The organism is Micrococcus sp. KT16 (genome assembly GCF_003315015.1).
Lineage (GTDB): Bacteria > Actinomycetota > Actinomycetes > Actinomycetales > Micrococcaceae > Micrococcus > Micrococcus luteus.
Window position 1 is genome coordinate 1 of record NZ_QNRG01000002.1, and the last position, 57,671, is coordinate 57,671.

The following is a 57,671-nucleotide window of genomic DNA, read 5'->3' on the forward strand; positions in this document are numbered from 1 at the left end:
CTACCTAACCCCAGCCGAGTACGCTCGGCAGTGCACCCATCAAATGGAAACCGACGACTCACAGAACGTCCGGACCGAATGAAGGGGGCGGCTCACTCCGATCCCCGCGCGGGTCATGAGGACCCAGACGAGTCGGCTCGAGCAGGGAATGTTCATGCCCATGGTGAGCTCTGCGTGGATCCGGCGGTAGCCGTAGGTGCCACGAGAGGCGATGTGGATCTCGCGGATCAGTCCAGTCAGCCAGCGTCGGCGGAGCTCGGTGGCGCTGATGGGACGCTTCCGGTAGCGGTAGTAGCCCTGGCGAGAGACGCCCAGAAGGCAGCAGCAGGTGTGCACTGGAGCTCCGGCGTCGACGAGTCTGTCGATCACCGGGTGCACCCTTTTGGGTCCACTCCTCCCTCCTCGTCGAGCCATGTCGCAGCGCGGCGGAGGATCGCGATCTCCTGCTCGAGCTGCCGGACGCGACCGCGAGCCGCGCGGAGTTCGGCAGACTCGCGACTGCTGAGTCCAGACCGGCGGCCGTGGTCGATGTCGTCCTGTCGGAGCCAGGTGTGGAGGGTGACCTCGTGGATACCGAGGGCCTGCGCGGTCTGCTTGACCTGTCGGCCTTCGCGGACCAGAGCGATGGCCCGGGCACGGAACTCTGGAGGGTACGGGCGGGGCATGGGATGAGCCTTCCATGAAGACCATCGGCTAGCGACGTCAACTGGAAACCGACCCATAGGTCAGGTCAGACTGTCACCTACACGTGCACCAGTCCCCTCGCCGCTTGGACCTCAGGGCAAGAGCCTCTGGACCTGCCCCTCGAGGTAAGGAGCGAGGGTCTTCCCGAAGGTCCCCGTCAGATGGTTCGAGTCGGAGTACACCACCGCGCCTCCCACCACAGGGGCACAGACCGGGCCTGGACAGATCCAGTTGTTCAAGTCGATTCGGGCCACTCCCGTTGACCTGTCCAATGCCTCGGAGAGATGGGGGGTTCCGGAGGTGCCCACCCCCGCAGCCTTCGGACTCGTGCAGGCCCCGTAATCGTCCGGATGTCGTTCCAGGCATTTCGGAACATTGGTCTTCGCCCCCGGCGGGTCCAGGATAACGCCGACGGCGCTCCCGGTGCTGTCATGGAGCGTCTGCCACGCGTCGGCCAGGCCGGCAACCGCAGTGGTGCTTCCCGCCACGTCGTATCGGGCGGATGACACGAGGATCAGGTCCGGCTGCACAGCCCCCAGGGCCTCAGGTAGAGCATCGTTCCAGGCATCGCACTCACTGTACGGCCGCCCACCACCGTCCCCCGTGCGCACAACGGTCGCAGTTGTGACTGGGCAAGCGCTCTTCAGGGCCGTGACGACATGCCAGCCGTTCTTCTCTGCCGCCGGTATCAGCGCCGAACTCCAGTGGGCTGCGTGCGAGTCGCCAGCCAGGACGACGACGGTGTCCGACTCCTCGTCGCCGTAATGGCAGAAGACCGGCTCACGAGCGGCATCATTTTGCTGACAGCCGTCGACCGCGGCACGCGCCCTGTCCTTGGGCGCCACGGCAGGGTCAGGAACGACACGGGACACATGGGGCAGCTCGGCGACGGGGTCCACCCCCCGTTGCACCGAACCGGCGCCGGCCACGGGCGTTTCAACGCCTTCCCCTCCCTGCGTCGCGGTGATTCCAGCTCCCAGAACAGCTGCGCTCATGGCCGCTGTGGCGACCATTCCAATGACTCCTCGAGCCAGAGGCTGACGCCGACCCGCGAGGAACGAGCCCTTCATCGCGGGCACCTCGAGCCACCGCCGCAACAGCCACGCGAGTCCCACTGATGCCGCCGCGAGGCCGAGGCCGGCCGCCAACGACAGTCTGCCCTCGGGTGCCCGCCACGCCGCCATGGTGAGGAGGGGCCAGTGGACCAAGTACAAGGAGTAGGAGAGGTCCCCGACCCACTGCATGGGTCGTGTGGCCAGCAGCCGCGCGGGGTGCCAGCGTGTCGATCCGTCCTCGTGGGCTCCGGCAAGGATGACCAGGGCAGAGCCGACGACCGGAAGAAGGGCAGCCGACCCGGGGTACGGCGTCTGCCCGGTGATCACGACGAGCGACGCAGCGATCATCCCCAGACCGATCCACCCCAGCGTTCCGCGGACGCGGGACGGAATGACAGGCATGATGACGAGGGCCGCGGCCAGGCCTGCGCCGACTGCGAGTTCCCAAACCCGCGTCGTCGTCACGAAGTAGGCGGCGCCCGGATCCGAGGCGGAGAACATCACGGAGTGCACCAGCGACACGGCGCCCACGCCAACGGCCAGCACCACGACCCGACGCGCTGCCGCAACCGAGTCCGAGGCCGAACGAGAGCGGACGGCGCCTCCGCGGGAGCGCAACCCCGCGAGCCCCACCGTGACCATTGCGATCAGGAGCGGCCAGACGAGGTAATACTGCTCCTCCACCGCGAGGGACCAGTAGTGCTGGAGTGGGCTGGGAGCCTCCTCCTGCGCGAAGTAGTCGGTGCTCTCCCCAGCGAAGAACCAGTTCACGACGCTGAAGACGGCTGCGACGGACGCCGAGCCCAATCGGCGCCACTCAGAAGAGGGGTAGACGGCCAGCCCGACGGCGAGCGTCATGATGATAACGATCAGCGCCACCGGCAGAATGCGCCGCACTCGCCTGGTGTAGAACTCGACCAGGTCGAGCCGACCTGTCCGGTCGACCTCCTTCAGGAGTAACCCCGTGATGAGGAACCCGGAGATGACGAAGAAGACGTCCACGCCCACGAATCCGCCCGGAACCGCTGTGACGCCCGCGTGGAAGATGAGCACGACGAGCACCGCGACCGCCCGGAGCCCCTGGATGTCCCCCCGAAAGCGGTGCAGCCCGAGTCCAGGGGCCAGCGGGGTCGGTGATGCTGTTTGCGTCATGGGGCTCCTCATGGGCCGCTCCTGGCGGCACAGAAACAATCGCATAGGGTATTGATCGGCTTCGCGATGACTGTAGACGACCCGAGCCTCAGATCCCCGCGCTCTCAAGTGCCAGCAGGCGGTGCGAGGCCTCGTGGGCTAGATCAGAAGGGCAAAGCCCTTAGTCAGCACCCAAGAATGTCCTTCCCCGCGTTGGGGCGGACGAAGCAGGCTGCTTCCCCGCCTCACCCAGCCCTCCGAGGTCCAGAGGCGACCTCGTCGCATGCGTACGACTGTGGCCACACCTTCACTGCGCTGGCCGCACGTGGAGAGAGGTCAGCCACCTCCGGTGGGGTGTCACGCCTCGCAAATGATCTCCGACCAGCGGTCGAGGCTCGCTCGACCCGAGAATCGCTCCTCGGTTTCAGCGCGGGCAGCCCGAGCCGCAACGTCGTATTCCTCCTGGTCTCGGAGCGCCAGGATGGAGTCTCGCATCTCGTCCAGGTTCGAACTCAGCCACTCAGCTGGGAAGAGGCGGTCAGCTCCGGGCCATGTCAGCACCCGAGGCACCGCACCGTTCATCGCGCCGTCGACGACGGTAAAGTGAAACGACTCGAAGTCGGAGACAGATAGCGCGACGCCGATGGATCCATACCAGCGCTCGAGCTCCTCCCGTTCCGAGCTGAAGCCGTCCAGGTGCACCGCACCTCGAAGCACGGGGTCCTCCTCAAGCCGTCGACGCAGGTCCTCGTAGTACCGCATCTCCTCTGGACGCGCCGCCATCCACGGATAGTCCTCGGGCTGCCGCCCCTTCACGCGCAGCACGTAGCGGTCGTCATGCGCCCGCAGAAGGGCGAGCAGCTCCACCGCGCGATCGAATCGCTTGCCTCGGGGCACGATCCCGACCATCCCGAGGACGAACTGTCGCTGGGCATGTCCTCGGAACGTGCCGGCGGGCCGGACGATGTTTGGGATGACCTCGGCCGGACGGCCCGCCACTCCACGGAAGCGTTTCGCTGCATCCATGATGTGCGGGGCGACGAACACGAACCGGTCGACATTCGCCAACGCCATGCGTGAGAAGTACGACCGGAAGAGCTCCTGGGAGTGCACCCGGACGATCAGGGCCTGGTCGTCGCGCTTGTGCTGCGAGTACCACGCCGCGTTGCCCAGCCCCCACTCGCACAGGACGACGTCAGCCCACGTGACCAACTCGTGACTGAGATCCTCGTCATGCTCCTGGTGCGAGGACCACTGGTCAATGCGTACGTCGTGTCCGTCAGCACGGAGGCGATCGATGATCTCCCCCGCGAACTTCAAGTCGTGACCGGCGACGACCACGCGGCGGGCACCCCCGGGCAAAGTCTGCTCATCAGCGGCGGGGACGGAGGGTGCGTGGGTGGCGGCCTCCTCCAGAAGACCACGCCGGACAACGACACTCCGCCCGTCCCCGTCACCGCGCGCCACGGCCATGACGGCGTCCTGGGCGGCCGGAACTTCGTCGGACACCATGGCCAGCGGAGTGGAGAGGTCATGGATCGGCGACGAGTCCAGCACGGCCTCGCTGCACCCGGAGTCCATGAGGACGTCCATGAGGTCTTCCAGGACAACTCGGTCGAGCGGCACGCCGCTCCAGGTGGCCGTAATCGCCGACACACTCGTGTCGTCCAGGTCCTCCGGTGACAGGAGGCGAATCCCCACGTCCTGCAGAGCGGACCTGATCTCCTGTGCGACACCCGCGGCCCGAACGGCAGCGGGAGGACTCGTCTGGGAGAGCAACCCCTGCCAGTCAGCCGACGCCGCGGAGCCGGTCAAGTTCACCACCACGTCCGGACGAGTCGACGGGCACACGTCCAGGCCCAGCCGCCGGAAGAGGACGAGGAGCCGATGTTCCAGCGTGTGGCTCCGCCGGACGAATCGCCGCAGGTTCCATCCCTGCAGGTTGCGCAGCTCGGCGTCTGCCAGGAGCGCGTCCATCGCGGCGGAGGCGGTGGAGATTCGACCGAGGGTCGGCACTAGGCCCCGGAACATGTGGTTGAGCGCGGCTGAGGGGCCCGAGGCTACCGCGCCACCGACACAACCGATCTCCACGACCCTGCGGGAGAACATCGTCTCCGATTCGGTGACGGAGTTGACATTGATGTGGAGGGGGTAGCGACGGTAGGCATCGATCATCTCCGAATAAGGCAGCCCGCCTTCGACGAAGGGAGCGAGTTCATCCGGGAACCGGTAAGGCGAGTCGGCGATGTCAGCTTGGCGGTCGAAGATCGTCACCCCATGGGGCTGCGCGGCACTCAGCAGCATCCGGAGCACCTCGGAACGGTCCTTGTAGCGGTTGCCGTAGTACGAGCCGGCGTACATGACCGGGCGATCCGTGACCGCCGGTCCATCCGTGACGGGATGGTGCAGCTCCGGCTGCGCGAAGAACGGCATGCTGCCCACCTGGGCATCGGCTTGCTCCATCTGCTCCTGATACCGGGGGATCGAACGATTGTCCGTGGTGAGGACCAGGTCGAACAGACGCGCGTTCTCGATGAAGCGGGCGAAGTGGACCGGATCCTCCTTGTTCCAGAACACCGTGGGGATGCTCCATTCCCGGCAATGCGCGAGCAGGGCGCGCAGGGCGGAGGATTCCTCGTCGCTGTAGTGTCCGACCCCTCTCGCCCATTGGCCGTCATTACCCGACCACGCCGACTCGACAAAGAGTGCGTCGATCGGGCCCTCACCCATCTGCTCCGGCCAGCGGTGGCGGTCGAGGGTCACGACATCGACCGCGAGATTGAGGGACGACGTCGTGAAGGTGTCTGCAATGACGGCCACGCGGAGGGATCCGACAGTGCGCGATCCGGCGGGGTGGTCCACTGCGCGGCGTTCTGCCGCAGCGAGGATGCCGCCGCCCAAATCGGCGCCGAGGACGCTCCACCGCCTGCGGTCCATCACCCAAGACCGCCCCGCACGTCCGAGGTCCGCGCGCCGTTCCGGATCCTCGATGAGCGATTCCAGGGTCGCGGCAAGAGCTCGCACGTCCCCGGCGGGGAAGAGCTGGGCACCTCCGCACTCCTCCGCGAGACTACGCAGGACGGGCAGGTCCGACAGGACGACCGGGACACCGGCGGCCAGTGCCTCGAGCGGCTTGAGCGGGCTCACGAGTCGAGTGACTCGCGTCGGAGTGCGGGGACATGCGACGATGTCCACCCCATTCATGAGGACTGGAATCTTGTTGGCGTCGATCCGACCGAGGAGGCGGTACGACAGCTTCTCCCCCCGCTCCTCGAGGATATCCGTGATGCGAGGGAGGACGGGACCGTCCCCAGCCAGCACGAGCTCGAAGTCAGATCGCTCCTCCGCAAGGAGAAGGCACGCTTCCACCAGGTCCTCGAGGCCCTCGTAGGCGACCATGGAGCCGAGGTAGCCGATGACAGTCCTGTCCGGCTCGGTGGCGAGGGACCGATGAAGGTCTCCGACGGCGGGGAGGGGCTGGAACTGAGACGGGTCGACGCCGTTGGGCGTGACGGTCATGCGCTCGAGCGCGACACCTCGACCCGCGAGTTCCTCGCGCATCTCGGACGTGAGGACGAAGACATGGTCCGCCTCCGACATGACCAGGTCCTCGAGGGCCGCCGCGAGCTCCCCGCGTTCCTGCAGTCCTTCTTCACCGGGTGCCAGCGCGTACTCCCAAAACCCGCGCACCTCATAGGTGAAGGGCAGTCCCGTAAGGCGGGCGGCGATCAGGGCCGGCAGGGCAGTGATGTGGTTCGACGCCGCGTGGACGTGGGACGGCCGATTCCGCGCGATGACCCGGAGATAGGAGTCAACGGCACTCTCCAAGTAGGACTGGAGCGGCTGACGACGCAGCGAGGGCCCAAAGGAGAAGACGTGCTCTATGCCGTCCACGCTCTCCACGAACGAGTGCTTTCGCTTAGCGCTTCGCACCGCCTTCGCATCCCAGGGGAAGCCCGGTCGCGCAGCCACGACCACGTCATGACCCGCGGCCCGCATCCCTCCCACGATGCCTCGGGTGCGGATCGCGTAGCCGTTCGACTGATACGGATGTACGCCATGGGCGCAGTAGAGCACCCGGCCCTTCTCCGAGCGCTGGGCGTAGCCCAATGAACGCGCCGGCACACGGGGAGGAGAATTCAACATACGGGCCTGCTCGGACACATTGCGGGCCAGGTACATCTGCCCCGGGGTGAACTGCTCCGCCAGTTGAGGATGCTCGACCAGGAGGCGGTGGGGCTCCAGAAGCTGCCCGTCGGCGTAGAGCGCAGCCACGAGGGCATGGAGCGACGTCGGGCTTTTCCTCTCCGCCCAGTGTTCGCGGCACTCCGACAGTGTGCGACCCACGACCTCCGCTCGATCTGCGACTCTGCTCGCGCGAGCGCCCTGCGCTCCCCCCGGCGCGGCGCCTCGCAGCACGCGCCCGCGCGTCGCGTCCGACAGTGCCCACCACCTACGAAGACGGCGTCGGGCACCCAGGGCCTTGTTCCTCCCTGCCCGCGCGGCTGCGCGACGTGCGTGGTAGATCCGCCGACGGATCTCTGCCGCACGGCCCGAGTTGAGTACCTTCAGGCGGCGCGCCGCACCCGCTGCGGGAACGGGGCGGACCCCCGGCTCGTCCTCACCCGCGTGTGCGGCACTCCCTTCGCCCGAAGGACGGGGCGTGGCGGTGACCTGGCGAGGCTGTACGCCCCGTACCCATGACGTGCGCGTCACGTATCGGACCTTCACCCCCGCGGTCCGGTTGGTCCACAGGGCGATCTCGTCGGGCTGTCGCACAGATGTCTCCTTGGGCTGTCGCACCTCAGACGGGGTGCTCATCAGGGTGCGTGCGTGCGTCGTCGTCCGGACGGTGATCCTGGGAGAGTGGCAGGCGTGCACGGTCCGGTCAGCGCCACTGTCCGCGGGTGTCGATCACGTGCTTGCCCTCGGCCGCGGACGCGAGGCCCGCGAAGGCATCGTGGTCCACAAGCAGGAGGATCACGTCCGCGCGCTCGATGGCCTCCTCGGCGGACACGAATTCGACGTTCTCCTTGCCCTGCAGCCTGTCGGGCAGCTCGTCCACGTGGGGCTCCGCCACCAGGACCGTCGAGGCGGAGAACTGGTCTGCCAGCTCCACAGCGATGTTCAGCGCCGGGGACTCACGCAGGTCGTCGATGTTCGGCTTGAAGGCCAGGCCGAGGGCTGCCACCACGGGGGTGCGGCCGGTGGCCTGCAGCACGTCGAACGCGGCGGCCTTGGCCTGGTCGATCACCCACTTCGGCTTGCCGTCGTTGATCTCGCGGGCCGCACGGATGATGCGGGCCGTCTGCGGTGCGGCGTCGACGATGAACCACGGATCCACGGCGATGCAGTGGCCGCCCACGCCGGGGCCCGGCTGGAGGATGTTGACACGGGGGTGGTGGTTGGCAAGCTCGATGAGCTCCCACACGTCGATCCCCAGGTCGGAGCAGATCAAGGACAGCTCGTTCGCGAAGGCGATGTTCACGTCGCGGAATGAGTTCTCCACGAGCTTGGCCATTTCGGCCGTGCGAGTGTCGGTCAGGAGGATCTGACCCTCGCAGAACGTCTCGTAGAGCGCCTTGGCGCGCTGCGCGGCGCGCGGGGTGGAGCCGCCCACGATCCGGTCGTTGGTCACCAACTCCACCATGACGCGGCCGGGAAGCACACGCTCCGGGCAGTGGGCAAAGTCCAGGGTGGCGCCGTCCAGGTCCGGCCGTGCCTCGCGGATGACGGCGGCCATGTGCTCGGTGGCGCCGGGGGGCGAGGTGGACTCGAGGATCACGAGTTCGCCGCCGCGCAGCTGCGGGGCGAGACCGCGGGCCGCAGCCTCGATGTAGCCGAGGTCCGGCGAATGGCCGTCCTTGAAGGGCGTCGGGACCGCGACGATGTACGCGTCGGCCTGCGGCGTCTTCATGGACGCGGACAGGCGACCGGCCTTGACGTTGCGCTCCACGAAGTCCGCCAGGTCCGGCTCCACGAAGGGCACGGTGCCCGCGTTGACCGCGTCCACGGTGCGCTGGCTGACGTCCACGCCGTGCACACGCACGCCGTTCTCCGCCAGGATGGCAGCTGTCGGCAGCCCGATGTAGCCCAGGCCGATCACAGCCACGTCCTTGATCTGCGTCGTCATCTAGAGGTCCTCGTTCGTCTAAGCGGTGGCAAGGGCAGAATCCGGCGCGGGCCGGACTCCCCGTGATGCTCTGTCGAGTATAGGGATTAGTTCAGGCAGACGGCGCCGTCACGCCCAGGCGCCGGTAGAGGGCGTCATAGCGCCGGGCGTTCGCCGCCCAGGTCCGATGCCCGAGCACCCACTCCCGCGCCCTGGCTCCGAGGCCGCGGGCCGCGGCGGGGTCGTCGAGTAGCGCCGCCAGGGCGGCGGCCCACACCTCCGGTTCCTCGGCCGGCAGCACCCGTCCGGTCACGCCGTCCTCGACGATCTCGCTCAGCGCAGGCAGGTCCGAGACGAGGACGGGCCGGGACGTGGCCATGGCCTCCAGCGGCTTCATGGGCGTCACCGCCCGGGTCACGCCCGTGTCCTTGCGAGGCACGCAGAAGACGTCGAGGGCCTGGTGCCACACGGGAGCCAGGGAACGGTCCACCCGTCCCGGCGCGAGCAGCCGATCCTCGATCCCCAGGTCGGCCGCAAGCCGGCGGAGGGCCGGCAGGGCAACGCCGTCCCCCACCACGGCCAGCCGCAGGCGCGGCCTCTCGTCGACGAGCGCGGCGACGGCACGCACAAGGTCGTCGAGTCCCTCGTACGGCACCACGGAGGAGACGGTGCCGACGATCTCGTCGTCCATGGACAGCCCGAGACGGCGGCGAGCATCCTCGCGTGGGGCGGGCTCCTCCAGGAAGGCGCCCCCCACCCCGTTAGGGCTGAGCACGACGGCGTCCCGGTCCATGCCGGCCGCGGCGATGCGGCGGGCCATCTGCTCACCGAGCGTCACGACGCCGTCGGCAGAACGCACGGCGTCGTCCTCGCGGGCCGTGAACAGGGCGTAGCGCTCGGAGCGCAGCGCCTCGGGTCCGCGCGTCGAGGCCCAGGTGTCCGCCAGCTGCCCGCGCACCTCGTACACCCACGGGACGCCCACGGCCTCCGCGACCGCGCGGGTCACCACGGCGTTGACCCAGTGGGTGGTGGTGTGCAGGACCGCCGGGCGGCGCTCGAGGACCAGATCGAGGAGCATCCGCGCGTGCTGAGCCAGCCGTCCGTCGAATCCCCGGGCCAGGCTCGAGGGCAGGAGGCGGTGGTACACGATGCCGTCCACCATGTCGCGTCGGGCGGCGGTGAGCACGCCGGTCTGGACCGGCCAACCGAGCCGGGTGACGGCCTCTACGTGCCAGCCCTCGTCCCGCAGCGCGCACGCGAGGCTGTGGCTGCGTTGCGCGTATCCGGAACCGGTGTGCGGCAGGGAGTTGGTCAGGACGAACAGTGCCGAGCCCGGGCGGGGCCGATATCCAACGGCCCGGTCCCGGTCTGCCCGCGGCAACGGCAGGGCGCCCCCGCGCAGAGCACGCACCTCGGAGGCGAGCCGGGCTCGCACGACACCGTCCCGGCCGGTGCCGCCGAGCAGGGAGATGGCCGCCTCGACGTCACCGCGGTGCCAGGCCACGCGGGCCCTTGCGGCGGCCAAGCCCGGCGTGTCGACGGGCACGGCGTCGAGGACGGCTTGGGCCCGGTCAGGCTCCTGCGCGGCCGTGAGCACGTCCGCCAGTCGCACCCGATCTGGCGCGCCGGCGGACGGCAGGACCGTCTCGACGTGCTCGAGGAGGTCCACGTGCCGGCCGGCGGCCGCGAGACCCACGGCGCCTAAGACCACGCCGGGGCGTGCGGGCAGGGACTCTGCCAGGCGCCCCAGGCCCACGCGTGCCGCGAGCGGCAGGCGACGGCTGATCTGCAGGCCCAGGACCGCCGGGTCGTCCCGCAGGTGGTCGACCACCGTCCGCAGGACGAGTGGCGCGTGGCCGAGTGCGCGGACGGAATCGAGGAGGATGGAGGTCATGCGTGTCTCCTGTAGTCGGGGACGAGCTGCCCCAGCAGCCGGACGTAACGCCGGGCGACGCTCGGCAGGTCCGCGTGCCGTCGGACCCACGGGCGGCCGCCCTCCCCCACGTCAGTGCGAGCCGGATCGTCGGCGAGCGCGGTCAGATGCGCGACGAGGTCAGCTACCCGTGGGCCGATGACGTCGGCTCCCCCGGCGTCCTCGAGGGTGCGGGCCGCCTCGCCGGTGACCATCCCGGTGACGTGCCGGCCGACGGCGAGCACCTCGTAGGTCTTCGACGGCACCGTGTGGCGGAAGCTGGGCCAGTCGGGCCGCAGCGCCACGACGAGTGTGTCCGCCCAGGCGTACTGGGCCGCCGCATCCTCGCCGTAGCAGGCAGGAAGGATCTCGGCCGGGGAGCCGAGCTCCGCGTTACGCGCCTCGAGCTCGCCGCGCCGAGTGCCGGCGCCGACGAGCCGGACCCGCACCCCTGGCCGGCTCTGGCGGAGTTCGGCCGCCGCCTCCATGAGCCGTTCGAGCCCCTGGCTCTCACCCATGTTGCCGAGGTAGAGGACGTGCAGGTCCCCGGGCTCGCGCCTCCGAGCAGGTGCCCACGCCAGGCCTGCGAGTTCGACGCCGTTGCACAAGGTCTCGGCACGCTCGACCCCGCGCCCGCGCAGCGTCTCCGCGAAGCCGTCCGTGACGGTCACCACGAGTCGGGCCGCGCGCTGGCCGCCGGTCACGACGCGCTCCATCGCGGCGCCCAGCAGGCCCTGGTGGACCCCGGCCTCGTGGGCGAGATCCGGCCAGGCGTCGCGCATCTCCAGCACGAGGGGACGGCGCCAGAGGCGGGAGAGCACGACGCCGGGCACCACCACGGGCAGGGCGGGCACGGTGGCCACCACCACGTCCGGGCGTCGGGTGGCCATCCCGCGGGGGATGGCGAGCAGGGCGTGCACCACCGCCTCGGCGAAGCGACCGTTGCGACCGGCCTCCCCCAGGGGCAGGCGAGGCGTGGGCAGGACGCGTTCGCCGTCGGGCCCGGCGAAGCGGCGCACGCCCCCGGGCGCGACGACGTCGACGTCCCAGCCCGCCGACCGCAGCGCCGCCACGACCGCGCCCCAGCGACGCGCGGGCGGGGTGCGCTCGGGCCGGTAGGAGTGGGAGACCAGCAGGAGGCGGGGGCGGCGCGGCTCAGTCGTCACAGGGGTCCTCCCCGAGGGCGGGTGCGGGCGTGGTGCCGGTCAGCAGGGTCAGCACGGGGGCGGGCCCGCCGGCGGCCTGGGCCTTCTTCTCCTTCTTGGGCTCGTGCTCGTCGACATAGCGCTGGACGTCGTCGTCGGCGAGGGCGGAGCGCAGGTCCGCCAGCTTGTCCTCGTCGAGCTCGACGATGGCGTCGCCGTTCGGCCCCTCGGCGAAGCCCTTGCGAGGCACCGTGAACATCTCGACGTCCTCGCCGCGGACGTCGCGCAGCTGCCACGCGAGCGAGGCGATGACGCCGGACGTGAGCCCCTCGTCCACACCGAGGTGGTCGGAGAACGTGGCGACGACCTCGGTGGTGCGGGCGGGGTTGCCCAGGATCTGCGGGCTGAGGAAGCGGTCCATCGCCCCGGCCAGGTAGCGCTGCTGGTTCTTCACCCGGGTGACGTCGCCGTCGTCGAAGGCGTGCCGTTCGCGCACGTAGCGCAGGGCGGCCGTGTCCTGCAGCAGGATGTGCCCGCGCGGGTAGTACGAGGGGTTGGCCTGACCGGAGGAGAAGGCCTGCGGGTTGCAGACCTCGACGCCGCCCAGCGCGTTCGTCACGCCCCGGAACCCCTGGAAGTCGACCTCGAGGACGTGGTGGATCGGCACTCCCAGCAGCAGCTCCACCGTGTCCACGGCGAGCGCGTAGCCGCCCCTGTCGAAGGCCGAGTTGATCTTCGCCTCGCCGTGGCCGGGCACGGTGACCCACGAATCCCGCAGCACGGACATGACGTAGACCTGGCGACGGTCCGCGGGGATGTGCACGAGCATCATGGTGTCCGAGCGCTGGCCCATGTCCTGCTCGCCCTCGCCCTCACGGGAGTCGGAGCCCAGGACGAGCACGTTCAGCGGGCCGTCCCCGGCCGCCTGCTCGAGCGCCCCCACGTCCACCGTCTGCCGGTGGTCGTCGAAGGTGCGCCCGAGCGAGCCCGCGTACCAGGCGCCCAGACCGAGCAGCGCCGCCAGCAGGACGGCGAGCACGCCGACCACCCACGGCCAGCGCCGGCGGCGCCGCGCGACCGGCGGGGCGTCGTCGCGCGGGGACTCGGGGCGCGGCAGGGGCTCGGGCGTCCAGGACGCGGCCGGGGGATGGCTCACTCGGGTCTCCTGCTCGAGGTCGGGGTCAGCCCAGTCTACGGACGCCTCATCAGGCGTCGGCGGTCGATGCCCGGCGACGGCGCGGCCTGGGCTGGCAGCGCGGGCACAGATGGCTCGCACGGTTCATGAACGGCTCGCGGACGATGCGGGAGTCAATCCCCTCGGCGGCGCAGCGGCGACACGGCTGCCCGGTCCGCCCGTAGGCCGCCAGGGAGCGGGCGAAGTAGCCCGATCGCCCGTCCACGTTGACGTAGAGCGCGTCGAAGCTCGTGCCCCCCACCTCCAGGGCCCGGCGCATCACGTCCTGGACGGCCGCCAGGAGGCGCAGCGTGTCAGCCCGTCGCATGCGCTCGGTCGGGCGCTCGGGGTGCAGGCGGGCGCCCCAGAGGGCCTCGTCTGCGTAGATGTTGCCGATCCCGGAGACCAGCGACTGGTCCAGCAGCGCGCGCTTGAGGGTGGAGCGGCGGCGCGTCAGGCGCGCGTGCACGGCCACGGGGTCGAACAGCGGGTGCAGCGGGTCCAGGGCGATGTGGGCGGCCGTGGTGGGGATCCGCTCGCCCCCGGCGGCGTCGTCGGGCCGCAGCGCGTCGAGCCACCAGCCGCCGAAGATCCGCTGGTCCACGAACCGCAGCTCGCGGGCGGAGCCGTCCGCCGCGGTGACGGGCAGGCGCAGGCGCAGGTGTCGCTGGTCGGCGGCCCCCGGTTCGTCCACAAGGATCTGCCCGCTCATCCCCAGGTGCACGACGACGGCGTCGTCGCCCTCGGCCAGGGGCAGCCAGAGGAACTTGCCGCGGCGAGCCGGCTCGGCCAGCTGGGCGCCGCGCAGCCGCTCCCGGAGGGCGTCCGCACCGCCGGGGCTGCGACGCAGCGAGCGGGGGTCGAGGACCTCGAGCTCCGCGGCGACGGCGTCCGTGGCCCACCGGGCCAGGCCGCGCCGGACGACCTCGGCCTCGGGCAGCTCCGGCACGGGCTCAGCGCCCCGCGGCCGGCAGGCCCGCCTCGAGGGCGGGCCAGGAGGCGGCCGCGGCGTCCCGCTCGGCCTGCTTCTTGGAGCTGGCGACGGCGGAGCCGTACTCGCGCTCGCCGACGACGAGGGTGGCCCGGTAGCGGGGGTCGTGCGCGGGGCCCTGACCCTCGATCGCGTAGCGGACGGCGCCGAGACCGTGCCGGCTGGCGGCCTCGGCCACGACCGTCTTCCAGTCGGTGCTCTCGCGCAGCAGGTCCGGCTCGTCCAGCAGCGGCACCACGTGGCGGTGCACGAGTGCGGCCGCGGCCACGGCACCGTGGTCCACGTAGACGGCGCCGATGAGCGCCTCGAGGGTGTCGGCGAGGATCGAGTCCTTGTCCGCCCCGCCGGTGCGGCGCTCCCCCGTGCCCAGGCGGACGAACGGGCCGATGCCGATCCGGCGCGCCACCTTCGCCAGGGCACGCGTGGACACGACGGCGGCCCGGCGGCGCGCGAGGTCGCCCTCGGCCAGGTCCGGGTACACCGTGAAGATGTGGTCGGTGACCACGTAGCCCAGCACCGAGTCCCCGAGGAACTCGAGGCGCTCGTTGGTGGGCAGCCCGCCCTGCTCATAGGCGAACGAGCGGTGCGTCAGAGCACGTTCGAGCGTCCCGGCGGTGATGTGCACGCCGAGACGCTCGAACAGCTCTTCTGGCTCGGGCGCGGGCTCAGGCCTGCGGCGAGCCGATGGAGACGCCATCTCAGGCGTCGGCGACCTTGCGGCCCTTGTACTCGAAGAACAGGGGGGTGCCGGCGGCGTCGGTCTTCAGCTCGGCCTGATGGGGCAGGCGGTACGAGACGCGACCGTTCTCGACGGACTTCACCAGGGCGGGCGCGGTGGCCTTCCACTGCGACCGGCGGGCACGGGTGTTGGCACGGGACATCTTCCGCTTCGGGACTGCCACGACTATCTCTCTTCTGTCTCGGTGATGGAGGTCTCTGAGGTGCCCGCGAGGTGGGCCAGGGCGGCCCAGCGCGGGTCCACGCGCTCGTGGGCGTGCCCCTCGGGCGCGTCCTCGAGGCGGATGCCGCAGTCGGCGCACAGGCCCTCGCAGTCCGGCCGGCACAGCGGCTGGAACGGGAGGGCGATGACCACGGCGTCCCGGAACACGGGTTCCAGGTCCACGGTCTCGCGCACCACGAGCGGCTGCTCGCCGGCGTCGTCCTCGGACGTGCCGGTGAGGTACAGCTCCTGCAGGTCCACGGTGATCCCCTCGTGCAGCGGGCGCAGGCAACGGCCGCACTCGCCCTTCAGGGTCGCGTCCGCGGTGCCGGTGACGAGGACGCCCTCGTGCACCGACTCCAGACGCAGGTCCAGTTCGACGGGGTCCCCCTCGGGGATCCCCAACAGCGGCGTGGAGACGCCCGCAGGGGCGGGCCACTCGGCCGTCAGCTCGCGCTGGACTCCGGCCCCGCGCGTCAGATCGCGCACGGGGATCACCCACGGCGAGTCGGCGCCGTGGTGCTGGATGCTGTCCATGGTCGCTCCTCTCGGCGGGTGGGACGGCGGGGGTACACGGCCCGTCCGCACGCCCTCTGCGGGGGTGCGATGCGGCCTGGACACGGGTCCAGCCACGACGGACCGACAGCCCATCCTACCGGGTGGGTCCGCCTCGGCCAAAGCCGGCGGCGGTCCGCGCGTCGCCGGCCCGGCTCAGAGCCCGGCGGTGAACTCCCGGAGCCAGACCCGCAGGTCGGCCCCGAGGTCCTCATGCCGCGTCCCGAACTCGATGACCGCCTGCAGGTAGCCGAGCTTGTCCCCCGTGTCGTAGCGGCGGCCGTCGAAGACGACGGCGTGCACGCCGCGGCCTTCGCCGTCCTCCGTGGCCAGCCTCTGCAGCGCGTCGGTGAGCTGGATCTCCCCGCCGCGGCCGGGCGGGGTCTCGTCCAGCACGTCGAACACCTGCGGGACCAGCACGTAGCGGCCGATGATCGCGAGGGTGGAGGGGGCGTCCTCGCGGGCCGGCTTCTCCACGAGGTCGGTGACGCGGACGACGTCGTCGCGTTCCCCCGGCACGGCCTGCACCGCGGCCACGCCGTAGGCCGAGACGGCCTCCTCCGGCACCTCCATGAGGGCGATCACAGAGCCGCCGAGGCGCTGCTGCACGTCGATCATGCGCTCGAGCAGCGCCTCGCCGTCGCCGATGATGTCATCGCCCAGCAGGACCGCGAACGGCTCCTCGCCGACGTGGCGGCGTGCGCAGTTCACCGCGTGGCCGAGCCCGAGGGCCTCGCCCTGACGGACGTAGTGGATGTCCCCCACCAGGTCCGACTCGTGGATCTGCGCGAGCCGCTTGGCGTCGCCCTTGTGCTCCAGCGCGGCCTCCAGCGCGGGATGGCGGTCGAAGTGGTCCTCGAGGGCCCGCTTGTTCCGGCCCGTGATCATCAGCACGTCCGCCAGGCCCGCACGCCGGGCCTCCGTCACCACGTACTCGATGGCCGGCCGGTCCACCACCGGCAGCATCTCCTTCGGCATGGCCTTGGTGGCCGGCAGGAAGCGGGTGCCCAGGCCGGCGGCCGGGATGACGGCCTTGCGGGTGCGGGGGCGGGAGGGGGGCGGGACGGTCATCGGCGGTTCTCCTGCGGTTGATGCGGTGGGACGAGCGGAGGGGTGGCCCGCGGGCGGGCCGGGTGGGGTCAGGCCCCGCCGTCGAGGCCGCGCAGGACCGCGGCCGGGACGAACTCGGCGACGTCGCCGCCGAGTCCATGGACCTCCTTGATGAGCGAGGAGGACACGTGGGTGTACCGGGCGTCGGCCGGGAGGTAGACCGTCTCGACCCCGGTGAGGTGGCGGTTCATCGCGGCCATCGGGGCCTCGAACTCGAGGTCGGCGCCGCCGCGCAGCCCCTTGACGATCGCGTCCGCGCCGATCTGCCGACAGAACTCGGCCAGCAGGCCCGGGCCCATGGGCCGGACCGCGACACCGGCGAGGGAGGACACCGTCGCCTCGATCATGGCGATGCGCTCGTCCACGCTGAAGCGGTACGTCTTGGCCGGGTTGGCGGACACGGCGACCACCACCTCCTCGAAGAGGTTCGCGGCTCGCGCGATCACCTCGACGTGCCCCATGTGGAGGGGATCGAACGAACCAGGGCAGACGGCACGACGCATGGGTGCCAGCCTAGCGGGGGCCGCGCCGAGCGGCGACGGACGCCCGTCCGGTCCGGCTCCGGCGCGTCACGGTCGTGACGGACGCGGCATGCGCCGCCGTGTGCGGTCCGCGACGATGGGTACAGTGCGGCCATGGACGGAACCCAGCCCACCCCCGGATCGGCACGGCACGACGTCGACGTGGACGCGCCGTGGCGTCGCACGGCGGCGGCCGCGGGCCTGCTCGGCGACACCGGCCCCGTGCCCACCGTGTTCGAGACGATGACGGGCCTCGCCGTCGAGCACGGGGCCGTGAACCTCGGCCAGGGCTTCCCCGACGCCGACGGCCCCGACGCGCTGCTGCGCCTGGCGGCCGACGCCGTGCTGGCGGGCCCCAACCAGTACGCCCCCGGCACGGGCGACCCCGTGCTGCGGCAGGCCGTCGCGGAGCACCGCCGGCGCCACTGGGGCGTGACGGAGGACCCCGCCACGCAGGCCATGATCACCACGGGTGCCACCGAGGGCATCGCCTCGACGGTCCTGGCGTTCGTGCGCCCGGGCGACGAGGTCATCACGGTCGAGCCGTTCTACGACTCGCACGCCGCCACGATCGCCCTGGCCGGCGGCCGGCACGTGAGCGTGCCGGTGGAGGCGCCGGACTTCCTGCCGGACCCGGCGCGGGTGGCGGACGCGATCACCGACCGCACGCGCCTGCTCATCGTGAACACGCCGCACAACCCCACGGGCGCGGTCTATCCGCGGGAGCTGCTCGAGGAGCTCGTGGCCCTGTGCCGGTCCCGGGGCGTGCTGATCCTCTCGGATGAGGTCTACGACCACCTCGTCTACGAGGGCGAGCACGTCAGCCTGCGCTCGGTCGCGGGCGCCGAGGACATCGCCCTGACGGTCTCCAGCGCGGGCAAGGCGTTCGCGGTCACCGGCTGGAAGGTCGGCTGGCTGACCGGCCCGGCCGAGCTCGTCGGGGCCGCGCGCGCCGTCAAGCAGTTCCTCACCTACTCCTCCGGCCCCGCCTTCCAGCGCGCGCTGGGCGCCTACCTGCCCACCGACGACGCCGAGCGACACCTCGCCGGCCAGCGCGAGCGGTACCGCGACGCCCGGGATCGGCTCGTGGCGGGCCTGCGGGAGGCGGGCCTGGACCCGGTCGTCCCGGCGGCGGGCTACTTCGTCGTCGTGGACCTGGCCCCGTGGGGTGTGACGGACGCGGCCGAGGCCGCGGTGCGGTGGACGCGTGAGGCCGGCGTCACGGGCATCCCCGTGGGCGCGCTCTGCCGCCCGGACGGAGGCCACCTGCGGTCGTGGCTGCGGCTGGCGTTCTGCAAGTCTCCCGATGCGATCGACGAGGCGATGCGCCGCCTGGCCGAGGCGGCCCCGCGGCTGCGCGCGGCCTGACCCCCGACGCTTTCGTTGACGAAACGGCGGTCCCCAGAGCATTTTCGTTCGGGAAACGGCGGTCCCCGGAGCACTTGCGTTCGGGAAACGGCGGCCGCCGTGCTCGCGGTTCGGTGCTGAGCACAGTCCGTTCCGCCCTCTCGTCGCCCCAATGAGAACGGGACGAGACGCCGCCGTTTCCCGAACGAAAACGGGCCGAGACGCCGCCGTTTCCCGAACGAAAACGGGTGGGTGGGGTCAGCGCTCGTCCTGCCAGAGGTACAGGGCGGTCTCGCCGTAGACGCGCACCTCGACCTCCTCGAGGCCGCGCGGCCGGCGCGGCGCCGCGTCCCGGGCCGCCCGCTCCAGCACGAACAGCCCGCCCGGGGCAAGCCGCCCGGCCGCCGCCTCCAGCACGGCCTCGAGCGGCGCGCCGGCCACCGGGTACGGCGGGTCGGCCAGGATCAGGTCCACGGGCGCGGCCTCCGCCGCGAGCGCCTGCTCCACGCTCCCGGCGCGCACGCGCACGACGTCGGCCCCGCGCGCCCGGTTGACCAGCGCGGCGTTCGCGCGGCACGCGGTCACGGCCTTCCGGTCCCGCTCGACCAGCAGCACCGATGCCGCTCCGCGGCTGGCGGCCTCGCACCCCAGGGCGCCGGAGCCGGCGTAGAGGTCGAGCACGGCCGTCCCGTCCAGCCAGTCGCGGGCCTCGAGCCACGAGAACAGGGCCTCCTTGGTGCGGTCCGTGGTGGGGCGCGTGCCGGTGCCGGGGACGGCGGTCAGGGGCCGCCCGGCGGCCGCGCCGGCGATGATGCGGGACATGGCTCAGCCCTTCTCGAGGTAGTCGGCGGCGGTGAGGTGCTCGGCCTCCCAGCGGGCCACCTCGGCGGCGAGCGCCGGGTGGGCGGAGAGCCCGGGGCCGGCCGCCATCACGCGCGTGACGGCGTCGGCGGCCACGGCGATCAGCGGGGCGTCGGCGATGACGTCCACGTGGCGCAGCCCCGAGGCCAGCCCGGACTGGGCGGCGCCGAGCACGTCGCCGACGCCGCGCTGCGCGAGGTCCTCCTGCGCGATGCGCATGCCGTCCTGCTCCTGGGCCAGGACCTCGAGCCGGCGCAGCGACGGGTGCCCGTCCGGCAGGCGCGTGGCCAGCAGGCAGACCGCCGCCCCGGGCCCGCGGCCCACGCGGCCGCGCAGCTGGTGCAGGGTGGACAGGCCGAAGTCGTCGGCGTCGAGGATCGCCATGACCGTCGCGTTGGGCACGTCCACACCCACCTCCACGACGGTGGTCGCCACGAGCACGTCCGTCTCCCCGCGCGCGAAGGCCTGCATCGCCGCGTCCTGCTCGGCCTGGTCCATGCGCCCGTGCACGGCGTCGATCCGCAGCCCCGCCAGCGCCGGGAGACTCCGCAGCCGGGGTGTCATCTCCTCCACGTTGGCGTGACCCGGGTCGGCGTCGTCGGGGTCGATGCGCGGGCACACCACGAACGCCTGGTGGCCGGCCGCCACGTGCTCGGCGATCAGCTCCCACACGCGGCCGATCACGCGCGGGCCGTGGGCCATCCGCGCCACGTGCGTGGTGACCGGCTGACGCCCGGACGGCAGCCCCTCGAGCACCGAGAGGTCCAGGTCGCCGAACACCGTCATCGCCACGGAGCGCGGGATGGGCGTGGCGGACATGACGAGCAGGTGCGTGCCGGGGTTGGCCCGCCGCAGGGCCTCGCGCTGGTCCACGCCGAAGCGGTGCTGCTCGTCGACGACGGCCAGGGCCAGCTCGGCGAAGCCCACCTTCTCGGAGAGCAGCGCGTGCGTCCCGACGGCGATCCCGGCCTCGCCGGAGGCCAGGGCCAGCAGCGCCTCGCGGCGCGCGGCGGTCTTGAGCGAGCCGGTGACCAGCGCGACCCTTGTGGCCGGGCCGTCGCCGGCCCCGAGGGTGCCGGCCTCGGCGAGGGGGCCCATCAGGCGCAGCAGGGCACGGTGGTGCTGCGCGGCGAGCACCTCGGTGGGTGCCACCAGGGCGGCCTGGCCGCCGGCGTCCACGACCTGCAGCATCGCCCGCAGGGCCACGAGCGTCTTGCCCGCGCCCACGTCCCCCTGCAGCAGCCGGCTCATCGGGGCGTCCCGGGCCAGCTCGGCGGACAGCTGCTCCCCCACCGCCACCTGGCCGGGCGTCAGCGCGAACGGCAGGCGGGCGTCCAGGGCCTCGAGCAGGCCCCCGGCCCGCGGCGGGCGGGGCACGGCGGGCACCGCCCGCTCCCGGTTCCGGCGCCAGGCGAGCGCGGCCTGGACGAGCAGCGCCTCACGCAGGGCGAGAGCGGTCCGCGCCGGGCCGGTGGCGGCGACGTCGTTCGGGGCGTGCAGGTCCCGGTACGCCTGGGCGGTGCCAGGCAGCGGCACGTCCAGGTCGAGCGCCGCAGCGGCCTCCGCGCGGATCCGCTCGGTGAGCAGCTCGGGGATCCGTCCCAGGTCGACGGTCTCGAGCACCCGGGCGACGGCGGAGCGGACCGTCCACGACGGCAGCTTCCCCGTGGCCCGGTAGAGCGGGACCGGTCGCACGTCCACCTCCCCCGGGGCGACGTCGTCGTCCAGGAGCGCGAAGTCCGGGTTGTTCAGCGTGATCCGGCCGCGGTACTCGGTCGTGCGGCCCTGGAACATGGCGGTCATCCCGGGGGCGAGGCGGCGGCGGGCGTCGTGGCCGTTGAAGAAGGCCATGGACAGGCTCGCCCCCGGCACGCCGGCCACGGACGGGTCCGCGACGGTGACGTCCACGATGAACCCGGGCCGGCTGTGCATGCGCCGCGTGGTCACCGACTCCACGACGGCGACGACGGTCACCTCGGCGTCGTGCGGCAGCGCGGCGATGGGGGTGAGCTCGCCGCGCTCGATCCAGCGGCGCGGCACGTGGTCCAGCAGGTCCCCGACCGTGGTCAGCCCGAGCTCCTTCTCGAGGCGGGCGGGCAGCTTCCCGCCCAGCACCTCGGACAGGGGCAGGTCGGTGACGGGGGCCTCAGCGGCCATGGCACCCGTCCGGTGCGGCGTCGTCGCCGTGCGACGGCCCGGCCAGGTCGGTGACGGTCAGGCCCTCGACGTCGCCGGCAGCCCGCAGGGGGCCGATCGCGTCCTCGGCGCGGGGCACGTGCACGTGGACCCGCCACGGGACCCGGCCCTGCCCGTCACGGGCGGTCCCGAGGGGGGCCAGGATCACGGCGTCCCCCACGTCGGTCAGCCGTCGGCGCAGCTCGGCCGCGGCGAGCGGGGTGAGCGTCAGGGTGCCCATCACCTCGACGGCCCCCTCGGCCGACGCCTCCGCCTCGGCAGCGGGCTCGCCCTCCGCGGCGTGGACGCCCTCGCCGTAGCCGGGGAGGGCGGTGGCCAGCTCCTCGTCCACGGGCGTGCCCGTGACGACGGCGCGCAGCGCCTCGAACACCCAGAGCAGCCCGACGGCGCCGGCGTCCACGACGTGCGCCCGGGTCAGCGGGGCGAGCAACGACTCGGTCTCCTCCACGGCCTGCACGCAGTCGGCCAGCATGACGGTCACGGCCGGGCCCAGCCGCACGGCCGGGTCCGCGTCCCCGGCCACCGCGGGCGTGTCGGGGGCCTGGGTGGACGAGCGCGCGAGGCTGCGGGCGGCCGCGGAGAGCACCGTGAGGATCGTCCCCTCGCGCGGATCCGACAGGGCCTGCCGGGCGGCCCGGTCGGCGGCTCCGAACGCCGCCGCCAGGGCGAACGCGTCGACGCGCGCCCGGCCGCGCAGGGGCTCGGCCATCCCCGCCAGGCTGACCGCGAGCAGCATGCCCGAGTTGCCCCGGGCGGAGTCCAGCGCGGCCGCGCCCGCGTGCGCGAGCACGGCGCCGGCGTCGTCCTGTGCGGGGCAGGCGTCGGCCGCGGTGCGGGCCGCCGTCAGCGTGGCCAGCATGTTCGTGCCCGTGTCCGCGTCCGGGACCGGGAAGAGGTTCAGGGCGTCGAGCCGCGGCGCGGCCCGGCCCACGAGCTCCTCCGCGAGCGCGAGCCAGTGCGGCACCAGCGACGGCCGGGGCGGCGTGCTCACGGCGCCACGGCCTCCCCCAGGGTGCCGGTGCGGATGCCCTCGCCCAGGCGGGCGATCGCCGCCCAGTCCGGCCACACGACGTCCTCGCCGGTGTCCGTGTAGCCCACACCCACGGACGGCACCGTGCTGGTCACGATCGGGGCGTCGCGCGCGTCGCGCAGGGACCACGCCAGGTTCGCGAGGGTGCTCGAGTCGAGCTCGTCGTCGAGGGTCAGGAAGGGGGCGAACTCCTCGACGGCGGCCTGCACGCGGCTCGGGTCCGAGAGGGTGTCGCGGGAGAGGAACGCGGCCACGATGGCCTTGACCAGGCGCTGCTGGTTCTCCACACGGTCGAAGTCGCTGCGCGGCAGGTTGTACCGCTCCCGCGCGTAGGCCAGGGCCTTGTCCCCGTCCATCTGCACGGTGCCCGCGGGGAAGTCGATGCCGCCGGTCGAGACGAAGGCGCTGGGGTTGTCCACGCTGACGCCGCCCAGGGCGTCCACGAGGCCCTTGAAGCCGGCGAGGTCCACGGCGATCACGTGGTCCACGCGTGCCTGGAACATGTTCTCCGCGGTGGCCACCGTCAGCGGGATGCCGCCGTACTGGTAGGCGGCGTTGACCTTGTGGTCCCCGTGTCCCGGGATCGGCACCCACATGTCGCGCATGATGGACATGACCTGGATCTCGCTGCGGTCCCCGGGCACGTGGACCCACATGAGGGTGTCCGACCGGCCGGCGGAGTCACGGCCCTCCGCGCCCGCGTCCTCGCCGACGAGCAGCACGTCGAGGGCCTGCTCGTCCGCCTTCTCGTCCGCGTCCGGGGCGACGGGGCCCTGGGCGCCTTCGGCGGCCTGGTCCGCGTCCATGCCGGGCGGCGGCGCGGTGGGCTGCTGGGCGGACGCCCCCGCGGCGCCCGGGCGGCCCGACTCGGCGGGGAACGCGCCGCCGTCGAAGCGCTGGGTGTCCTGGTCGATGATCCGGGCGATCCCGCCGACGTACACCGCCGCCGCGATGCCCACGGCCAGCAGCGCCACGAGCACCACCGCCAGGGCGATCAGCCACGGGCGGCGACGACGACGGCGCCGCCCGACGGCGACGTCCTCCTGCGGGGGGCGGGGGCGGGGGTCCGCGGTGCTGCTCACGTGGGCTCCTGAGGCGGGGACGGGAACGGTCCCGCCCATGCTAGGGCACGGGCCCCCGCGGGTCCCGGCGCCGCACGTATCCTGGGCGGATGGAATCCCGCCGTCTGCGTCGTCTCGTGCCCCTCCTGACCGCGATCGCCCTCGGCGCCACGGCCTGCACCGGACGGGTGGCCACGGTGGAGGCCGCGCCCCACGCCGCTGACCCGGCGTGTGCCCCGGCCATGGTGGCCATGCCCGACGCCCTGGGCGACCTCGACCTGCGCCCCACCGACAGCCAGGCGACGGCCGTGTGGGGCGACCCGGCCGCCGTCGTCCTGCGCTGCGGCGCCGAGGTCCCCGGCCCCACCACGGACCGCTGCATCTCCGTGGACGGGATCGACTGGGTCATCCGGGACGAGGACGAGAACTGGCGGATCACCACCTACGGCCGCGACCCGGCCGTGGAGGTGCTGTTCGGCAAGGACCAGGCCAGCTCGGACACCGTGATGGTGGGCCTGTCCTCGGCGGTCGCGCAGATCGAGTCCAGCGGCGGCTGCGTCAGCGTGCAGGACGCCACACCCGTCGGCTGAGACCGGCGCGGGCCGCGTCAGTGCAGGCCGACGCCCCGCTCGAGGGCGAGGTCCAGCAGCTCCGAGATCAGATCGTCGTAGGACAGGCCCGTCCGCTCCCACATGGCCGGGTACATGCTGATGGGCGTGAAGCCCGGCATGGTGTTGATCTCGTTGACCACCCAGCGCCCGTCCGGGGTGAAGAAGAAGTCGCAGCGGCCCAGGCCGGATCCGTCCACGGCCTCGAAGGCGCGGATCGCCAGGGCGCGCAGCCGCTCGATCTCCTCCTCCGGCAGCTCGGCCGGGCAGGACAGCTGGGTGGTGCCGGTGTCCTGGTACTTCGACTCGAAGTCGTAGAACTGCGTCTCGCCCTCGTCGTGGGCCACGACGATCTCCCCCGGCAGCGAGGCGCGCGGGGCGGCGGAGCCGTGCCCGTCGAGGACGGCGCACTCGATCTCGCGGCCGACGATGCCCGCCTCCACCACGACCTTGGGGTCGAAGCGCCGGGCCTCCTCGACGGCGGCGCGCAGACCCGCGGGCTCGGTGACGCGGGTGATGCCGAAGGAGGAGCCGGCGCGGGCGGGCTTGACGAACAGCGGGTAGGCGAGCGCCCCGGCGCGGGCGAGGGCCGCCTCCGGATCGCGCGCCCAGTCGCGGGCGGTGATGGTCTCCCACGGGCCGACCTCGAGGCCGGCGGCCTGGAAGGCGACCTTCATGAAGTGCTTGTCCATGCCGACCGCGGAGGCGAGCACGCCGCAGCCCACATAGGGCAGACCCAGCGACTCGAACATGCCCTGGAGGGTGCCGTCCTCGCCCCAGGGGCCGTGCAGCAGCGGGAACACGACGTCCACCGGGCCCAGCGAGGAGCCGTCGGCCGCGGTCAGCTCGACGGTGCCGTCCGGCAGGGCGCGCAGGCTCACCGGGGCCTCGGGCTCCGGCACCTCCGGCAGGGCGTCGCCGTCCAGGCGGAACGAGGCCACGTCCAGCTCGTCGTGCGACCACAGGCCGGAGCGGGCCACACCCACCGGCACGACGTCCCAGCGCTGACGGTCGGCCGCGTGCAGCACGCCCGCCGCGGTCACGCAGCTGATGGGGTGCTCGCTCGAGCGGCCGCCGAAGAGCAGGAGCACGCGGGGACGCGCGTCGGCGGCGGCCTCCGGGGCGGGGGTGGCGGTCATGCGGTGCGTCCTTCCGACTTCAGGTCACGGGCGAGCAGCAGCTCGGCGAGGCGGTCCACGGCCACGTCCCCGGCGACCACCCGGTCCATCAGCTCGCTGATGGGCATCTCCACACCGTGGGCGCGGGCGGCGTGCACGATGGCGGAGACGGACTTGATGCCCTCGGCCGTCTGGCTCATGGCGGCCACCGCCTCCTCCGCGCTGAGTCCGGTGCCGATGTGGCGGCCGGCCGTGCGGTTGCGGGAGAGAGGCGAGGCGCACGTGGCCACGAGGTCGCCCAGGCCGGCGAGCCCGGCCATGGTGGCCGGGTCGCCGCCGAGCGCGACGGCCAGCCGGGTGGTCTCGGCCAGGCCCCGGGTGATGACGGAGGCCTTGGAGTTGTCCCCCAGTCCCTGCCCGTCGCAGATGCCCACGGCGAGCGCGATGACGTTCTTCACCACGCCGCCGATCTCCACGCCCACGACGTCCGTGTTCGTGTAGGGCCGGAAGGTCCGGCCGGCCGTGAGGGCGGCGATGCGCTCCGCCGTCGCGCGCGAGGCCGAGGCGACCACCGTGGCGGTGGGCTCGCCGCGCGCGATCTCGAGGGCGAGGTTGGGTCCGGAGACCACCGCGAACCGGTCCGGGCTGAGGCCCAGCTCCTCCGCGCAGACCTGCGACATCCGCGCGTCGGTGCCGCGCTCGAGGCCCTTGACGAGGGAGACCACGACGGCGTCCGGGGCCAGGTCGGCGCACACGGTGCGCAGCGTCTCGCGCACGTGCTGCGCGGGCACGGCCACCACCACGACGCCGGCGCCCCGGACCGCCTCGGCGGCGTCGGTGACGGCGCGCACGCAGGTGGGCAGGGTGATGCCGGGCAGGTACTCGGGGTTCTCGTGTCGCTCGGTGATGGCCTCGGCGACCTCGGCCCGCCGGGACCACATCACGATCTCGGACGCGCGGGCGGGCTCGGGGCTGGTGCTCAGGCCCAGGACGCGGGCGAAGGCCGACCCCCAGCTGCCGGCCCCGAGGACGGCGACGGTGCGCGGATCGCTCATGCCCCGGTCACCCGCGCTCCGGTCGTGGGATCCCAGCGGCCCTCCGGGGCCGGTTCTCCGCGCAGCTCGGCGACCAGGTCGGTGATCGCGGCCATCATGCGGCCGGTGCCCTCGCGCAGGGTCGCCGCCGTCACGGGGCGGTCCCGCAGGTCCGCGAGGTCGACGGGCGCGCCGACCCGGATCCGGGCGGTCTTGCGCGGGAGGACGCGGAGGGAGCGGCCGCCGTACGGCAGCAGCTCCTGGATGCCCCACTGGCCGACGGGGATGAGCGGGGCGCCGGTCTGCAGGGCGAGGCGCACGGCCCCGTTGCGCCCGGCCATGGGCCAGCCGTCGGGATCGCGGGTGACGGTGCCCTCCGGGTAGACGATGATCGCCCGGCCCGTGGCGACGGCCTCGCGGGCGGCGGCGAGCGAGCGGCCGCCGTCGCGGGTGCGCTCGACCGGGATCATGCGGGTGGCCTCGAGGACCTGCTTGAGCACGGGCACCTTCCAGAGCTCGGCCTTGGCGAGGAAGGTCGGCAGCAGGCCCTGGTTGTAGACCATGTGGGCCACGGAGAGCGGGTCCACCTCCGAGATGTGGTTGACGGCGAGGATCGCCCCGGTCTCGGGCAGGTGCTCGGTCCCCTCCCACACCTGGCGGACGAGGGCCCGCATCGCCGGTCGCACGATCACGCCCGGGATCACGTAGGGGGCCCGCGCGGCACGCGTCGGACGACCCCCCGCGGCGCCAGGGCTCTGCGCGTCCACGCCGCTCACCGGTCGCGTTCGGTCAGCTCGACGTCGGCGCCGAGGCCCTCGAGCTTCGCCATGAAGTGCTCGTAGCCGCGGTTGATGATCTCCAGGCCCGTCGCCGTGGAGGTGCCCTCGGCGGTGAGGGCGGCGATCAGGTGGGAGAAGCCGCCGCGCAGGTCCGGGATGTCGAACTCGACGCCATGCAGCGGCTTCGGGCCGGAGATCACGGCCGAGTGCAGGAAGTTGCGCTGACCGAAGCGGCACGGCACGGAGCCGAGGCACTCGCGGTGCAGCTGGATGGAGGCGCCCATCCGCACGAGGGCGTCGGTGAAGCCGAAGCGGTTCTCGTACACGGTCTCGTGCACGATGGAGACCCCCTTGGCCTGGGTCAGCGCCACCACGAGGGGCTGCTGCCAGTCGGTCATGAAGCCGGGGTGCACGTCCGTCTCGAGCACGAGCGGGTTGAGATCGCCGCCGGCGTGCCAGAACCGGATGCCGTCGTCGACGACGTCGAACTCGCCGCCGATCTTGCGGTAGGTGTTCAGGAACGCCGTCAGGTCGCGCTGCTCGGCGCCGCGGACGTAGATGTCCCCCCGGGTGGCCAGGGCGGCGGAGGCCCACGAGGCGGACTCGTTGCGGTCGGGCAGCGCGATGTGGTTGTAGCCGCGCATCTCGCTCACGCCCTCGATGCGGATGGTGCGGTCCGTCTGCACGGTGATGATCGCGCCCATCTTCTGCAGGACGGCGATGAGGTCGTGGATCTCCGGCTCGACGGCGGCGCCCTTGAGCTCGGTGATGCCCTCGGCCTTCACGGCGGTCAGCAGCACCTGCTCGGTGGCTCCGACGGAGGGGTACGGCAGCTCGAGCTTGGCGCCGTGCAGGCCCTTGGGGGCGGAGATGGAGATGCCGCCCGGGCGCTTGTCCACGACGGCGCCGAAGTTGCGCAGCACGGCCAGGTGGTAGTCGATCGGGCGGTCGCCGATCTTGCAGCCGCCGAGGTCGGGGATGAAGGCCTCGCCGATCGCGTGCATGAGCGGGCCGCAGAAGAGGATCGGGATGCGCGAGTCGCCGGCGTGGGCGTCGATCTCGGCGGTCAGGGCCGACTTCACCCCGGCCGGGTCCATCGTGATCCGCCCGGTCTCCTTGTCCCACTCCACGGACACGCCGTGGATCTCGAGGAGGGAGCTGACGACGTCCACGTCCTTGATCTCGGGGATGTTCCGGAGCACGGACGGCGAGTTGCCGAGCAGGGCGGCCACCATGGCCTTGGGCACCAGGTTCTTGGCGCCGCGCACGGTCACCTCACCGGTCAGCGGCTTGCCGCCATGGATGGTCAAGAGCTTCGCCATGCGCGTCCTTCCTCAGTGCGGCCGCAGGGCCACGGTCTCGGCCACTCCGCCGGAGCGGGGAGGTCTCTGAACGGGACCGCCCGCCGTGTGCGGCGGGCGGTCCCGGAATCGCCTCCCAGCATAGGGCGTCGCCGGGCACGCGCGGCAATGGTGCGCTCCCGGCGGCGGCCGGTCAGCCGGCCGTGCGGGCCGGCAGGGTGGTGGGCTTGTACGCGGGGCGGTCCGCCTCATAGGCATCGATCTCGGCCTGGTGCCCCAGGGTGACGGCGATGTCGTCCAGGCCCTCGAGCAGCCGGCGACGGGTGTCGTCGTCGATCTGGAAGGGGGCGGTCACATCCCCGCACTCGACGGTGCGTGTGACGAGGTCCACGGTGACCGTGGTCCCGGGACGGTTCTCCAGCTCCTTCCAGATGCGCTCGACGTCCTCCTGCTCCACCTGGGCCGCGACGAGCCCCTGCTTGGCGGAGTTGCCGCGGAAGATGTCCGCGAAGCGCGGGGAGATCACGGCGCGGAAGCCGTAGTCCTTGAGCGCCCACACGGCGTGTTCGCGCGAGGAGCCGGTGCCGAAGTCCGAGCCCGCCACGAGCACGGTGCCCCCGCTGAACGGCTCGGTGTTCAGGATGAAGTCGGGGTCCTGGCGCCAGCCGGCGAACAGGGCGTCCTCGAAGCCCGTGCGGGAGATCCGCTTGAGGTACACGGCCGGGATGATCTGGTCCGTGTCCACGTTCGAGGCGCGCAGCGGCACGCCGACGCCGGTGTGGGTGGTGAACTTCTCCATGTCTCAGGCCTCCTGGGGGGTGAGGGCGGGCAGGTCGGACGGGCTGGCGAGGCGGCCCAGCACGGCGGTGGCCGCGGCGACCACCGGGGACACCAGGTGGGTGCGCCCGCCCTTGCCCTGCCGGCCCTCGAAGTTGCGGTTGGAGGTGGACGCGCAGCGCTCCCCCGGGGAGAGCTGGTCCGGGTTCATGCCCAGGCACATGGAGCAGCCGGCGAAGCGCCACTCAGCCCCGAAGTCCTCGAACACCCTGTCCAGGCCCTCGTCCATGGCCTGCAGGCGCACGCGCGCCGAGCCCGGCACGACCATGACGCGCAGCCCCTCGGCCTTGCGCCGGCCCCGGACGACCTCGGCGAACGCCCGCAGGTCCTCGATGCGGGAGTTGGTGCACGAGCCCATGAACACGGTGTCGACCTCGACCTGCTTCATCGGGGTGCCGGGGGCCAGGTCCATGTAGGACAGCGCCTTGCGGGCCGCCTCCTGGGCCACCGGGTCGGCGAAGTCCTCGGGCGCGGGGACGGTGTCGTTCAGGCTCACGCCCTGCCCCGGGTTGGTGCCCCACGTGACGAACGGCTCCAGCGTGTCCGCGTCGATGACCACCTCGGCGTCGAACTCCGCGCCCTCGTCCGTGGCGAGGGTGCGCCAGTGCTCGACGGCGGCGTCCCAGTCGGCGCCCTCGGGGGCATGGGGCCGTCCCTTCAGGTAGGCGAAGGTGGTCTCGTCCGGGGCGACCATGCCGGCGCGGGCGCCGGCCTCGATGGACATGTTGCAGATGGTCATCCGGCCCTCCATGGAGAGGTTCTGGATGGCCTCACCGCGGTACTCGAGCACGAAGCCCTGGCCCCCGCCCGTGCCGATCTTCGCGATGACCGCGAGGATGATGTCCTTGGCCGTCACACCCGGGCGCAGCGTGCCGTCCACGGTGACCGCCATGGTCTTGAAGGGCTTCAGCGGCAGGGTCTGGGTGGCCAGGACGTGCTCGACCTCGGAGGTGCCGATGCCGAACGCCAGGGCGCCGAACGCGCCGTGGGTGGAGGTGTGGGAGTCGCCGCAGACCACGGTGAGGCCGGGCTGGGTCAGGCCCAGCTGGGGGCCGACGACGTGGACGATGCCCTGCTCGGCGTCGCCCAACGGGTGCAGGCGCACACCGAACTCGGCGCAGTTGGCCCGCAGGGTCTCGATCTGCGTGCGCGAGGTGGGATCCGCGATCGGCTGGTCGATGTCCAGCGTCGGGGTGTTGTGGTCCTCCGTGGCGATGGTCAGGTCGGGCCGACGCACCGGACGCCCGGCCAGACGCAGCCCCTCGAAGGCCTGCGGGCTCGTCACCTCATGCACGAGGTGCAGGTCGATGTAGAGCAGGTCGGGGGTGCGGGAGGCGCCCTCGCCCTCGCCGCGCACCACCACGTGCTCGTCCCAGACCTTCTCGGCCAGCGTCCTGGGCCGCGTCGTCGCCGTCGTCATGTGCCGCACCTTCCTGCTCACGCACCTGTCAGTCGTCGCCCGGCGCGGGGCGCCGGTGCTCACGGACCACTGTGGGGCGCGGCGGGGCTGTTCTCGACCACGCGGCGCGATATTCCACATCGTGAGATGTCGTCTCACATGCCGGACGCGGCGGAGGCCGGCCCGGTCGCGCACGTCGCGCGCCGACATCCCCGGCCGTCCGCGCAGTGAGACGACTACGATCACCCCATGACCACCGAGCCCGTGCGCCCGCCCACCGAGGACGACCTCATCGGCCCCTCGCTCCACCGGCATCCCAGCGGCGTCGGCGTGGTGGACAAGTCGGTGGCGATCCTCGACGCGCTCGAGTCCGGCCCGGCCACGCTCGCCCAGCTCGTCACCGCCACCGGGATCGCGCGGCCCACGCTGCACCGGCTCGCGGCCGCCCTCACGCACCACCGCATGGTGGGCAAGGACCTGCAGGGCCGCTACGTGCTGGGCACCCGCCTGGCCGAGCTCGCCTCCGCCGCCGGCGAGGACCGGCTCACCACGGCCTCCGGCCCGGTGCTGCTGTGGCTGCGCGACGCCACGGGAGAGAGCGCCCAGGTGTTCCGTCGGCAGGCGGACTCCCGCGTGTGCGTGGCCAGCGCGGAACGGCCCTGGGGCCTGCGCGACACCATCCCCGTGGGCGCCCGCATGTCCATGAAGGCCGGCTCCGCCGCGCAGGTGCTCCTGGCCTGGGAGGACCACGAGCGGCTCGTCGAGGGGCTGGCCGGCGCCGTGTTCACACCCACCGTCCTCGCGGCGGTGCGGCGCCGCGGCTGGGCCCAGTCCCTGGCCGAGCGCGAGCCAGGGGTCGCCTCGGTGTCGGCGCCGGTGCGCGGTCCCAGCGGCCGCGTCATCGCGGCGGTCTCGATCTCCGGCCCCCTCGAGCGGCTCTCCCGCCAGCCGGGCCGGCTGCACGCGGACGCCGTCGTCTCCGCCGCGACGCGGCTCACCGAGCTCATCCGCGCCGGCGAGGCCTGAGGCCCGCCCGCGCCACCGACGGGATGCGCCGCAGAGACACCCCGTTCTTCCCGCGTTCACCCGCGGGGCCTAGCGTCGGCCAGGTCCCCGACCGCCGTCCCCCGCACCCTCGAGGAGTCCGCCGTGACCGAGACGACCGCGCCCGCCGCCCCCGCCGAGCAGGAGGCCGCGCCGCGGCTGTCCGTGATCGGCACGGGCTATCTGGGCGCCACGCACGCCGCCTGCATGGCCGAGCTGGGCTTCGAGGTGCTCGGCGTGGACGTGGACCCGGCCAAGATCGAGCGTCTGGCCCGCGGCGAGGTGCCCTTCCACGAACCCGGCCTGCCCGAGCTGCTGCGCACCCACGTCGCCTCCGGGCGGCTGCGCTTCACCACCGACGTCGCGGAGGCGGCCCGCTGGGCGGACGTCCACTTCATCGGCGTCGGCACCCCGCAGAAGGTGGGCGAGACCGCGGCGGACCTGAGCTATGTGGACGCCGCCGTCGCCTCCCTCGCCGCGGCGATCGACCGCGACGCGCTGATCGTCGGCAAGTCGACCGTGCCCGTGGGCACGGCGCGCCGCCTGGCCGAGCTCGTGCGCACCGTGCGCACGGAGGCCGGACTGCCGGGCGAGGTCGAGCTCGCCTGGAACCCCGAGTTCCTGCGGGAGGGCTTCGCCGTGAGGGACACGCTCACCCCGGACCGCCTCGTCATCGGCACGCACGGGCCCCGCGCCGAGGGCATCCTGCGCCGCGTCTACGCGCGGCAGCTCGCGGCCGACACCCCGTGGATCAGCACGGACCTCGAGACGGCCGAGCTGGTGAAGGTGGCCGCCAACGCCTTCCTGGCCACGAAGATCTCGTTCATCAACGCGTTCTCGGAGATCACCGAGAACGTGGGCGGGGACATCGGCACCCTCGCGGACGCGATCGGCCACGACGCCCGGATCGGACGCCGGTTCCTCAACGCGGGCGTGGGCTTCGGGGGCGGCTGCCTGCCCAAGGACATCCGAGCGCTCCAGGCCCGCGTCTCCGAGCTGGGCCTGGACCGGACCATGCGGTTCCTGGCGGAGGTGGATGACATCAACCTGCGCCGCCGCGACCGCGTGGTGGACCTGGCGGTGCAGGTGCTCTCCGCGGCTCGCGACGGCCGCATCCGCCGGGCCGAGGCCTCCGGGCCCGCCCCCACCCCGGCGAGCGTGCAGGTGCTCAACGGCACGCGGATCGCCGTGCTGGGCGTCACGTTCAAGCCGGACTCCGACGACGTCCGGGACTCCCCCGCCCTCGACGTCGCCAACCGTCTCTACACGGCCGGCGCCGACGTCCGGGTGTACGACCCGGAGGGCAACGCCAACGCGGCCGCCCGCTTCCCGCGGCTCGACTACGTGGACTCGCTCGAGGCGGCCGTGGACGGCGCCGAGCTGACCCTGCTGCTGACCGAGTGGCGCCAGTTCCGCGAGATGGATCCGGACGCCGTGGGCGCACGCGTGGCCTCCCGCCTGCTGATCGACGGGCGCAACGTCCTGGACGTCGCCGCGTGGCGCGAGCACGGGTGGGACGTCATCGGCCTCGGCCACCGCTTCGACCCGGAGCGACTCCTCCGCGCGGCCTGACCCGCCCGCGGACCCCGGCCCGGGCGCTCAGCCGGCGAACGGGTCCCAGCCGGACCCGGGCAGCGGCCGGTGCCCGGCCGGCGCCCGGGCCCCGGCCGGCACGAGCCGGCCGATCCGCGTGAACCCCCGGGGCAGCTCGGTCTCGGGCCACGCCAGCCCCAGGAGACCGTAGTCCTCGCCCCCGCCGGTCACGAGCGCCTCCGGACTGGTCCCGGCCAGGGCGGCCACGCGGCGCAGGGGTGCGGCGGCCTGCGCCAGCCAGGCCTCGTCCAGCCACGGTGCCGGCGCGGGGCCTGCCCCGCCGGTGGCGGCCGCCATGCGGTGCGCGTCCTTGCCCAGGCCGTCGGAGACGTCCATGAGGGTGAGCAGGCCGGCCGTCACCGCGGCGGGTCCGAGGGCCAGCGGCGGGCGGGGTCGCAGCTGGGCGCGGACGGCGCGGGCGAGCTCCCGCGGTGACGGCCGGTCGGCGGCGGGGAGGGCGTCCGCCCGTCGCTCCAGCTCCGCGCGGTCGGTGAGCAGCACGGCGAGCCCGGCGGCGGCCCACCCCGGCCCCGGGGGCGCGGCGGCCCGGGGACCGTCCGGCACCGCCTGGGCATGGACGAGGTCGGCGCCCTCGGCGAGCACGCGGTCCCGGTCCGCCGCGGCCGGCGTGCGGCACAGCACTCCGCCGGGGTGCGGGTCCCCGAGCACCGTCACCGCGGCGTGGACCCGTCCGCCGGTGCCCAGGTCGCCCCCGGCCACCCGGCAGTCCGGCGCGCCGAGGTGACGCACCGCGCCCACGATGCCCGCGGCGAACGACCGCACCCAGGCGACCGGCGTCGTCGGCGGCAGGGTGAGGGCGGTGACGAGCGCGGAGGCGCTCCCGCCCATCGCGTTGACGTCCGAGAGGTTCTGGGCGACGGCCTTCCAGCCGGCGTCGTGGCCGCGGGTGCGGGGGCCGGCCGGCCAGCGGTGCAGGAAGTCCGTGCCCTCCCCCATCGCGTCCGTGGAGATGAGCGTCCCGCCGCGGGGCGCGGGCACGAGGGCGGCGTCGTCGCCCGGGGCGACGGTGCCGGCGGGCCAGTGGCCGTCCCGGACGGCGGGAGCGAGCCCGGTCAGGACGACCTCCAGCAGCTCGGCCTCCGTGAGGTCGCCGACGGTCGCCCCCGCCGCGGCCGCGGGGTCGCGCACCGTCATCGGCGGCCCCGCCGGACCGGGGCGCCGGAGGCCCGGGCGAGGGCGTCGCGGAAGGCGCGGAAGCGGTCCACCTCGGCGCGCACCGGGTCGACGACGAGCCGCCGGCCGACGTCGGTGGTCGCCTCCTCGAGGCGGCGGCGCGCGTGGCGTCCCCGCGCCGCGGCGGTCCACCGGGTCAGGGGGATCGCCAGCAGGGCCAGGAGCACGCCGAGCGCGAGGCCGCCGACGAGCAGCAGCGTCGGGAGGGGGAAGCCCTCGACCGTGGGGGCGGGCGGCAGGGGGAACTGCAGGTACCCAGCCAGGGCGAGGACGCCCAGCCAGCCGGCGCCGACGACGGCGGTGAGGAGGGCGAGCCACTGCAGCACGTCCAGCACGGGGTGCCACCAGCTGCCCCGACCGGCCCCGAGGTCGGTGGCGGCGATCGCCTGGTCCACGGCGCCGGGGAGCTCCTCGGCGTGCTCCCGGCCCGCGCGGCGGATGGCGGCGGCCCACGGCTCGGAGGCTCCCGCGCCGGCCGCGGCGGCCAGCGTGCGGACCGCGCCGTCGACGACGGCCCGCTGGGTGCCCGAGCGCTCGGGCAGGGAGGTGCGGTGCAGCGCGGGGTCGCGGGCGACCTCGTCCCGGTCGCGGCGGGGGGCGGCGCTCTCGGGCATCAGGTGCAGGCGCCGCAGGGGGTCCGCGCGGAAGGAGTGCATCCAGCGCAGCACGGGCCAGCTGGTGCGCTTGGCCGAGCGCAGCCGGTACGAGCCCTCCACCGCCCGGACGACGGCCGGCACGCCGCCGGCCACGGCCAGCTCGCGCCCGAGCCGCTGCTCGTCCCCGGGCCCGACGCCGGCCGGCTCGCCCTCGCCCGAGGCGGCGGCGAGGTCCGCGGCACGGGCCGCGACGTCCGCGCCCAGGCGTTCGGCGGCCGCGCCGCGCTGGGCGACGATCGCCGCGACCTGCCGGCCGACCTCCTCGAGGCCCTCCCCCGTGCGCGCGGACACGGGCAGCACCCGGACGTCGCCGAGGCCGTGGCCGGAGAGCATCCGGCGCAGCGAGGCCAGCACGACGTCCCGGTCCCGCACCGAGAGCCGGTCCACCTGGTTGAGCAGCACGAGGGTCACGGCCGCGTGCGAGCCCATGGTCGCCAGGAACTCGCGGTGCAGCACGGCGTCCGCGTACTTCTCCGGGTCCACGACCCACACCAGCACGTCCACGTGGCCGGCCAGCCGGGAGGTGATCTCGCGGTTGCCCCGCTCGACCGAGTCGATGTCCGGCAGGTCCAGCAGGATCAGACCGGTGGCGTCGGCGCCGTCACGGCGGCCGAAGCCGAGGAAGCCGGGGCGGCCGTCGTCGAGCACGGGGGCCTCGTCCAGCAGGTGGCGGCGGCGCACGCCGAGCCAGTCGAGCAGGGCGGCCGCACCGCCGCCCTCGCCGGTGCCGTCGCCGTGCTCCGCGTCCGGGTCCAGCCCCTGTCCCCGGCCCACGCCCCAGACCGCGGCGAGCGGCTCGGACGTGGTGGGCCGGGTGGCGGCCACGCGGGCCAGGTCGCGGCCGGTGAGCGCGTTGAACAGGGAGGACTTGCCGGAGCCCGTCGCCCCGAAGAACCCGACCACGGTGTGCTCCGCGGAGAGTGCCTGGCGCTCCCCGGCCGCGCGCACGACGGCGTCGGCCCCGGCCACGACGTCCTCGGGCAGGCGGCCCGCGGCCAGCTCGGCGGCCTCGCCGAGGGCGTCCAGGCGGGGGGCCAGGGCGGGGGTGTCGCGGCGGCTCATCGGGGCTCCTCCCCCGCCTCGGCGGCGGACGGGGCGTGCTCGGGCCCGGTCGGGCCGTCGACGCCGGCGGCCACCCCGCGGCGCAGCACCGGCACGAGGGCGCGCAGCTCCTCGGTGGCCTGCGGCTCGCGCTCGAGGTGGAGCAGCGGCAGGAAGCGGTCCGCGAGCACGGTCTCGAGGAAGGCCCGCACTCGGTGCTCGAGCAGCTCATCGGCACGCCGGGCCATGCGGCGCACGGCGTCCTCGCCGAAGATCGACTCGAGCAGCTTCTGACCGACGACGGCGGCGCCGCCGGCGATGCCGACCTCGATGCCCGCGAGTCCGCCGGTGGAGGCGAACGAGATGATCATGAGGGCCACGGCCGCGCCGTTCACGCCGGTGGCCGCCAGGCGGGCGCGCGTGCGCTTGCCCGCGCCCTCCTCCTGGATCAGCGCCAGCACGTCCGACTGCCAGTCCCGCACGACGTCGGCCGCCCGCGCCGACGTGTCCGGCGCCAGGGCGCCCAGGTCGCGCCCGGCCACGAGGGCCCGGCCCGCCGGCTCGGACGCCCAACGCCGCTCGATCTGCTCGGCGGCCGCGGCGGCCGCCTCGACCATCACGGCGTGCAGGCCGGTCTCGAGCGCGGTCTCGACCTCTTCGGGCGGGGCCGGGCGCCCGCGCACCAGGGCGCCGAGGCGGTCCCGCAGCCGGCCGATCGTGGTCTCGACGCCGCGGAAGAACTCCCCCGTGCCGACGAAGTCCTGCCAGCGGGAGAGCACCTCGCCGCGCAGCAGCGTGCCGTCCGAGGTGGCCTCGCGGACCCGGCCGACGGCCTGGTCCGTGGAGTCCCCCACGATCCGGGTGAGCAGGTCCGCGGCGTGCCGCTGCTCCTCCTCGGCGCGGGCCAGGTCGGCGACGCGGGCGGCCAGCTGGCCCAGCACGCCGTCCACGGTCCGGCGGGCGACAGCGCCGCGCGCCTGGGCGTCGGCGGCGAGGGTCTCGAGCCAGGCGCGCAGGCCCGCGACGTGCTCCTGCGGGAGCAGACCGCGCTCGTCGAAGCGGGTCTCGGGGATCACGTGGATCCGGGCGTCGGCGAGGCCGCGCTCGGTGAGCATGCGCCGCAGGTCCGGGGTGATGTCCTCCGCCGCGCCCTCGGGCACGCGGCCGAGCACGACGGCCACGGTGATGTCGCGGGCGGCGGCCTCGTCCAGCAGCTGCCAGGGCACGGCGTCGGCGTAGCGGTGCGCCGTCGTCGTGAAGATCCACAGGTCGGCGGCTTCGAGGAGCTGCCGGGCCAGCGCGCGGTTCTGGTCCGCCACGGAGTCGATGTCCGGGGCGTCCACGAGGGCGATGCCTGACGGCAGTGCGGGCTCGGCCACGAGCGCGACCGTGTCCATCGCGGACTGGTCGGGTTCGACGGGGCCGGCGGCCGCGTCGCGGTGCACGCTGACGCGGGCGAGGTCGGGCAGCACCCGCGGGCCCGTGAACCAGTGGGCGTCGGCGGGGTTGTGCAGCAGCAGAGGCTGCCGCGTGGTGGGCCGCAGGGCGGAGGAGCGGGAGACCTCGTGGCCGACGAGCGCGTTCACCAGCGTGGACTTGCCCGCACCGGTGGAGCCGCCGACGACGGCCAGCAGCGGCGCGTCGAGCGAGTCGAGGCGGGGCAGCACGTAGTCGTCGATCTGGTGCAGGGTGCGCTCGCGCTCGGCGCGGTCCTGCCCCGCAGTGACGGTCTCGAAGGGCAGCTCGAGCGCGGCGAGGTGCTCGCGCACGCGGCGGACGGCCGTGTCGACACCGAGGTCTGGGGCGTTCTGATCCGTGTGTGGCACGTGGGCCATCGTCTCACGGGCGCGCACCGGCCGCCCATCCCGCCGGCCCGGCGGACGGAAACGACGGAAGCCCGGTCCGCAGGGACCGGGCCTCCTGTCACTCGGGTGACCCCAGCGGGATTTGAACCCGCGTTACCGCCGTGAGAGGGCGGCGTACTAGGCCGCTATACGATGGGGCCGAGCGCGCTGTCCGCGTGTGCGGAAGCGATGCCGTGGAGACCTTCTTCTGCGCCTGCGTCTCCTGTTCAGGCGGCGGATGCGTTCATCCGCCCGTGCCGTTCCGGTCCGAGGACCGGGCGACGACTGCGTGACCCCAGCGGGATTTGAACCCGCGTTACCGCCGTGAGAGGGCGGCGTACTAGGCCGCTATACGATGGGGCCGTGCGCCACGTCCGAGCGTCTCCGCCCGTGCGCGTTCACTGAGTCCGAAGACTCGCTGGGGTACCAGGACTCGAACCTAGAATGACGGTACCAGAAACCGTTGTGTTGCCAATTACACCATACCCCACTGTCGGTCAAGCATGCCTGACCGATGTGCATCATATTCATGAGCTCGGTGTTCCCGGATCTCTCCGGCAACGAGTAAGAACTCTACACCCTCCGGGCGACGTGTGCAAAATCGGCGGGTCAGGCCGCCAGCCAGGTCCGCAGCCCGCCGATCGCCCGCATCCGCCAGCATGCGTGCTCCTCGTCCCAGAGCGGCTCCTCCGCCCCGCCGTGGGCGGGGGCGTCGGGGCTCATCCACACCGGAACGAGCCCCGCCGACCGGGCCCCCTCGACGTCGTGACGCAGGCTGTCCCCCACCATGAGGGTGCGTCCCGGGTCCGTGCCCAGGCGGGAGCAGCCGGCCAGGAAGGGGGCCGGGTCCGGCTTCGGGGCCCCGGCCGTGTCCGAGCCGATCAGCACCTCGACCCACTCCAGACCGAGGGCGTCGGCCTTGCCGCGCTGGTAGGCCTCCACGTTGTTCGTGACGATCCCCACGCCACGGCCTGTTCCCCGCACCTCGGCGAGGACGTCGACGGTCGCGGGGAACAGCGCCCAGTGCCCGCGCACGACCTCTTCGTAGTCGGTGGTCCACAGGCCGTCGAGCGGGGTCGCCGCGTCCTCGGGCACGCCGAGCGCGCGCAGGGCGTCGGCCACGCGGGCCAGCCGCTGCTCCTCGAACGTCAGCTCCCCGGCCACGTAGCGCCCGTAGTGGCCGCCGGCGTCGGACGCGAAGGCGTCGGTGGCCTCAGCCAGCACCGCCGGGTCGACGTCGGCGGCCCCGGCCCACTGCCGGCGCACCGTCGCGTCGAACGCGGCGTGCTGGGCGGAGCGCAGATCCAGCAGCGTGTCGTCCAGGTCGAAGAGGACGGCGTCCCAGGCCGGCGGCGCGGGCGCGCCCGCGGACCCGCCGGCCGGCGTCGTGCTCACGCCCCGGCTCATGCGTCGGCGGGCTGGTCCTGGTCCAGGCCCTGTTCCGCGGCGAAGCGGTCCAGACGGGCGAGCGCGGAGTCCCGGCCCAGGATCTCGAGCGACTCGAAGAGCGGCGGGGACACCTTGCGGCCGGTCACCGCGACGCGCACCGGGCCGAACGCCTGGCGCGGCTTGAGGCCCAGGCCGTCGATGAGGGCGGCCCGCAGCGCCGCCTCGATGCGCTCGGTGGTGAACTCGTCCTCGGGCAGGGCGGCCAGCGCCTCCCGGGCCGCGGCGACGGCGGCGCCCAGGTCCGCCGGCATGCCCTTGAGGGCGCCTTCGGCGGTCCGGACGTCCCGGTCCGCCGTGAAGAGGAAGGTGAGCATCTCGACGGCCTCACCGAGCAGCTGCACGCGCTCCTGCACGAGCGGGGCCGCGGCGGTGAGGACCTCCATCTCCCGCTCCGTCAGGTGCTCGCCCACGAGGCCGGCCGCGTGCAGGTAGGGCACGAGACGGTCACGGAAGTCGGCCACGTCGAGCATGCGCACGTGCGTGCCGTTGATCGCGATCGCCTTCTTCTCGTCGAAGCGGGCGGGGTTGGCCAGCACCTTGTGCACGTCGAAGTGCTCCACGAACTGCTGCGGGGTGAAGATGTCCTCGTCCGCGGAGAGGGACCAGCCCAGCAGGCCGAGGTAGTTCAGCAGGCCCTCCGGGATGAAGCCGTTGTCCCGGTGCAGGAACAGGTTGGCCTGCGGATCGCGCTTGGACAGCTTCTTGTTGCCCTCGCCCATCACGTAGGGCAGGTGGCCGAACACCGGCATGTACCGGGCGACGCCGATCGCGTGCAGGGCGCGGTAGAGCGCGATCTGGCGCGGAGTGGACGAGAGCAGGTCCTCGCCGCGCAGCACGTGGGTGATGCCCATGAGCGCGTCGTCCACCGGGTTCACGAGGGTGTACAGCGGCGACCCGTCCGCGCGGACCACCACGAAGTCCGGCACGGAGCCGGCCTTGAAGGTGATCTCCCCGCGCACCAGGTCGGTGAAGGTGATGTCCTCATCCGGCATGCGCAGCCGCCAGACCGGCGCGCGGCCCTCGGCCTCGAAGGCGGCGATCTGCTCGTCCGTGAGGTCACGGTCGTGGCCGTCGTAGCCCAGCTTGGGGTCGCGGCCGGCGGCCCGGTGACGGGCCTCGGTCTCCTCGGGGCTCGAGTAGGACGGGTAGATGTATCCGCCGGCCTTGAGCTTCTCGATCACGTCCGCGTAGATCTCCCCACGCTGGGACTGACGGTATGGCTCGTGCGGACCGCCGACCTCGACGCCCTCGTCCCAGTCGATCCCGAGCCAGCGCATCGCCTCGAGCAGCTGCTGGTAGGACTCCTCCGAATCGCGCTTGGCATCCGTGTCCTCGATGCGGAACACGAGGGTGCCGCCGGTGTGCCGCGCCCAGCCCCAGTTGAACAGGACGGTGCGGATCAGCCCCACGTGGGGGGTGCCGGTGGGCGAGGGGGCGAAGCGCACGCGCACGGGGGTCTCGGCGTCCACCTGGGGGACGTCGGCGAAGGGGGCGGGGGCGTTCTCGGACACGGGAGCGGTGGCGTCAGTCATGATGCCCCGAGTCTACGCGGGGCCCGGGCGCCGTCGTCGGGCGCCTGCGTCAGCGGCGGAAGACGGTGGCGAGGACGCCGATGCCCTCGACCTCGGCCTCGACGCGCTGGCCCTCCTGGACCGTCCCGACCCCGCCCGGGGTGCCGGTCAGGATCACGTCGCCGGGCAGGAGGGTGAACATCTCCGAGGCCGCGGCCACGAGCTCGCGGACGCCGAAGACCATGTCGGCCGTCGTGCCGTCCTGGCGGGTCTCGCCGTCGAGCCGAGACGTGATGCGCAGGCCGCCGGCCGGCTCCACGTCCAGCTCGGTCTCGATCCACGGGCCCAGCGGGCAGGCGCCGTCGAAGCCCTTGGCGCGGGCCCACTGCAGGTCGGTGCGCTGGGCGTCGCGGGCGGTGAGGTCGTTGCCCACGGTGTAGCCGAACACGACGTCGTCCACGCGGCTCACCGGCACGTCCTTGCAGATGGTGCCGATGACGACGGCGAGCTCGGCCTCGTAGGAGATCTCCTCCGACCAGCTCGGCAGGGTCACCGGCTCGTTCGGCCCCACCACGGCGGTGTTCGGCTTGAGGAAGAACTGGGGCGAGGTGGGCACCTCGTTGCCGAGCTCCTTCGCGTGGTCGGCCCAGTTGCGGCCGACGCCCACGATCTTCGAACGCGGGATGATCGGGGCCACGAGGCGCACGTCCTCGAGGCGGTGCGTGGTGCCGGTGGGCTGGATCCCGTGGAAGAACGGGTCGCCCTGCAGGGCGGTGATGCTCAGCTCGGCGGGGTCGGCGTCGGCCGGGCCCTCCACGATGCCGTAGGTCGGTTCGGCCTGGTCCACGAAACGGGCGATGCGCATGCCTGCCAGCCTAGTGGGTGAGCAGCGGGCGCCGTCGCCGGACACCCCACCCGATGCCGACTGCGCTGACGCCGCGAGCCAGACGATTCGGCCGCGCCCGACGGCCCGGGGCGACCGATTCGTCTGGCTCGCGGGCGGATTCGTCTGGCTCAGCGCGGTGCAGCGCGGTGCGGTGCGGGGCGGGTCGAGACCGCTCAGCAGCAGCGGCTGCCGGGGTTCGCCTGCTGGCGGGCGTATTCGGCCCGCCAGAATTCCCGCTCGGTCATCGGTGCCCGCCCCGGGTGGTGGGCCCGGTGATGGGCCACGTAGGCGTCGTACTTCCCCTCACCGGAGAGCTGGCGGACCCACCAGCGCGCCCGGGCCCACACCCCGGGCCGTGACGGGCCGGCCGGGCCCTCCGCGGAGGAGGGCCCGGCCGGCGTCGCGCGCGGATCGGCCACGTCAGTGACCCCGCACCGGCTGCCGGTCCGCCGGCAGCGCGTCCCACTTCCGCTGCAGCTCCTTCTCCTCGGCCGTGGCGAACAGCCCGGCCGGGGCGAAGCGCTGCGAGGGCACGTACGGGTCCTGGTGGTCGATGACCTCGGTGCCGCGGAAGGCGCGCACCGTGGCGAGCACCGACGTCGTGATGACGATCAGCGCCAACACCAGGAAGACGACGGAGAGCGTGCCCTGGATGAAGGTGTTGCGGACCACGGCCTCCATGGCCGGCACGGACTTCGCGGCGCCGAAGCTCGTCTTCCCCGCCGCCAGCGCGTCCTGGAACGCGCGATGCTGCGCCCAGTAGCCCACCGCCGGGATGGAGGAGAAGATCTTCTGGAACGACGCCACGGTGGTGACCACGGTGATGAACGCCAGCGGCAGCGCCACGATCCACAGGCCCCGGAAGTCCCGGCGGCGCGCGACGATCGTCAGGACGACGGCGAGCGCGATCGCCGCGAGCAGCTGGTTGGCGATGCCGAACAGCGGGAACAGCGTGTTGATGCCGCCCAGCGGGTCGGTCACGCCCATGATCAGCACGGCGCCCCACGCGGCCACCATGATGCCGGTGCACACCCAGGCGCCCACGCGCCAGCCGGTGTCCTTGAAGCGCGGGACCACGTTGCCCAGGGAATCCTGGAGCATGAAGCGGGCCACGCGGGTGCCGGCGTCCACGGCGGTGAGGATGAACAGCGCCTCGAACATGATGGCGAAGTGGTACCAGAAGCCCATGAGGGCCTCGCCGCCGATCAGCTGGCCCATGATGATCGAGAGCCCGACGGCGAGCGTCGGGGCGCCACCCGTGCGGGAGACGACCGTGTCCTCGCCCACGAGGTTCGCCAGCGCGGTGAGCTGCTCGGGCGTGACGTCCACGCCGGCCAGGCCCAGGCTCATCACCCAAGCGGCCGCCGTCTCGGGGGTGCCGCCGGTGAGCGCGGCGGGGGCGTTCATGGCGAAGTAGATGCCGCGGTCGATGGACACGGCCGCCACGAGCGCCATGACCGCCACGAAGGCCTCCATGAGCATGCCGCCGTAGCCGATGAAGCGGGTCTGGCGCTCCTTCTCCACCATCTTGGGCGTCGTGCCCGAGGCGATCAGCGCGTGGAAGCCGGAGAGCGCACCGCACGCGATGGTGACGAACAGGAACGGGAACAGCGAACCGGGCCACACCGGGCCGGTCTGGCCCGAGGCGAACTCGGAGAACGCGGGGGTGCCGATGCGCGGCTGCACGACGACGATGGCCAGCGCGAGACCGGCGATCACGCCGATCTTCATGAAGGTGGACAGGTAGTCGCGCGGAGCGAGCAGCAGCCACACGGGGAGCACGGCCGCGACGAACCCGTAGATGATCACGGCCCAGGCGATGGTGGTGCGGTCCAGGGTGAACAGGGCCGCGCCCCACTCGGTCCCGGCCACCCAGCCGCCGCCGATGATGGCCGCCAGGAGCAGGACGAACCCGATCACGGAGATCTCGGTGATGCGGCCCGGGCGGATCCAGCGCAGGTACACGCCCATGAAGAGCGCGATCGGGATGGTCATGGCCACGGAGAACACGCCCCACGGGGACTCGCCCAGGGCGTTGACCACCACGAGGGCCAGGATGGCCGTGATGATCACCATGATCAGCAGGGTCGCGACGATCGCGGCGGTGCCCCCGACGCGGCCCAGCTCGTCCCGGGCCATCTGGCCGAGCGAGCGGCCGCCGCGGCGCATCGAGAAGAACAGGACGAGGTAGTCCTGGACCGCGCCGGCCAGGATCACGCCGACGATGATCCAGATTGTGCCGGGCAGGTAGCCCATCTGCGCGGCGAGCACGGGGCCCACGAGCGGACCGGCGCCGGCGATGGCCGCGAAGTGGTGGCCGTAGAGCACGCGGCGGTCGGTGGCCACGTAGTCCCGGCCGTCGGCCCGGTACTCGGCCGGGGTGGCGCGGGTGTCGTCCGGGTGGACGATCATGCGCTCGACGTACTTCGAGTAGAAGCGGTAGCCGATCGCGAACGTCGCCACGGCGGCGAACACGAACCAGATCGCGTTGATCGTCTCGCCGCGGTGCAGGGCGAGCATGGTCCAGGCGACGCCGCCGAGCAGGGCGACGGCCACCCAGACGGCGATCTTCGCGGGCGTCCAGCGGGGCCGGCCGGCGGCCTCGGTGGGCGGGAGGTCTTCCGGCGTCGTGGCCGGGAGTGGGGCGCCCTCGGCGGCCGCGGAGGAGCGGTGCGAGCTCACGGGGGTCTCCGTTCGTGGGGTGGGGTCAGACGAGGCGGTGCAGCCAGCCGTGGCGGTCCTCGACGCGCCCGGTCTGGATGCCCTCGAGCTCGGTGCGGATCTTCAGGGCCACGTCGGCCCCGCCGGCGGACTCGATCACGTCGTCGCCGTCGAGCAGACGGCCGATCGGGGTCACGACGGCGGCGGTGCCGCACGCGAAGACCTCGGTGATCTCGCCCGAGCGGACGCCCTCGGCCCACTCGGCGAGGGTGACGCGACGCTCCTCGACGGTCAGGCCCATGTCCCGGCCGAGCTGGAGGATCGAGGAGCGGGTGACGCCCTCGAGGATCGTGCCGGTGAGCGCCGGGGTGACGAGGCGGCCGTCGGCGTGCACGAAGAACACGTTCATGCCGCCGAGCTCCTCGATCGCGTCGTCGTGGTACTGGTCGAGGAACACGACCTGGTCGGCGCCCTTCGCCGCGGCCTGCAGCTGGGGCAGCAGCGAGGCGGCGTAGTTGCCGCCGGTCTTGGCCGCGCCCGTGCCGCCCTTGCCGGCGCGGGCGTAGTCACGCGAGACCCAGATGGTCACCGGCTTGAGCTCGCCGCCGAAGTAGTTGCCGGCCGGCGAGGCGATCACCATGTACCGCACCTGCCGGGCCGGGCGGACGCCGAGGAACGCCTCGGAGGCGAACATGAAGGGGCGCAGGTAGAGGGACTGGCCCGGGCCGGTGGGCACCCAGGCCCGGTCCGCCTCGAGCTGGGCCTGCAGCGAGCCGAGGAACAGCTCCTCGGGCAGCTCCGGCAGGGCCAGGCGGCGGGCGGAGCGGTTCAGGCGGGCCGCGTTGGCCTCGGGGCGGAACGTCCACACCGACCCGTCCTCGTGCCGGTAGGCCTTCAGGCCCTCGAAGATCTCCTGGCCGTAGTGCAGCACGGCGGCCGCGGGGTCCAGGGACAGCGGTCCGTAGGGCTCCACGCGGGCGTCATGCCACGCGCCGCCGTCCTCGTCCCAGGTCCAGTCGATCGAGACCATGTGGTCCGTGAAGACGTTGCCGAAACCGGGGTCCTGGAGGATCTCGACGCGCTGCTGATCGGACATCGGGGACAGATGCGGTTGCCGCGTGAACACGGTCTCGGACACGGTGGGATCACTCCTCGTGACGGTGGCAGATGGGGACGGCTCCGGTGCCGGGCACGACGCGCGGGGGCCACGGCGCCGGGCGTGGCACACGCCACAGGCCGTCGCCCCATCCTAGACCCGGCGTCGACGCGCCGGGCCCGCGCGTCAGACCCGCGCGGCGACGTCGGCGCCCACCTCGGCGGTGGTGCCCCGCGCGCCGTCCACCCGGTCCTTCAGGTGCGCCCACACCGCGGTGCGCACGCGCGCCGCGGCGCCGGTCTCGCCCACGTGCTCGAGCAGCAGGGCGGCGGAGAGGATGGCGGCCACGGGGTCGGCGATCCCCTGGCCCGCGATGTCCGGAGCGGAGCCGTGGACCGGCTCGAACATCGACGGCGCCGTGCCCTCGACGTTGATGTTGCCGGAGGCGGCGAGCCCGATGCCGCCGGTCACGGCCGCGGCGAGGTCCGTGATGATGTCCCCGAACAGGTTGTCCGTCACGATCACGTCGAAGCGGGCCGGGTCCGTCGCCAGGAAGATCATGGCGGCGTCGACGTGCATGTAGTCCCAGGTGACCGCGGGGAAGTCGGCCGCCACGGACTCCACGGTGCGGCGCCACAGGTGGCCGGCGTGGACCAGGACGTTGTGCTTGTGCACGAGCGTGAGGCGCTTGCGCTCGCCCGCGTCGGCGCGACGGAAGGCGTCCTCGACGACGCGGCGCACGCCGAACGCCGTGTTCACGGAGACCTCCGTGGCGATCTCGTGCGGGGTGTCCACGCGGATCGCACCGCCGTTGCCCACGTACGGCCCCTCCGTGCCCTCGCGCACCACGGTGAAGTCGATCTCGCCGGGCGCGGCCAGGGGGCTGACGGCGCCGGGCAGCAGGGTGGCCGGGCGCAGGTTCACGCCGTGGTCCAGCGCGAAGCGCAGCTTGAGCAGCATGCCGCGCTCGATCAGCCCGGACGGGATGCGCTCGTCCCCGGGCGCGGCGCCGACGGCCCCGAACAGGATCGCGTCGTGGCGGCGAAGGGACTCGAGGACCTCGTCCGTGAGCGCCTCGCCGGTCTCGAGCCAGTGCTCCGCACCCAGCGGATACGGGGTGAGCCGGGCCTCCGGACGCCCCTCGGCACGCAGCGCCGCCTGCAGGACGGCGGCGGCCTGGTCGGTGACCTCGGGGCCGATGCCGTCGCCGCCGATGACGGCGATGTCCAAGGGGTCTGCGGAGCTGCGTGTGGTCTCGGTCATGGCCCTCAGGCTACGCGCGGCACGCGTGAGGACCACATCGTGTGACACCCGGTCTCACCCTCCGGACGGACTCAGTCCTCGGCGGGCTCCTCGTGCCGCGGGAAGACCGGCTGCGGGGCGGGCAGCGGGGTGCCGGGGACCAGGTCCTCGTGGAACGCGGCGAAGGACCGCGGGCCGGTGCCGGACGCGCCGGTGCGGCCGGCGTCGCCCTCGGCGGGGACGCCGAGCAGGTCCAGCAGCCGCGAGGCCGAGCCGGGCATCACCGGCTGCGCGAGCAGGGCCACCCGGCGCACGGCCTGCAACGTCACGTACAGCACCGTGCGCATGCGCGGCTCGTCCGTCTTGCGCAGCACCCACGGGGCCTGGTCCGCGAAGTAGGCGTTGATCTCACCGAGCACGCGCCAGGTCTCCTCGAGCGCGTCGTGGAAGTCCTGCACCGCGTACGCGGACCGGGAGCGCTCCAGCAGGGCGTCGACCTGGGCCAGGACGGCGCGGTCCGCCTCGGTGAACTCGCCCGGCTCGGGCACGGCGGCGCCGCAGTTCTTGGCCACCATGGACAGCGAGCGCTGGGCGAGGTTGCCGAGGTTGTTGGCCAGGTCCGCGTTCTTGCGGCTCACCACGGCCTCGTGGCTGTAGGAGCCGTCCGCGCCGAACGGGAACTCGCGCAGCAGGAAGAAGCGAATGGCGTCCAGGCCGTACCGGGCCACCCATTCCCGCGGGTGCACCACGTTGCCCAGGGACTTGGACATCTTGGCCCCGTTGTTGTTCAGGAAGCCATGGATCATGACGCGGCGCGGCAGCTCGAGGCCGGCCGACATGAGGAACGCGGGCCAGAAGATGCAGTGGAACCGGGAGATGTCCTTGCCGATCACGTGCAGGTCCGCCGGCCAGTAGCGCGCGAACGCCTCCGGGTCCTCCGCCGGCCAGCCCGCGCCGGTGAGGTAGTTCGTCAACGCGTCGACCCAGACGTAGGTGACGTGGTCGGCGCGCCGGTCGGCGTCGGCGGCGTCGGGGTCCGCGGGCGCCGGCAGGTCGATGCCCCACTGGAAGGAGGTCCGGGAGATGGACAGGTCCTCGAGCCCGGCCTCCACGAAGCGGATGACCTCGTTGAAGCGGTACCGGGGGGCGGCGAAGTCCGGGTGCTCGCGGTAGTGGTCCAGCAGCGGCTGCTGGTACTTGGACAGGCGGAAGAAATAGGACTCCTCCTCCGTCCACGTCACCTCGGTGCCGGTCTCGACGGCGCGGCGCACCCCGTCCTGACCCACCTCGGTCTCGTCCTCGCCGAAGTAGCGTTCGTCCCGCACGGAGTACCAGCCGGCGTAGGAGCCGAGGTAGATGTCCCCGTTGGCCTCCATCCGCCGCCAGATCTCGCGGACGGCCTCGGCGTGGTCCGTGTCCGTGGTGCGGATGAAGCGGTCGTAGGAGATGTCCAGGACGTCGTCGTCCATCTCCTTGAAGACGGCGGCGTTGCGCGTGGCCAGCTCGAGGGCGCTCACGCCCTGCTGCTGCGCCGTCTGCTCCATCTTCTGGCCGTGCTCGTCCGTGCCGGTCAGGAAGCGCACGTCCCGCCCGTCGAGCCGCTGGAAGCGGGCCATCGCGTCCGAGGCGATGTACTCGTAGGCGTGGCCGATGTGCGGCTCGCCGTTCGGGTAGGAGATGGCCGTGGTCAGGTAGTACGGGGCGCGGGCGTCAGTCACAGTCGTCGAGTCTAGCGGCGGGCCTGGGGCCCGCGCCGAGGACGACGTCGTCCGCGTCGGCGTCCGGGACGCCGTCGGCGGTCACCTGCAGATGGCCCGGCGCAGGCCGCAGGTGGAGGTGGGCCCACGGGGCCACCACGAGCACGGACGCCCCGATCATCTCGGTCAGCTCCTCCGCGTGCGTCGCCACGTGGTAGGCCAGGGTGCTGCGCCCGATCCCGAAGACGAGCGGCACCGCCTCGAGGACGATCGCGCCGACGAAGAACACCGCGCCGCCCGCCACCGTCAGCGCTCGGGTCCGGCGGGGCAGGGCGACGGTGCACAGCGCGAGCAGCCCGAGGACGACGATCGCGGCCGGCGCGCCGAGGATCAGCCACTGGAACGCGGGCAGCGGGTTCTCCCCCGCGAACGGCAGGGCCTCCCACAGCCGGCCGGCCTGCTCGTGGAGCTGCGTCGATTCGTCCAGGCTCATGGCCGCCAGCAGGGCCGCGGGGGTCAGCCACGCGAGCAGGCTCCGCCGCCGGTCCGCCCCAGCGCGCGGCGCACGAGACCCACCGTGGTGAAGCCCGCGGCCCCCAGCAGGAGCAGGCCCGAGCTCCACCACGCCGTGAGGTTGGCCTCGTGGTTCACGTCGAAGACCTCGCGCCACCACGGCACCTGCCGCGGGCCCAGCCCGAACACGAAGGGGAGGGCGAACGACCAGGCGGCGAGCAGGACACTGACGCCGATCAGCCCGCCCGCCGCGCGCCGGGCCCAGCGGCCCTGCACACCCGGAGGCGTGGCGGGGCGGGCCGCTGCGGCGCGCGCGGTCGGGGCGGGTGCGGGGCGGGGCTCGGGTGGACGCGACATGGACACCATCTCAACACAGGGCGACGCGCGCCGGCCCCGCGATGCCCGCCCGGGCGTCGACGGGTCAGGCGGAGAGGTCCACCTCGGCCGCACGGGCGGCGCCGATGGCCGCGGCCAGCGTGGCCGCGGTGTCTCCGGACAGCGCCCCGTCCAGGGTCAGCACGGCCAGGGCGGCGCCCTCGTCGTCGCGCGAGACGTCCATGCCGGCGATGTTCACGCCCTGCACCCCGAGGGCCTGGCCCAGGACGCCGATCACGCCCGGGCGGTCCTGGTAGGCGAACACGAGCAGGTGGTCGGCCAGCGGCACCTCGAGCTCGTGCCGGTCCACACCGACGAGCTTCTGCACCTGGCGCGGGCCGGTGAGCGTTCCGGTGACGGCGGTCTGGGTGCCCTGCGCGGTCGCGGCGCGCACCGTGACGGTGTTGCGGTAGGACTCGGACACCGCGGTGGTGGTGAGGCGGCACTCGACGCCGCGCTGCTCGGCCAGCACGGGGGCGTTCACGTAGGAGACCTGGTCCGAGACGATGTCCGTGAACACGCCCTTCAGGGCGGCCAGGCGCATCGCGGAGACGTCGTGCTCGGCGATCTCACCGGCGATCTCCACCTCGACGGCCGTGATGGACTGCTCGCCCACCAGCGCGGTGAGCACGCGGCCCAGCTTCTCGGCCAGCGGCAGACCGGGGCGCACGTCCTCGTGGATCGCGCCGCCGGCCACGTTCACGGCGTCCGGCACGAGCTCGCCGGAGAGGGCCAGGCGCACGGAGCCGGCGACGGCGACGCCCGCCTTCTCCTGGGCCTCGGCGGTCGAGGCGCCCAGGTGGGGGGTGACGACGGCGGAGTCGTGCGCGAAGAACGCCAGGTCCGTGGCCGGCTCGGAGCTGAAGACGTCGATGCCGGCGCCCCCGATGGTCCCGGCCTCGAGCGCGCGGGCGAGGGCGTCCTCGTCCACGAGGCCGCCGCGGGCCACGTTCACGATGATCGCGGTGTCCTTCATGCGGGCGAACTGCTCATCGCCGATCATGCCGACCGTCTCGGGGGTCTTGGGCATGTGGATCGTCACCACGTCGGCGCGCTCGAGCAGCTCGTCCAGCTCGACGAGGCTCGCGCCGAGCTGCTGCGCGCGGGCGGTGGTCACGTAGGGGTCGTAGGCGAGGATCTCCATGCCGAACGCCTTCATGCGCTCGGCCACGAGCGCGCCGATGCGGCCCAGGCCGATCACGCCCAGCCGCTTGCCGTAGAGCTCGACGCCCGTGTACTTCGAACGCTTCCACTCCCCCGCCTTCAGCGAGCCGTGGGCGGCCGCGATGTTGCGGGCGGCGGCCAGGATGTGGCCGCAGGTGAGCTCGGCGGCGGAGATGATGTTCGACGTCGGCGCGTTGACGACCATGACGCCGGCCTCGGTGGCGGCGGGCACGTCCACGTTGTCCAGCCCGACGCCGGCGCGCGCGATGACCTTCAGCTGCGGCGCGGCGGCGATCGCCTCGGCGTCCATCCGGGTGGCCGAGCGGATCAGCACCGCGTCGACGTCGCGCAGGTCCTCGAGGAGGCGGGCGCGGTCGGCGCCGTCCGTGCGGCGGATCTCGAAGTCGGGGCCGAGGGCCTCGACGGTGGCGGGTGAGAGTTCCTCGGCGATCAGGACGACGGGCTGGGCTGCGCTCACGGGTGCTCCTGGAGGTGTGGTGCGGTGGGATGGGAGGCGGGCCGGCCCGCGCTCCGGTCCGAGCCTAGACGCGTGACCGGACCGTGGCCGGAATGCGACGCCGGCCCCGAAGCGCGATGCCCGGGGCCGGCGTCGGGGGCTCAGGCGGCTCAGCGGGCCGCCGTGCCCTCGGTGTAGTCGTCGTCCGCGTCCTTGAGCCAGGAGAACATCTGGCGCAGCTCGCGGCCGGTCTTCTCGATCGGGTGGGCCTCGCCCCGGGCGCGGAGCTCCTTGAACTCGGGCGCACCGGCCTTCTGGTCGTCCATGAAGCGCTTCGCGAAGGCGCCGGACTGGATGTCGGCGAGGACCGCCTTCATGTTCTCCTTCACGTCGGGGGTGATGACGCGGGGGCCGGAGACGTAGTCGCCGTACTCCGCGGTGTCGGAGATGGACCAGCGCTGCTTGGCGATGCCGCCCTCGACCATGAGGTCGACGATGAGCTTCAGCTCGTGCAGCACCTCGAAGTAGGCGATCTCGGGCTGGTAGCCGGCCTCGGTGAGGGTCTCGAAGCCGTACTGCACGAGCTGGGAGGCGCCGCCGCAGAGCACGGCCTGCTCGCCGAACAGGTCGGTCTCGGTCTCCTCGGTGAAGGTCGTCTCGATGACGCCGGCGCGGGTGCCGCCCACGGCCTTGGCGTAGGACAGGGCGAGGGCGTGGGCCTGGCCGGAGGCGTCCTTCTCGACGGCGATCAGCGCGGGCACGCCGCGGCCGGCCTCGAACTCGCGGCGCACCACGTGGCCCGGGCCCTTGGGGGCGACCAGGGCGACGTCGACGCCCTCGGGGGCCTGGATGTAGCCGAAGCGCACGTTGAAGCCGTGCGCGAAGAAGAGGGCGTCGCCCTCCTGCAGGTTGCCGGCGATGTGCTGGTCGTACACGTCGGCCTGGACCTGGTCCGGGGTGAGGATCATGATCAGGTCGGCCTCGGCGGCGGCGGTGGCGACGTCGACGACGCGCAGGCCCTCGGCCTCGGCCTTGGCGCGGGACTTGGAGCCCTCGGCGAGGCCGATGCGCACGTCCACGCCGGAGTCGCGCAGCGACAGGGCGTGGGCGTGGCCCTGGGAGCCGTAGCCGATGACGGCCACGGTGCGGCCCTGGATGATCGACAGGTCGGCGTCGTCGTCGTAGAACTTCTTCACGGTCATGCTGTTCTCCTCACGGGATGGGTGGATCGGGACGGGTCAGCGGGCCAGGGCGCGGTCGGTCATGGACCGCGGCCCCCGGGCGAGGGCGAGGGTGCCCGAGCGGACGAGCTCACGCACGCCGTAGGGCTCCATCATCTCGAGGAAGGCCTCGAGCTTGTCACGGGTGCCGGTGGCCTCGAGGGTCAGGGACTCCGGGGCCACGTCGACGACGTGGGCGCGGAACAGGTCGGCCGCCTGGACGACCTGACCGCGGGTGGCGGCATCGGCGCGCACCTTCACGAGCAGGTGGTCGCGCTGAACGGAGGAGTCGGGCGTGAGCTCGACGACCTTGATCACGTTGATCAGCTTGTTCAGCTGCTTGGTGACCTGCTCGAGCAGGTCCGTGTCGGCGTCGACGACCACGGTGATCCGGGACAGGCCCTCGACCTCCGTGACGCCCACGGCCAGCGAGTGGATGTTGAATGCGCGCCGGGCGAAGAGGCCGGCCACGCGGGTCAGGGTGCCGGGCACGTCCTCGACGAGCACGGACAGGGTGTGGCGTTCCATCGGTTGCCCTCCTCAGTCTTCCTGGTCCCAGTCGGGCGTCATGCCCCGGGCCACCTGGATCGCGTCGTTGCTGACCCCCGCGGGGACCATCGGCCAGACCATGGCGTCGCGGGAGACCACGAAGTCCACGATCACGGGGCGGTCGTCGATGGCCAGGGCCTGGCGGATGGTGTCGTCCAGGTCCTCCCGACGGTCGCAGCGCAGGCCCGCGGCGCCGTAGGCGTCGGCGAGCTTGACGAAGTCCGGCACCCGGGCGGTGTCGTGGCCCGTGTTCAGGTCCGTGTTCGAGTAGCGCCCGTCGTAGAAGAGGGTCTGCCACTGACGCACCATGCCCAGCGAGGAGTTGTTGATCACCGCGATCTTGATGGGGATGCGGTTGATCACGCACGTGGCGAGCTCCTGGTTGGTCATCTGGAAGCAGCCGTCGCCGTCGATGGCCCAGACCACGCGGTCGGGCTCGCCCACCTGCGCCCCCATCGCGGCGGGGACGGCGAAGCCCATCGTCCCGAGGCCGGCCGAGTTGAGCCACTGGCGCGGGCGCTCGTAGGCGACGAACTGGCTGGCCCACATCTGGTGCTGGCCGACGCCGGCCACGTAGGTGGCCTCGGTGCCGGACAGGGCCGACAGACGCGAGATCACCTCCTGGGGCGCGAGGAGGCCGTCCTCGGTCTCGGTCCAGCCCATCGGGTAGGTCTCCTGCAGGCGCCGCAGCACCGCCCACCAGTCGGCGAGGTCGGGCAGCGCCTCGGTGTCCGTCGCGAGCTCGGCCACCAGGTCCGGGATGATCTCCTTGACGTGGCCGACGATCGGCACGTCCGCGGTGCGGTTCTTGGAGATCTCGGCCGGGTCGATGTCCGCGTGGATCACGCGGGCGCCGGGGGCGAACGAGGGCAGGTGACCGGTCACGCGGTCGTCGAAGCGGGCGCCGAGCGTGATCAGCAGGTCGGCCTGCTGGAGCGCGGCCACGGCGGGGACGCCGCCGTGCATGCCCGGCATGCCCAGGTGCTGGGGGTGCGAGTCGGGGAAGACGCCGCGGGCGGTGAGGGTGGTGACCACCGGGGCGCCCGTGAGCTCGGCGAGGGCGCGCAGCTCCTCATGGGCCTCGCCGCGGGCCACGCCGCCGCCCACGTACAGCACGGGGCGCCGGGCCTCGCGGACCAGCCGGGCGGCCTCGCGGATCTGCCGGGGGTGGCCGCGCAGGACGGGGCGGTAGCCGGGCAGGTCGATCCGGGGCGGCCACGCGAACTCGAACTCGCCCTGCTGGGCGTCCTTGGTGACGTCCACGAGCACGGGCCCGGGCCGGCCCGTGGCGGCGATGTGGAACGCCTCGGCGAGGGCCTGGGGGACGTCCTCGGGCCGGGTCACGAGCCGGGAGTGCTTGGTGATGGGCATCGTGATGCCCACGATGTCCGCCTCCTGGAAGGCGTCCGTGCCGATCGCGGCGGAGGAGACCTGGCCGGTGATGAACACGACCGCCTGGGAGTCCATGTGGGCGTCCGCGATGGCGGTCACCAGGTTGGTGGCGCCGGGACCGGAGGTGGCGATGGCCACGCCGACCTTGCCGGTGGCCAGGTGGTAGCCCTGCGCCGCGTGACCGGCACCCTGCTCGTGGCGCACCAGGATGTGGCGGATCCGATCGGAGTCCATGAGCGGGTCGTAGGTCGGCAGGATGGCGCCGCCGGGCAGCCCGAACACGTCCGTGACCCCCAGCTCCTCCAGGGAGCGGATGATGCCCTCGGAACCGGTCATCCGGGTCGGCTCGACGCGGGAGCCCTCGCCGGGCACCCGCGGCTCGACGATCTCGGGCCGAGGGGCCGGACGGCGCTCCTGGACCCGGGCCGTCTCCGTCGGGCGGGAGGCCGGCGTCGGGACCTGCGGGACCGCCGCGCGGGCGTCGCGGGGGGTCGTGCTCATGGGGTCACCTCACTGCGTTCGTCGCTGCGTGTCCGTCGCGGGGGCGTCGGACGGTCGTCGTTCGGATCCGTCGGGCGTCGGGGACCGTGGCCGCGTCGATGACGGATCGGGCCGGCGTGGCGGAGTCTGAGGTGGGGACACGGGCCGCCGGGTCCTTCGGGGGTGGTCTCAGTATCGACAGCCGTGCGCCCCGCCCGCCATCGACCACCCGCCTGTCTCGCAATGTGAGATAAAGCGTCACATCGTGAGACGACCGGGCGGTCGGGATCGGATCCCGGGCCTGAGCCCACCCTAGTCAGCCGCCGCGGGGGCGGCCGCCTCCACCCACGCTCCGTGACGGAGCACCCCGCGCACCTCGAGCTCCGGGCCGAAGACGACGGCGTCCGCTCGGCTCCCGGCTCGGAGCCGGCCGACGTCGGGAAGCCCCAGGGCGTCCGCGGGCGCGGCCGTCGCCGCCCGCAGCGCGGCGTCGAGGTCGACCCCGGCGGCGACGGCGGAGCGCACCGAGCCGGCGACCGTGGCCGTGGACCCGGCGATGGCCCCGGCTGCGCCATCCGCGCCGACCACCCGCGCGACGCCGTCGTGGACCCGGGCCCGCAGGGGTCCGAGGGAGAAGTCGCCGTCGCCGCAGCCGGCGGCGGCCATCGCGTCCGAGACGAGGATCCACCGCTCCCCCGCCTCCCGGGCGACCCGCCGCACCGTGGCCGGATGCAGGTGGACGCCGTCCACGATGGTCTCGATCCCCACGCGGGGGTCCTCCAGCAGGGCGACGGCGGGCCCGGGCTCGCGGTGGTGGGCGGGCCGGCACGCGTTGTGCAGGTGGGTGGCCATCCGCGCACCCGCCTCGATCGCCGCGCGCGTGACCTCGTAGGACGCGTCGGTGTGGCCGATCGCGACGAGGACGCCCGCCTCCGCCAGCCGGCCCACCGCGTCGAGGGCGCCCGGCAGCTCGGGGGCCAGCGTCACCATCGCGAGGCTGCCCGCGCCGGCCTCGACGAGGCGCGCGACGTCCTCGGGCTCCGGAGCCCGCAGGGACGCGGCCCGGTGCGCGCCGCGGTGCAGGGGCGAGAGCCAAGGGCCCTCGAGGTGCACGCCGGCCAGGACGCCCTCCGCGCGCAGGGGCGCCAGGGCCGTCAGCTGCGCGACGAGCGCGTCGACCTCGTCCGTGACGAGGGAGGCCACCACCGTGGTCGTGCCGGCGCGGGCGTGCGCCGCGGCCGCCGCGCGGGCCGCGTCCGGACCGGACTCGACGGCGTGCCCGCCGCCGCCGTGGCAGTGCACGTCCACGCAGCCGGGCGCGAGCAGGGCGTCGCCGAGCTCGTGGACGGGGCCGTGGGTGCGCGGCGGGTCCCCGGCCCCGACCGCCGTGACCCGGCCCTCCGCCAGGGCGATCCAGCCGGGGCCGCCGAGGCGCTCGCCGTCGTGGACGCGGTCCGCTCGCAGCACCGACGGCGGCACGTCGGCCGGCGGGGTCGCCGGCTCGACGCGCGGCGGGGCGGGGTGCGGGTCGGGCACGGCGGCCTCCTGGGGTGGGTGGATCGGCGGACGGGTGACGCTCAGAGGCCCTGCCAGCGCGGCTTGGCCTCCCACATGTGGCGGTAGTCCCCCGCGAGCTCGAGCCGCCCGGCGGCGGCGTCGTCCACGAGGACGGTCACGTGCGGGTGCAGCTGCAGGGCGGTGACCGGCCAGCGGGCGCTCACGGGGCCCTCCACGAGCTGCCGCACCGCCTCGGCCTTGCCCTCGCCCCGGGCCAGCAGGACCAGGTGTCGGGCGTCGAGGATCGTGCCCACGCCCTGGGTGAGGCAGTGGGTCGGGACCTGGTCGAGGTCGCCGTCGAAGAAGCGGGCGTTGTCCCGCCGGGTCTGCTCGGCGAGCACCTTGATGCGCGTGCGGGAGGCGAGGGAGGAGCCGGGCTCGTTGAACGCGATGTGCCCGTCCGTGCCCACGCCGAGCAGCTGCACGTCCACGCCGCCGGCCTCGCGCAGCGCCTCCTCGTAGGCGGCGCAGGCGCCCGGGACGTCCGCCGCCCCGCCGTCCGGACCGTGCACGGCCTCCGGGGCGATGTCCGTGCGCGCGACGAACTCCCGCTCGATCACGGTGCGGTAGGACTCGGGGTGTCCCGCGGGCAGGCCGACGTACTCGTCCAACAGGAACGCGCGGCAGGAGCGCAGGGACAGCTCCCCGTCCCGGACCCGGCGGGCGAGCTCGTCGTAGACGGGCAGGGGCGAGGAGCCGGTGGCCAGCCCCAGGACGGCCTCGGGACGGGCCGCCACGTGGGCGGCCACCGCGTCCGCGCCGTGCCGGCCCAGGGCGGCGGCGTCGGGCAGGATGACGACCTCCATCAGCGCGCCTCCCGCCCGGGACGCGGCGCGGGTCCCCCGGCCCGGGCGTCGATCGCGTGCATGCTCATCCTCTGCTCGTCTCGGCGTGCGGGCCGACCGGGCCTCAGCCCAGGTAGGCGCCCTCGGCGGCGGAGTGCACCAGCTTGGCGTACTTACCCAGCACGCCCGTGGTGAACTTCGGCTCCACCGGCTCCCAGGACTCGCGGCGGGCGGCGAGCTCGGCCTCGTCCACGAGCAGGTCCATGGTGCGTCCGGCGATGTCCACGCGGATGCGGTCGCCGTCCTGCACCAGCCCGATCGGCCCTCCCTCGGCGGCCTCGGGGGCGATGTGGCCGATGCACAG

General features: G+C 73.3%; 46 protein-coding genes, 3 tRNA genes and 1 pseudogene (1 of these 50 running past the window's edge). 4 read left to right on the plus strand and 46 right to left on the minus strand.

The genetic code is table 11. The annotated features are described in order from the left end of the window. Positions 1-96: 96 nt before the first annotated feature. The 13 genes and pseudogenes from DE149_RS02135 to coaD form a co-directional block, all read right to left on the minus strand. Positions 97-665, minus strand: a pseudogene (locus DE149_RS02135) (transposase); the annotation flags it as partial. Positions 666-776: 111 nt separating this feature from the next. Continuing rightward, the gene (locus tag DE149_RS02140; RefSeq protein ID WP_158530775.1) at positions 777-2,903 is read right to left on the minus strand and encodes an acyltransferase family protein; all 2,127 of its coding nucleotides are present in this window, start codon (positions 2,901-2,903) and stop codon (positions 777-779) included. A 324-nt stretch (positions 2,904-3,227) separates the two neighbouring features. Beyond that, complete coding sequence (locus DE149_RS02145) at positions 3,228-7,145, minus strand: glycosyltransferase (protein WP_158530776.1); 3,918 nt, start codon at positions 7,143-7,145, stop codon at positions 3,228-3,230. 613 nt (positions 7,146-7,758) lie between these two features. Beyond that, on the minus strand, positions 7,759-9,003 hold the full coding sequence (gene wecC, locus DE149_RS02150) for a UDP-N-acetyl-D-mannosamine dehydrogenase (protein ID WP_113913875.1): 1,245 nt from the start codon (positions 9,001-9,003) through the stop codon (positions 7,759-7,761). Between the two features lie 91 nt (positions 9,004-9,094). Continuing rightward, positions 9,095-10,876, minus strand: coding sequence for a glycosyltransferase (locus tag DE149_RS02155; RefSeq protein ID WP_113913876.1), 1,782 nt, complete (start codon positions 10,874-10,876; stop codon positions 9,095-9,097). Then, positions 10,873-12,060, minus strand: a complete 1,188-nt coding sequence (locus DE149_RS02160) for a glycosyltransferase family 4 protein (protein WP_113913877.1) — start codon at positions 12,058-12,060, stop codon at positions 10,873-10,875. The genes DE149_RS02155 and DE149_RS02160 overlap by 4 nt, the downstream gene beginning before the upstream one ends. Further along, positions 12,050-13,195, minus strand: a complete 1,146-nt coding sequence (locus DE149_RS02165; RefSeq protein ID WP_113913878.1) for an LCP family protein — start codon at positions 13,193-13,195, stop codon at positions 12,050-12,052. The genes DE149_RS02160 and DE149_RS02165 overlap by 11 nt, the downstream gene beginning before the upstream one ends. Before the next feature lie 49 nt (positions 13,196-13,244). Continuing rightward, on the minus strand, positions 13,245-14,162 hold the full coding sequence (gene mutM, locus DE149_RS02170; RefSeq protein ID WP_113913879.1) for a bifunctional DNA-formamidopyrimidine glycosylase/DNA-(apurinic or apyrimidinic site) lyase: 918 nt from the start codon (positions 14,160-14,162) through the stop codon (positions 13,245-13,247). Positions 14,163-14,166: 4 nt separating this feature from the next. Next, positions 14,167-14,829, minus strand: a complete 663-nt coding sequence (rnc, locus tag DE149_RS02175; protein ID WP_020621711.1) for a ribonuclease III — start codon at positions 14,827-14,829, stop codon at positions 14,167-14,169. A 73-nt stretch (positions 14,830-14,902) separates the two neighbouring features. Then, positions 14,903-15,106 carry a 50S ribosomal protein L32 gene (gene rpmF, locus DE149_RS02180; RefSeq protein ID WP_002856390.1) on the minus strand — a complete coding sequence of 68 codons (204 nt, stop codon included), beginning with the start codon at positions 15,104-15,106 and terminating at the stop codon, positions 14,903-14,905. 2 nt (positions 15,107-15,108) lie between these two features. Further along, a complete protein-coding gene (locus tag DE149_RS02185; protein WP_002856392.1) occupies positions 15,109-15,681 on the minus strand; it encodes a DUF177 domain-containing protein in 573 nt (190 codons plus the stop codon). A gap of 174 nt (positions 15,682-15,855) precedes the next feature. Next, the gene (gene galU, locus DE149_RS02190; protein ID WP_113913881.1) at positions 15,856-16,770 is read right to left on the minus strand and encodes a UTP--glucose-1-phosphate uridylyltransferase GalU; all 915 of its coding nucleotides are present in this window, start codon (positions 16,768-16,770) and stop codon (positions 15,856-15,858) included. A gap of 68 nt (positions 16,771-16,838) precedes the next feature. Continuing rightward, positions 16,839-17,312: a pantetheine-phosphate adenylyltransferase gene (gene coaD, locus DE149_RS02195; RefSeq protein WP_060974363.1), complete on the minus strand. Its 474-nt coding sequence runs from the start codon at positions 17,310-17,312 to the stop codon at positions 16,839-16,841. A 132-nt stretch (positions 17,313-17,444) separates the two neighbouring features. On the opposite strand from coaD, the gene DE149_RS02200 reads away from it, so the two are divergent. Next, positions 17,445-18,698 (plus strand): aminotransferase class I/II-fold pyridoxal phosphate-dependent enzyme, encoded by a 1,254-nt coding sequence (locus tag DE149_RS02200; RefSeq protein WP_113913882.1) that lies wholly within the window; start codon positions 17,445-17,447, stop codon positions 18,696-18,698. Positions 18,699-18,935: 237 nt separating this feature from the next. Here the strand turns inward: DE149_RS02200 and rsmD are convergent, their stop codons facing one another. From rsmD to DE149_RS02220, 4 genes are read right to left on the minus strand one after another with little or no spacing between them, the layout of a single operon-like run. Beyond that, positions 18,936-19,499 carry a 16S rRNA (guanine(966)-N(2))-methyltransferase RsmD gene (gene rsmD, locus DE149_RS02205; RefSeq protein ID WP_063190358.1) on the minus strand — a complete coding sequence of 188 codons (564 nt, stop codon included), beginning with the start codon at positions 19,497-19,499 and terminating at the stop codon, positions 18,936-18,938. A gap of 3 nt (positions 19,500-19,502) precedes the next feature. Continuing rightward, on the minus strand, positions 19,503-21,695 hold the full coding sequence (locus DE149_RS02210; RefSeq protein ID WP_113913883.1) for an ATP-dependent DNA helicase RecG: 2,193 nt from the start codon (positions 21,693-21,695) through the stop codon (positions 19,503-19,505). Beyond that, positions 21,685-22,725 (minus strand): DAK2 domain-containing protein, encoded by a 1,041-nt coding sequence (locus DE149_RS02215; RefSeq protein WP_113913884.1) that lies wholly within the window; start codon positions 22,723-22,725, stop codon positions 21,685-21,687. The genes DE149_RS02210 and DE149_RS02215 overlap by 11 nt, the downstream gene beginning before the upstream one ends. Continuing rightward, entirely contained in the window at positions 22,722-23,846 is a 1,125-nt protein-coding gene (locus DE149_RS02220; protein WP_036338094.1) for an LCP family protein, read from the minus strand. The genes DE149_RS02215 and DE149_RS02220 overlap by 4 nt, the downstream gene beginning before the upstream one ends. A gap of 89 nt (positions 23,847-23,935) precedes the next feature. On the opposite strand from DE149_RS02220, the gene DE149_RS02225 reads away from it, so the two are divergent. Further along, positions 23,936-24,415: a DUF3515 family protein gene (locus tag DE149_RS02225; RefSeq protein WP_036312910.1), complete on the plus strand. Its 480-nt coding sequence runs from the start codon at positions 23,936-23,938 to the stop codon at positions 24,413-24,415. Between the two features lie 17 nt (positions 24,416-24,432). On the opposite strand, the gene DE149_RS02230 is transcribed toward DE149_RS02225, so the two are convergent. The 6 genes from DE149_RS02230 to leuC all read right to left on the minus strand — a co-directional run bounded on the left by DE149_RS02230 (position 24,433) and on the right by leuC (position 30,922). Then, complete coding sequence (locus tag DE149_RS02230) at positions 24,433-25,572, minus strand: D-alanine--D-alanine ligase family protein (protein ID WP_073115650.1); 1,140 nt, start codon at positions 25,570-25,572, stop codon at positions 24,433-24,435. Continuing rightward, complete coding sequence (locus DE149_RS02235; RefSeq protein ID WP_113913885.1) at positions 25,569-26,606, minus strand: NAD(P)H-dependent glycerol-3-phosphate dehydrogenase; 1,038 nt, start codon at positions 26,604-26,606, stop codon at positions 25,569-25,571. The genes DE149_RS02230 and DE149_RS02235 overlap by 4 nt, the downstream gene beginning before the upstream one ends. Beyond that, on the minus strand, positions 26,603-27,277 hold the full coding sequence (locus DE149_RS02240) for a 1-acyl-sn-glycerol-3-phosphate acyltransferase (protein WP_036334718.1): 675 nt from the start codon (positions 27,275-27,277) through the stop codon (positions 26,603-26,605). Before DE149_RS02240 ends, DE149_RS02235 begins: the two co-directional genes overlap by 4 nt. A gap of 80 nt (positions 27,278-27,357) precedes the next feature. Beyond that, entirely contained in the window at positions 27,358-28,686 is a 1,329-nt protein-coding gene (murA, locus tag DE149_RS02245) for a UDP-N-acetylglucosamine 1-carboxyvinyltransferase (RefSeq protein WP_113913886.1), read from the minus strand. 172 nt (positions 28,687-28,858) lie between these two features. Further along, positions 28,859-29,464: a 3-isopropylmalate dehydratase small subunit gene (gene leuD / locus DE149_RS02250; RefSeq protein WP_010078962.1), complete on the minus strand. Its 606-nt coding sequence runs from the start codon at positions 29,462-29,464 to the stop codon at positions 28,859-28,861. A 3-nt stretch (positions 29,465-29,467) separates the two neighbouring features. Then, positions 29,468-30,922: a 3-isopropylmalate dehydratase large subunit gene (leuC, locus tag DE149_RS02255; protein ID WP_113913887.1), complete on the minus strand. Its 1,455-nt coding sequence runs from the start codon at positions 30,920-30,922 to the stop codon at positions 29,468-29,470. Between the two features lie 228 nt (positions 30,923-31,150). Here leuC and DE149_RS02260 point away from each other — a divergent pair, with 228 nt between their 5' ends. Then, complete coding sequence (locus tag DE149_RS02260) at positions 31,151-31,927, plus strand: IclR family transcriptional regulator (protein ID WP_002856418.1); 777 nt, start codon at positions 31,151-31,153, stop codon at positions 31,925-31,927. Positions 31,928-32,050: 123 nt separating this feature from the next. After that, on the plus strand, positions 32,051-33,517 hold the full coding sequence (locus tag DE149_RS02265) for a UDP-glucose/GDP-mannose dehydrogenase family protein (RefSeq protein ID WP_113913888.1): 1,467 nt from the start codon (positions 32,051-32,053) through the stop codon (positions 33,515-33,517). 27 nt (positions 33,518-33,544) lie between these two features. Here the strand turns inward: DE149_RS02265 and DE149_RS02270 are convergent, their stop codons facing one another. The 23 genes from DE149_RS02270 to ilvD form a co-directional block, all read right to left on the minus strand. After that, entirely contained in the window at positions 33,545-34,693 is a 1,149-nt protein-coding gene (locus tag DE149_RS02270) for a thiamine-monophosphate kinase (RefSeq protein WP_078026041.1), read from the minus strand. Beyond that, a complete protein-coding gene (locus DE149_RS02275; RefSeq protein ID WP_036338076.1) occupies positions 34,690-36,450 on the minus strand; it encodes a GTPase in 1,761 nt (586 codons plus the stop codon). The genes DE149_RS02270 and DE149_RS02275 overlap by 4 nt, the downstream gene beginning before the upstream one ends. After that, positions 36,447-38,255: a dynamin family protein gene (locus tag DE149_RS02280; RefSeq protein ID WP_101967226.1), complete on the minus strand. Its 1,809-nt coding sequence runs from the start codon at positions 38,253-38,255 to the stop codon at positions 36,447-36,449. Before DE149_RS02280 ends, DE149_RS02275 begins: the two co-directional genes overlap by 4 nt. A 106-nt stretch (positions 38,256-38,361) precedes the next feature. Then, a tRNA-Glu gene (locus DE149_RS02285) sits at positions 38,362-38,434 on the minus strand. A gap of 129 nt (positions 38,435-38,563) precedes the next feature. Continuing rightward, a tRNA-Glu gene (locus DE149_RS02290) sits at positions 38,564-38,636 on the minus strand. Positions 38,637-38,691: 55 nt separating this feature from the next. Next, positions 38,692-38,763: transfer RNA gene (locus tag DE149_RS02295), tRNA-Gln, on the minus strand. A gap of 119 nt (positions 38,764-38,882) precedes the next feature. Beyond that, the gene (locus DE149_RS02300; protein ID WP_041103180.1) at positions 38,883-39,668 is read right to left on the minus strand and encodes an HAD family hydrolase; all 786 of its coding nucleotides are present in this window, start codon (positions 39,666-39,668) and stop codon (positions 38,883-38,885) included. An 8-nt stretch (positions 39,669-39,676) separates the two neighbouring features. Next, positions 39,677-41,254, minus strand: a complete 1,578-nt coding sequence (gene gltX / locus DE149_RS02305) for a glutamate--tRNA ligase (RefSeq protein WP_041103182.1) — start codon at positions 41,252-41,254, stop codon at positions 39,677-39,679. Between the two features lie 49 nt (positions 41,255-41,303). Next, the gene (locus DE149_RS02310) at positions 41,304-42,098 is read right to left on the minus strand and encodes a fumarylacetoacetate hydrolase family protein (protein ID WP_113913889.1); all 795 of its coding nucleotides are present in this window, start codon (positions 42,096-42,098) and stop codon (positions 41,304-41,306) included. 194 nt (positions 42,099-42,292) lie between these two features. Then, positions 42,293-42,538 carry a YbdD/YjiX family protein gene (locus tag DE149_RS02315; RefSeq protein ID WP_113913890.1) on the minus strand — a complete coding sequence of 82 codons (246 nt, stop codon included), beginning with the start codon at positions 42,536-42,538 and terminating at the stop codon, positions 42,293-42,295. A gap of 1 nt (position 42,539) precedes the next feature. Then, positions 42,540-44,801, minus strand: coding sequence for a carbon starvation CstA family protein (locus DE149_RS02320; RefSeq protein WP_113913891.1), 2,262 nt, complete (start codon positions 44,799-44,801; stop codon positions 42,540-42,542). A 25-nt stretch (positions 44,802-44,826) separates the two neighbouring features. Beyond that, positions 44,827-45,876 (minus strand): branched-chain amino acid aminotransferase, encoded by a 1,050-nt coding sequence (locus tag DE149_RS02325; protein WP_069941579.1) that lies wholly within the window; start codon positions 45,874-45,876, stop codon positions 44,827-44,829. Between the two features lie 186 nt (positions 45,877-46,062). After that, a complete protein-coding gene (locus DE149_RS02330) occupies positions 46,063-47,139 on the minus strand; it encodes a 3-isopropylmalate dehydrogenase (protein ID WP_069941572.1) in 1,077 nt (358 codons plus the stop codon). Between the two features lie 71 nt (positions 47,140-47,210). Further along, positions 47,211-48,836, minus strand: a complete 1,626-nt coding sequence (metG, locus tag DE149_RS02335; RefSeq protein WP_063190343.1) for a methionine--tRNA ligase — start codon at positions 48,834-48,836, stop codon at positions 47,211-47,213. Continuing rightward, a complete protein-coding gene (locus DE149_RS11755) occupies positions 48,829-49,308 on the minus strand; it encodes a hypothetical protein (RefSeq protein ID WP_223247528.1) in 480 nt (159 codons plus the stop codon). The genes metG and DE149_RS11755 overlap by 8 nt, the downstream gene beginning before the upstream one ends. A gap of 23 nt (positions 49,309-49,331) precedes the next feature. Then, entirely contained in the window at positions 49,332-49,685 is a 354-nt protein-coding gene (locus tag DE149_RS11760) for a hypothetical protein (RefSeq protein ID WP_223247527.1), read from the minus strand. Positions 49,686-49,749: 64 nt separating this feature from the next. After that, complete coding sequence (gene serA, locus DE149_RS02345) at positions 49,750-51,345, minus strand: phosphoglycerate dehydrogenase (RefSeq protein ID WP_113913892.1); 1,596 nt, start codon at positions 51,343-51,345, stop codon at positions 49,750-49,752. A 149-nt stretch (positions 51,346-51,494) separates the two neighbouring features. After that, on the minus strand, positions 51,495-52,526 hold the full coding sequence (ilvC, locus tag DE149_RS02350) for a ketol-acid reductoisomerase (protein ID WP_065573668.1): 1,032 nt from the start codon (positions 52,524-52,526) through the stop codon (positions 51,495-51,497). A 36-nt stretch (positions 52,527-52,562) separates the two neighbouring features. Continuing rightward, a complete protein-coding gene (ilvN, locus tag DE149_RS02355) occupies positions 52,563-53,072 on the minus strand; it encodes an acetolactate synthase small subunit (protein ID WP_002854209.1) in 510 nt (169 codons plus the stop codon). Between the two features lie 12 nt (positions 53,073-53,084). Continuing rightward, positions 53,085-54,986, minus strand: a complete 1,902-nt coding sequence (locus DE149_RS02360; RefSeq protein ID WP_113913893.1) for an acetolactate synthase large subunit — start codon at positions 54,984-54,986, stop codon at positions 53,085-53,087. 291 nt (positions 54,987-55,277) lie between these two features. After that, positions 55,278-56,432: an N-acetylglucosamine-6-phosphate deacetylase gene (locus DE149_RS02365; RefSeq protein ID WP_036313124.1), complete on the minus strand. Its 1,155-nt coding sequence runs from the start codon at positions 56,430-56,432 to the stop codon at positions 55,278-55,280. Between the two features lie 110 nt (positions 56,433-56,542). Next, positions 56,543-57,328, minus strand: coding sequence for a glucosamine-6-phosphate deaminase (gene nagB, locus DE149_RS02370; RefSeq protein ID WP_036312968.1), 786 nt, complete (start codon positions 57,326-57,328; stop codon positions 56,543-56,545). Between the two features lie 103 nt (positions 57,329-57,431). Beyond that, positions 57,432-57,671, minus strand: the 3' end of a protein-coding gene (gene ilvD / locus DE149_RS02375; protein WP_049145205.1) for a dihydroxy-acid dehydratase. The gene runs 1,488 nt beyond the window's last position; the window shows 240 of its 1,728 coding nt (coding positions 1,489-1,728); its start codon lies beyond the right edge, outside the window; it ends in the stop codon at positions 57,432-57,434.

Coding starts and splice junctions, on each gene's coding strand:
- DE149_RS02140 (WP_158530775.1), bottom strand. CDS start 2,903: ATGAGGAGCCCCATGACGCAAACAGCATCACCGACCCCGCTGGCCCCT.
- wecC (WP_113913875.1), bottom strand. CDS start 9,003: ATGACGACGCAGATCAAGGACGTGGCTGTGATCGGCCTGGGCTACATC.
- DE149_RS02155 (WP_113913876.1), bottom strand. CDS start 10,876: ATGACCTCCATCCTCCTCGATTCCGTCCGCGCACTCGGCCACGCGCCA.
- DE149_RS02185 (WP_002856392.1), bottom strand. CDS start 15,681: ATGGACAGCATCCAGCACCACGGCGCCGACTCGCCGTGGGTGATCCCC.
- galU (WP_113913881.1), bottom strand. CDS start 16,770: ATGACCGTCCCGCCCCCCTCCCGCCCCCGCACCCGCAAGGCCGTCATC.
- coaD (WP_060974363.1), bottom strand. CDS start 17,312: ATGCGTCGTGCCGTCTGCCCTGGTTCGTTCGATCCCCTCCACATGGGG.
- DE149_RS02200 (WP_113913882.1), top strand. CDS start 17,445: ATGGACGGAACCCAGCCCACCCCCGGATCGGCACGGCACGACGTCGAC.
- rsmD (WP_063190358.1), bottom strand. CDS start 19,499: ATGTCCCGCATCATCGCCGGCGCGGCCGCCGGGCGGCCCCTGACCGCC.
- DE149_RS02210 (WP_113913883.1), bottom strand. CDS start 21,695: ATGGCCGCTGAGGCCCCCGTCACCGACCTGCCCCTGTCCGAGGTGCTG.
- DE149_RS02225 (WP_036312910.1), top strand. CDS start 23,936: ATGGAATCCCGCCGTCTGCGTCGTCTCGTGCCCCTCCTGACCGCGATC.
- DE149_RS02230 (WP_073115650.1), bottom strand. CDS start 25,572: ATGACCGCCACCCCCGCCCCGGAGGCCGCCGCCGACGCGCGTCCCCGC.
- DE149_RS02235 (WP_113913885.1), bottom strand. CDS start 26,606: ATGAGCGATCCGCGCACCGTCGCCGTCCTCGGGGCCGGCAGCTGGGGG.
- murA (WP_113913886.1), bottom strand. CDS start 28,686: ATGGCGAAGCTCTTGACCATCCATGGCGGCAAGCCGCTGACCGGTGAG.
- leuD (WP_010078962.1), bottom strand. CDS start 29,464: ATGGAGAAGTTCACCACCCACACCGGCGTCGGCGTGCCGCTGCGCGCC.
- leuC (WP_113913887.1), bottom strand. CDS start 30,922: ATGACGACGGCGACGACGCGGCCCAGGACGCTGGCCGAGAAGGTCTGG.
- DE149_RS02260 (WP_002856418.1), top strand. CDS start 31,151: ATGACCACCGAGCCCGTGCGCCCGCCCACCGAGGACGACCTCATCGGC.
- DE149_RS02270 (WP_078026041.1), bottom strand. CDS start 34,693: ATGACGGTGCGCGACCCCGCGGCCGCGGCGGGGGCGACCGTCGGCGAC.
- DE149_RS02275 (WP_036338076.1), bottom strand. CDS start 36,450: ATGAGCCGCCGCGACACCCCCGCCCTGGCCCCCCGCCTGGACGCCCTC.
- gltX (WP_041103182.1), bottom strand. CDS start 41,254: ATGACTGACGCCACCGCTCCCGTGTCCGAGAACGCCCCCGCCCCCTTC.
- DE149_RS02310 (WP_113913889.1), bottom strand. CDS start 42,098: ATGCGCATCGCCCGTTTCGTGGACCAGGCCGAACCGACCTACGGCATC.
- DE149_RS02325 (WP_069941579.1), bottom strand. CDS start 45,876: ATGTCCGATCAGCAGCGCGTCGAGATCCTCCAGGACCCCGGTTTCGGC.
- DE149_RS02330 (WP_069941572.1), bottom strand. CDS start 47,139: ATGACCGAGACCACACGCAGCTCCGCAGACCCCTTGGACATCGCCGTC.
- DE149_RS11755 (WP_223247528.1), bottom strand. CDS start 49,308: ATGAGCCTGGACGAATCGACGCAGCTCCACGAGCAGGCCGGCCGGCTG.
- DE149_RS11760 (WP_223247527.1), bottom strand. CDS start 49,685: ATGTCGCGTCCACCCGAGCCCCGCCCCGCACCCGCCCCGACCGCGCGC.
- ilvC (WP_065573668.1), bottom strand. CDS start 52,526: ATGACCGTGAAGAAGTTCTACGACGACGACGCCGACCTGTCGATCATC.
- ilvN (WP_002854209.1), bottom strand. CDS start 53,072: ATGGAACGCCACACCCTGTCCGTGCTCGTCGAGGACGTGCCCGGCACC.
- DE149_RS02360 (WP_113913893.1), bottom strand. CDS start 54,986: ATGAGCACGACCCCCCGCGACGCCCGCGCGGCGGTCCCGCAGGTCCCG.
- nagB (WP_036312968.1), bottom strand. CDS start 57,328: ATGGAGGTCGTCATCCTGCCCGACGCCGCCGCCCTGGGCCGGCACGGC.